Origin of the sequence: Aquimarina macrocephali (genome assembly GCF_051627225.1) — a bacterium.
GTDB lineage: Bacteria > Bacteroidota > Bacteroidia > Flavobacteriales > Flavobacteriaceae > Aquimarina > Aquimarina macrocephali.
This window is the reverse complement of sequence record NZ_CP151795.1, coordinates 1,038,528-1,096,198: the sequence shown is the minus strand read 5'-3', so window position 1 is coordinate 1,096,198 and position 57,671 is coordinate 1,038,528. Positions and strand designations below refer to the sequence as shown.

Genomic DNA, 57,671 nt, shown 5'->3' with positions numbered 1-57,671 from the left:
ACCAACAACCTTGGAAGAGTAAAATTTGAACATCGCTATCGTGTAGAGGAACGTTTTATCAAAAGTGATTTCAAAACACGTTTTAGATATCGTTTGATGCTTTTTTTACCTCTTAATAAACCCAAAATTGAAAAAGGAACATTGTTTGTTGGGGTCTATGATGAAATTTTTATCAATGGCGAAGAAGAGTTTTTTGATAGAAACCGACTCTACGGAGGACTAGGTTACCAATTATCTAAAAATGTTAATCTTCAAACCGGACTTTTATACCAAAGATTAAGAAATACAGGAAAAGCATTTCTTCAATTTGGAGTTGTCTTTAATACAGACTTACGTAAGAAAAAAGTATGATATAAATAATATTTGTTTATTCCCTTTCTATTGAAAAAGCCAGTTATTTCTATAACTGGCTTTTTGTAAATAAAAAGAGAATACTTGTGTCTAAATTATCTATTATCCCTTGTGTATTTTTATATTGGTGTTGTTTTTTATAAAATTCATTATCTGGCAAAATCTTAGATAAACATATCACAATTTGTTTTTTCCTTTAAGCTATAATAGATAGTTTTGCTTAGAATCATTTTTGATAAGAATTATATGGCTTTAAACACACAAAAAATACCTGTAACGATTATTACAGGATTTCTGGGATCTGGTAAAACAACTTTGATACATCAAATTGCTAAAAATGCAAACGGCAGACGATTAGCAATAATCGTTAATGAATTTGGAGAATTAGGAATGGATGGAGAAATTCTAAAAGGTAATGACTGTGGATGTGAAGAAGAAAATATATTAGAATTGAGTAATGGATGTCTTTGTTGTACGGTACAGGAGGAATTTTTACCCACCATGCTTCAATTGATGGAGCGTAAACAAGATATTGATCATATTATTATAGAAACTTCAGGGTTAGCATTGCCTAAACCATTACTAAAAGCTTTTAACTGGCCTGATTTGAAACCACAAATCACTGTAGATGCTGTAATTACTGCTGTTGATTGTGTAGGGCAGGCCACAGGAGAAATATGTGACCGTGATAAAGTACAATCTCAACGATTAGATGATGAAAATCTGGATCACGAATCTTCTATCGAAGAGTTATTCGAAGATCAGCTTTCTTGTGCAGATTTGATTATAATGACCAAATCAGATTTAATCAATACAGAAGAATATAATCAAGTCAGAGATATTATCCAGAATCGTGTTGGTGGCAACATCAAGTTGATTTCTGCAGTAAAAGGTAATATCCCAGCCGATGTATTATTAGGGATTGATGCTAAAGCCGAAGATCATGTAGATGATAAGCATTCTCACCACGAAGAACACCATCACCATCACCATGATGAGCATGGACATCATCATCACGACCATGATCATGATGATTCGATTAATTCTATTGTGATAGAAATTAAGGCACCTCATACTCCAGAAACTCTAATCAAAAATTTAAAGGCATTGGTAGCAGAACACCATATCTACAGGATTAAAGGAATTATCCATGTACCTGGTAAACCAATGCGTATGATTGTTCAGGGAGTTGCGGATCGATTTGAAAACTATTTTGACAGAAAATGGATCGATGGAGAAATCAAGGCTACTCGATTAGTGATTATCGGAGAACTACTCGAAGAGCAAAAGATTCAAGAGATATTAGAAGAAAAATTGATGATAGGAGAAGGAGTATAACTATTCATTTACATGATTTCAGTATTAATTTAAAATTTTAATCCCTTGAAAATATACACACGTAAAGGAGATACAGGTAAGACCGGAGTCTTTGGAGGAAAAAGAGAATTTAAAGATTCAGCACGTATAGAATGTAACGGAGCTTTAGACGAAGCGAATTCTACTATTGGATTACTACGTGCAAAACTAAGTAATGACCATGAGTGGCAGCCAAATCTTCACAAAATCCAAAAAGATCTTATGGATATGATGTCACATCTCGCAAGGCCATCAGATTCTAAAAAAGAAAATCCTAACCCCAGGCCTAAAGACGGGGCGGATTTTTGTGAACAATGGATGGATGAGATGGAAGCCAATATTAGTTCTCCATCTGACTATTTTTTATTACCTGGAGGGAATGAAATTTCAGCGTTATGTCACGTGTGCAGAACGCAAATCAGAAGAGGTGAACGTAGATTAGTTACCTTAATGCACGAAGATCCAGAACCTGTAGAAGAATATGTGGTTGCATATATTAATAGATTATCAGATTTATTCTTCACCATGGCTAGAGCAGAAATGGATAAAGCCGGGGTGGCAGAAGAAAAATGGCAGTTGTTTTTATATAAAAGAAAAAAGAAAAGAATATAACGGTTTTGCATACAATTTATGGAATAGCTTTAGGACCTGGAGATCCAGAGCTTCTTACGCTTAAAGCACTACGAATATTAAAAGAAGTTGATCTTATCTTTTATCCGGGATCTATTACCAAAGATCAAAAAAAGAGCTTTGTGTATCCTATATTGCAATATCACGGATTAGAGCATAAAGAACTGAAAGGATTTTTCCTAAATATGTCATACGACCGCAAAAAGGCTTCAGAAACATATGCAGCAACGGTAAAAGACATTGAAGAAGCCTGTCGTTCTGGAAAAAAAATAGCAATTGTATGCGAAGGTGATATTAGCTTATATGCTTCTTTTTCGTATATATTAGCAGAGCTTCAAGAGTTGCAATTACCAGTATCTTTGGTGCCGGGAATCAATTCTTTTTCGCTGGGCGCATCGCAACACCAAATACCATTAAGTTTACTTAACGATAAAATTGCGATCGTTCCAAGAGCAAAAAATATCGCAGAAATCTCTAAATATTTTTTAGAATTCGATACCGTAATATTAATGAAAATACGCTCTGGATGGAATGATTTTCAGTTAGAATTAGTACAGAAAGATTGGAAATGTTATTATTGTGAACGTTTAGGAACCAATCAAGAATATATAACAACAGATTTAAACACTCTGACCAATAGAGAAATTCCATATTTCTCTTTATTAATTATCAAACAATGATCAAAGTTGTAGGGCTAGGTCCCGGGCATTCAGATTATATCATTCCGATGGCTACACAGGCAATTTCAGAAGCCTCAGTAATCATAGGATATCACTATTATTTTCAATTTATACAACATTTAGTACGCCCTGATACCTTATGTATAGGTAAAGAATTAAGCGAAGAAGAAAAAAGAGCAGAAATTGCAATACAACATGCTTTAGAAGGAGAACATGTTGTTGTTATTGGCTCGGGTGATGCCAGTATATATGCAATGGCATCTATTGTATACCAAAAAGTTGCAGAACAAAAATTAGATATCCCTGTAGAAACGGTACCAGGAATTTCGGCCTTTATTACTGCCGGCAGTAAATTAGGAGCTGTATTAGGACATGATTTTTGTTGTATCTCATTATCTGATTTGATGACTCCATGGACCACAATAGAGAAACGTATCCATGCTGCGGCTATGGGAGATTTTGTAACAGGATTATATAACCCAAAAAGTAAAAAACGGTATTGGCAGCTTCAGGCCTTAAAAAATATCTATTTGCAATACCGCTCTGCAACAACCCCTGTAGCAATATGTAAGCAATTAGGAAGAGTAGAAGAAGAGATAAAAATTACCACTTTAGGAGATTTAAATGTCAATGAAGTCGATATGTTTTGTGTGGTGTTGATAGGAAATAGCCAGACCTTTAGATATAAAGATCATCTCATTACTCCAAGAGGATATTTAAACAGAAAACCAGAGACCGGTGTAGAAATACAACAAGCTAGTTTTAATGAGATATTAAATAATATTCCGCCAAATACATTAGCAAAAGACACGTTATGGGCAGCTATACGATGTATTCACACTTCTGGTGATTTTGAATATATAAATTACCTGAAAACTTCTAAACAGGCAATTGCTACCTGGCATGATTATCTTAAAAATGGAGGAACTATCGTTACCGATGTAACTATGGTGGCTGCAGGAATTACAAAAGCGTATACCGCTAAATATGGCAACCAGGTAATTTGTTTGTTAAACGATAAAGAATCTCTTCAGCTTGCCGAAAAAGAAGGATTAACACGAACACAGGCGGGAATAAAACTTGCTGCAAAAAAATATCCCAATGCACTATTTGTTATCGGAAATGCACCGACGGCATTAATTGAGATTGCAGATCAGATTCAAGCTGGAATATTATCTCCAACAGGAGTTATTGGAGCACCGGTAGGATTTATCAATGTAATTGAATCTAAAGAACGATTAAAGACAATATCCCATATTCCATATGCGTTAATTACCGAAAAACGGGGAGGTAGTAATTTTGCAGCAGCCATAATTAATGCAGCATTTACTCTAGAAGAAGCTAAATTATAAAAACAAATGAAAGAGCATCCGCAACGTATATTTGATGATAAAGAACAAGCATTGCTCGAAGAGATAATGGCGCATCGCAGGGATGTTCGAGGGAATCGATTTTTAAACACTCCTGTATCTCAGGAATCAATTGATAGGATCATAGAAGCTGCATTGGCAGCTCCTTCTGTTGGGTTTTCACAGCCCTGGGAGTTTGTATTAATCCAGGATCAAAAAACGAAGCAAGCTGTAAAAGAAACTTTTTCTGAAGAAACGGCACGTGCTGCACAACAATTTACAGACGAAAAGCAAAAAGAATACATCAAGCTTAAACTAGAAGGGATTTTAGAATCTCCTCTAAATATGGCAGTGTTTTATAAACCTGCAGAAGGCCCTGTTTTAGGACAGACAAGTATGCCTAATATGGGTAAATACAGTGTGGTTTGTGCGATACAAAATATGTGGCTCATGGCACGATCCTTAAATATAGGAATGGGATGGGTGAGTATTTTGGATCCAGAAAAAGTAAAACAAGTACTTGGAGCTCCAGAAAAAAACCAATTGATAGGGTATTTATGCTTTGGATACACCGACATGTTTTATAACCAACCCGAATTAGAATTAAAAAAATGGGATCGTAAAAAACTTCAAAAAGAGGTGGTGATTGAAGAAAAATATAAATAATCGAAGATGTTACTATTCTTCACTTTTAGCAAAATAGATTGCTCTGGTTGAGGTTTGTGATTTTTTTTATACAAAAATTACTGTAACCAAATTGTAAAGTAATAGTATAGTAATGATATTCTATTGTAAAACTTTATTTTTTAAATTTTTTCTCTTTTCTTTTTATCCTTCGTCTATTTTTTCTTCTGATGAATTTAACCCCTAATCCAGTTGCCGAAAAACTAAGTGCTGTACCTCCTGTTAATAAAATAAAAAGAACAATATCCCATAACGGCCTGTTCCATGCCAGAAATGAGAAATCTAAACTATGTAAACCGTGATAAATCCAACGTTGGATTTTGTTTTTTGTATCACATTTATATACCACTCTAGTTGTTTTTGGGTTGATATAATAGGTTACATTTTTAATGGTTTTAATTCTAATTATGGGCAAATCTTTATCATTATGTCGACTATAATAATAATTATCATATTCTTTGAGGAGAATACTTTCTTTCACTCCATTTTCGGAAGAAAAAGAATTTATAACTTTTTGATAGCTATCTATACTTAAAGAAGGGTTAGCACTATATAAACTATATAAAGAACTTGTATTTTGAAAAAAAACTTGGGCGTAAACATTGTTTTGAAAAAAATTAAAACTTATTTCTTTAAATTTCTTTTGTTTTTGCAGATTTAAAAAACCACTCCAACTATCTTCATTATAATAATTTATAGTATGTTTTTGCGCTTGCCATTTTAGAACTTCTTCTTTTTGTAATTGTGTACTGGGAGTCCATTCAAAAGGTGTCATACTCATCCATCCGCTAAAAATCCAGGTACATACAAATACCCCAAAAACCAATCCAAAATAATAATGATAATTGTACCATTTGTTTTTGAATCTTTTAAATTTTGCCTTTGGTTTCTTTTTGTATCTCACCAATCCTGTAATTATACCTGTAATTACCATGATGAACCCTAATGCGGCTAACCATGTTACCAGTTGTCTCCATAATGTATTATGAATTCTAATATCCTTAAAATAAATCCAATGAGGAATAGCACCCAACCACGACCAAAATCTTTCAGAACTGGTATTTATAGCAAGTAGCTCTCCCGTTATTGATGAGATATAAACCAACGTATTGTTTTTATCCTCAAATTCAATTTTGAAAATGGGCATATGTGGTAGATACTTTGTTCTTGGAATCCATTGGTCTAGCTCTGCTAATATTTGGACAGTTGAATTAGCCGCTATTCCTGTGTTTTTTGTTGCAATTTTTAATGCCATCTCTTTTGTTAAGGTCACTTTTTGTCCATTATCTGCATATTTGGAAAAAAAATTCCCCTGACCTGTAATCAAATGAAAAACGGGTCTATTGAGAACATAATTCAGTCTAAGTTGAGATATCTCGCCAATAGTATCATTTTTAAAAACATTTTTAGGGGGTAATACTTCAGTACTTACTGAATTAGAAAGCATTTCTATTCTTTCAGTTTCACTTAGATGTGGAAAACTTTGGTACATCATAACAAAGCCTGATAAAAACCAAATTAAGAATAAGGCACAAAAAAAAGTGCCAAGCCAATGATGTAAAGAAATAATCTTTTTCATCTGTTTTTATAATATTTCAGAGTATCTAATTATAGATTTTATTAAAGTAATGGAAAATGCACCGATAGTTAGATTGCATCGATACATTCTCCTTTTAAATTTGTTTAAAACTTATATGCCAAACTTAATTTATAGTTTCTTCCTTGGCCAGGAAAAAACTGATTTGAATAGATCGCATCGGTAAAATAAAGTGTATCGGCTATATTATTTATGTTTAATCCTATTCTAACTTTTTTTGCTTGATAATAAAGGGATCCATCTATAGTAGTATGCGAAGGTAATGTATATGTATTACTTGAGTTGGTATAGTTTTCACCTACGTAATTTAGTCCTAAACCGATTCCTAAACCGTGTAAATACCCTTTCTGAAATTCATAATTTCCCCAGAAATTAATAGAATTTTTAGGAGCATATGGTAACCTGTTTCCTGCAGGTATAGTTTGTAGCGTTTTATTATAATCTCTAATTTTGGCATCTATAAAAGCATACCCTGCTTTAATATAAAATCCTTCAAAAGGTTTTGATTCAATATCTAATTCTATGCCTTTAGAATCTGCAGAACCTATTTGCTGGTAATCATCGACACTTGTTTTTTCTACGATATTATTTTTTAACATAAAATAAGCCGAAAGTGTAGCAGTAAACAGATCATTTTTTTGAAACTTGATTCCTAATTCATTTTGAAAACCTGTTTCAGGGTCAAATACTTTTCCATTCGGAGTTACTCTTCTTGATGGTTTAAAATAGTTTGAGTATGAAGCAAAAATGCTAATCATATCTTTAACAGGTTGGTAAACAATACCAGCACGATATGAGAATGAAGATGAAGGGATTTTTGTGCGAACTCCAGAAGTAATTAAGGCTCTGTTATTATTAATAATATCTCTATAATAAGTTCCGGTAAATGTATCATAACGTAGTCCTATTAGTGCTTTAAATTTATCAGAAAATTTAATCCAATCTTGCAAATAAAATGCATATACTACCTCCTTTTTTATATCAACTTTATTATCTATTGCCTCAATGTACCCTTGGTTTAAAGTAGGGTTTTGAACAGAAATAGTTGTAAAAGTTCCAGGACCGATTACTTCTCCTCTAAAAGTCTTACGATCTAAAATACTGATAGAATTCCCTAGTAATGTCTTATGTTCTATAGTACTTGTTTTGAATGTGTAGCTTAAATCTAATTGATTTTGCAAAGTTTTAGTTTGATGATTAAAATAAAACGGGAAAGCTCTGGTGATAGAATCTTTAGTTGGATTTAACTCTAGAAATTCTGTAGAAAGATAATCTATATCATCATTTGAATACGATAAGAGATTTGATAACTTTAAATTAGGATTAAAATCATGTGAGTATTTTATTTGATAATCAAGACGCTTGTGTTTTAAATAATCCTGTGGGTCGTTGTATCTGGTCTCTGGATCCATTCCTGAAATAATAGAGCTATCTTCACCTACAGGAATACCCGTATCTGTATCATATACATCTTTATTAGTCTGAAAGTAGAAAGCTAACTTGTCATTTGCCGAAGGGGTATAATCTAACATTAAGGATCCATTATTAGTCGCTATGCCATAATCTCTCCACCCTTGGGTACGTGTCATTCCTATATCTATTCTATAACGTAATTTATCTGAAACTGGACCACTAATACCTCCTTCAATATTATAAGTGTCATAACTACCATAAGTAGCTTTAAAATTAGCTTTTTGGTTATAGGTAGGTTTTTTACGGACTATATTTATAATTCCTCCTAATGCCGAATGACCATATAGAACCCCTGCAGGCCCTTTGAGTACCTCTATTCTCTCTACATTTACCAGATTCGTAGAAGGTGCACTTGTAGATATGTTGTGCCTTTCATCTCTAACACCATCAACTAGCATAACAAAATTATTAAATCCTCTAATTCTAAAAGTTTGGAAACCTCCATACCTATTTATAGGCCTTACACCTGTAACACTTTTAACTGCATCTCCGATATCAAAAACATTACGTTGTTGCATAATTTCACCATTAACACTATTAGTGGTTACAGGGATGTCTATATTTTTGATTCCTAATTTGTTAACATTTAGTATTTCCTTATTGGTTTTATTGTTTCCTCCATTAATAAATACTTCTTCTAATCCAGTAATGTTTTTTTTAAGTGTTACATCCAAAATGAGAGGTTCTCTATCCAAAATAATATTTTTAATAGTTTGTTGATAGCTAATGGCAGAGAACAAAATATTGTAATTTCCTTTTTCTAATGAGATCGAATATTTTCCTTTTTCATCTGTAATTGTTTCGTGATTTGTCTGTTGTATATAAACAGAAACATTAGAAATTCCTTTTTCGGAAATTTGACTTTTTACAGTTCCAGTAATTGTAATGTTTGATTGTGCATAGGTAATGAAACCCCATAACAATAAGACACTGCATAATGCTAATTTTTTCATTTTTTAAATTGAGATTAAGCAGGGAAAAATGCAGAAATAAATAAAAGCTACCTTTTAGGTTAAAGGCAGTTATTATTATTTTCACTCTTTACCCGAGAGTTAATAATTATTTAGATTTTATGGCAGGTCTCCTGACTTAACTCGGTAAATACCTCCTTCCCATAGCCTTTGCTACAGTGGTTTTATGGTACTACTTTTTGTGAATCTTACAGTTGCGGGAACAGTTTTGGATTCTCACCAAATTCCCTTTTAATTTTCACCATAGGTGAAAAACCATTTATCGGGCGCAAATATAGTTTTTTTGCTATTGGATTAAGTTGAAAGGTTATATTTTCATTTAAAATAACTGAATATATTTTGCTTTAACGCTAAACAATTGTAAATGATAGAAAGAATGGAGTTTTAGTGAGAAGTGATAAATATTTTGATTTCTATAAACTTTAACTTTGTAGCTTTGTTGATTCTATGAGAATACATACAATATCAATAGCACTATGATCTTCCATATTATAGGTATCGGAAATAAGACCCCGGATTTCACGACAGAACAACAACAGAACATTCTGGATACTCGTATTTTTAGCGGAGGAAAACGTCATTATGAATTGGTCAAAGACTATCTTCCCAAAAATCATCAATGGATAGCTATTCAATCTCCGATGTCTCAGGTATTCGAGGCATATGAAAAAGCAGCAGTACCGATTATTGTTTTTGCTTCCGGAAATCCACTGTTTTATGGATTTTCGAATACATTAAAAAATAAATATCCAGATGCAGAAATCATAACGATTCCTTATTTTAGTTCGATTCAATTATTGGCTAATGCAATGCATTTGAATAGTAACCGGTTAGAAACCGTAAGTGTGCACGGAAGAAGCTGGAAAGCATTAGATACTATCTTAATCCAACAAAAAGAAAGTATAGGAGTGCTTACAGATACAGAAAAAACTCCAGCTATCATTGCAAAAAGACTTTTGGAGTATGGATATGATAATTATGAAATTATTGTAGGAGAAGACATAGAAGGAGAACAGGAAAAATTTCAGAAATTATCTTTATTGGAAGCTTCAACAATGAAGTTTCACTCACTGAATTGTGTTATCCTAAAAAAAACAGAACATCGCCAAATTGATTTTGGGATAAGCGACACTGATTTTAAAGGCTTACCTGGCAGGCCTAAGATGATTACCAAAATGCCTATTCGATTAATGACCTTGCATTATTTAGATATTCTTAATGTTGATATAGTATGGGATATCGGCTTTTGTACTGGATCTGTTAGTATAGAAGCAAAATTAAAGAACCCAGATATAGCCGTAGTTGCATTCGAAAAAAGACCACAATGTGAAGCAATTATGATAGAAAATCAGAAATGTTTTGGCGTTCCTGGTATTCAGGTAGTAATGGGAGATTTTTTTGAGCAAGATCTTACTCAGTTTGCAAAACCTAAAGCGATTTTTATTGGTGGTCACGGGGGGAGGTTAGAAGAACTTTTTCTAAAGATCGCTCCGGTTTTACAACTTGAAACCTGTATAGTAATCAATGCTGTCAAAGAAAGTTCGGTACAAGCTTTTAAAGCGGGTTGCAATAAAATAGGGTATACTATCGTAGAAGAATCCATACTGTCACTTGATGAATACAATCCAATTACGTTGCTTAAAGCAATAAAATTAAGATCTAAAACCAAATAAGAACCTAATTTTTTATTCAGTATCTGGCTTGCTCGTTTTTAATAAAATTCACGGTTTCCAGTGTGTTCTTCACTTCATATAGTGTATACTTTTGTGTCTAAGTATTAGGAAAAGAACATGATTATGAAAAAAAATAAACTACTTAGTTTGCTGATGATTGGTGCTGCTGTTCTATATTCTTTTAGAAAGGATGGTGATATGTCCAAACTCGACATCAAAAAGATAGAAATAGAAACAGAGGTAGAAGAAACCAACAGTGTTATAAGTACTGTTTCTTCTGAAAAATTATTTACAAATAATCTTATTGTAGAAGTTATAGATACTAAAAACATTTCATCACCGAATGTTGAAATTATTATTGATAAAGCAACAAAAACTAACGATAATAATAGGTGTGTCACTTATGAAAACATTTTATTGAATGAAGGTTATTGCCCAGGATCAGACACAGAAGACTTGATCGAATCACTCCCAAATACCCGCATAACTCCATTTCTCATATTGGATTATCGTTATAGGCTTTAGAATCATTAGCGTCTGTTTACAAGGCTTGTTATATAAGGAGTGTAAACAACAGAAAGTTTATAACAAGCCCTATTACAGATCTTGAAAATAATTCATTTTAAACAAAACCTGTCCCATATATGATCAATTTATGTAGGTTTGTCAAATGAAACGAGCATTAAAAAATTAAACGTGTGAAAATAACTTCACTTGTAACCGGCGGAGCGGGATTCATAGGTTCGCATGTGGTTAATCATTTACTAAAACAAAATCACCAGGTTATCGTTTTAGATGATCTTTCGGGAGGAGATAAGGAAAATATAAACTCAGCAGCACTATTTTATGAAGGTTCGATACTAGACGTTACCTTAATACATACTCTTTTTGATAAGTATAAGTTCACCTATGTCTATCATTTGGCTGCTTATGCAGCTGAAGGATTAAGCCATTTTATTAGAAATTTCAACTATCAGAATAACCTGATCGGTAGTGTTAATTTGATTAACGCATCGGTAGTTCATGAAGTGAAATGTTTTGTTTTCACCTCTTCTATTGCGGTCTATGGGACAAATACATTGCCATTGGTAGAAACACAATTTCCGCAACCGGAAGATCCTTATGGAATAGCAAAGTATGCTGTAGAATTGGACCTGATAAATGCACAGAAGATGTTTGGTATGGATTATATTATTTTCAGACCTCATAATGTATACGGAAGACATCAAAATATAGGAGATAAATATCGTAATGTTGTTGGGATATTTATGAATCAAATTCTTGAAAATAAACCTTTAACCATTTTTGGAGATGGTAAGCAAACAAGAGCTTTTACACATATTGATGATATTGCACCTTATATTGCTAGTTCGGTAACGATACCCGAAGCACATAATACAGTTTTTAATATAGGAAATGATGCAGTATACTCTGTAAAAGAACTGGCAATAGCGGTAAGTAATGCAATGCAATCAGAACTAAATATAGAACAACTGGAAAAACGGGAGGAAGTGACTCACGCCTATGCTAATCATTCAAAATTTGATACTGTTTTTAATCCCAAAAAACATATAGATTTAGAAACCGGGCTTTTAGAAATGGCCAAATGGGTAAAGACTCATGGGGCTCGTTCTAGTAAAGAATTCCAAAACATTGAAATAACAAAAAAGCTGCCGAATTCCTGGAGAAAACCTTTAAGATAATGACAAATCAACCACTAGTTACTATTATAATGGCAGTCAAAGATACGGCTCCCTATTTACGAGATTGCTTAGATTCTATTCTAGCACAAACGTATCAAAACTGGGAACTTATCGCAGTAAATGATCACTCATCAGATGATAGCCCAAAAATTTTGCAGGAGTATGCTGCAAAAGACTCTAGAATTCGATTTTTTAATAGTGATAGACCTAAATTAATCCCAACACTACAAGTAGGATATGCCGAAACCAAAGGAACATTGATCAACAGAATGGATTCTGATGATAAAATGCCAGCGTATAAAATAGAAGTACTTGTAGAAGAATGGAGTAGATATGGAAAAGGAACTGTGATTGCAGGAGGAACTGAGCATTTTGTTGACGAAGGTGTTGTGGGTGATGGGTTTCTTAAATACGAAAAATGGCTTAATGAAGTTGCCAGAACAAGTACTCACTATCAAGAGATTTATAGAGAATGTGTTATCCCGTCTCATTGTTGGTTACTACACAAAGAAGATTTTGATGCTGCAGGTGCTTTTGATCCAATTATATACCCAGAAGATTACGACCTCTGTTTTCGATTCTACAGGTTAGGTTTAACAGTTGTAGGGATTGATAAAATTCTACATCACTGGAGAGATCGATCTGATAGAATCTCACGTACCTGGGAAGAATACAAAGACAATCGATATTTTGACCTTAAGCTACGCTTTTTCTATGAATTAGATAGAGATAGAACACGACCTTTAGTACTATGGGGCGCAGGGAAAAACGGAAAAGATATGGCCAAACTCTTACAATCTTATACTGATGAATTTCATTGGGTATGTGATAATGAGAGAAAAATAGGAAAGGACATCTATGGAGTACGATTAGAGCATTATGACGATATCAAAACAGTCGAGAATGCCCAGGTAATTATTGTGGTAGCATCTCCAACAGGGAAAAAAGAAATAGAAGAATTACTCGTCTTATGGAATAAAAAACCTGTTGTTGATTTTTGGTTTTTTGCATAACAAGTATGTATAATCTTAATAAACATTTTTTAAGACGTTAATAACCTAATATCTTTGTGTCGTAGGAGTAATACCATTTGCACTTTAAATCTACTGGAATAAAATGTTCTTTTTTCATCTCAGTTTCAGAATAAAAATAACCCGTAGCCCTGCTATGCTTGATTTTTATTCTTTACTGAAACAAAAAAACCTTAATTTTCTTTGCCAGTAAATTCAAAATACAAATGATATAATTTAATAGCTTTTTCAAAAAACACATGTCAGAACACACTATAAAAGTTGCAATACTCTGTTTTACAGATCAGGGAGTATCTATTGCTAAAACCTTGCAAAAAGAATTTTATCGCTCTAAGCTGTTTACAACAAGAACTGTAGAAGCTAGTAAAGATATAAAGCAAATCAATTCGGTATTAGAATTGATAGAAGATTCATTTCATAACTATGATGCATGGATTTTTGTCGGAGCATTAGGGATTTGTGTGCGTAGTATCGCTGCACATATTAAAGATAAGACAAGTGATCCCGCTGTGATTAATGTTGATGATCAGGGTAAATTTGTACAAGCTGTACTTAGCGGTCATATTGGTAAAGCCAATACGCTCACAACTCAAATCAGTAGAATCCTTAATGCGCAAGCCGTGTTATCTACATCTAGTGATTTGCAAAACCTATGGGCATTGGATATGTTGGCAGAAACTTATGGATGGAAAATGAAAAGTTCTATTCCTACTAATAAGGTCGTGTCATTGTTTGTGAATAGGAAATCTACAGCATTAGTTCTAAAAGTTAAGAATAAAGGAGTTCAACACCTGGAGAAAACCTGTCCGGATTTTGTGGATATTTATTATGATCAGAAAGATTTTGAACATAGCGACTATGAATTAATACTATATGTGGGTTATGAACTTGTTACTACAGAGATTCCTCTTCTTTCTTTCTACCCTCCTTGTGTGGCATTAGGTAGTGGATGCGCAAAAGGTATAGAGCCTCAACTACTAATGAAAGGATTAGAATCTGCATTAGAAGAACAGCATATCGCGATAGAAAGTATCTACGCTATTGGATCTGCAACTATTAAGAATGAGGAACAAGCATATCTTGATTTTGCAGCGTATTATAATATTCCTTTTATTACCTATACAGGCGAAGAACTCAATACCATTATAGTTGCCAACCCTTCAGAAGTTGTAAAGAAAAAAGTAGGTGTTTATGGCGTTTCTGAAGCAGCTGCGGCATTAATAGCAGGTCAATCAACGTGGCTGGTCGAAAAAACAAAAGCTCTCACGCCGTCTGGTAAGAAATTTACCTATGCATTAAGCTTGTCGGCCAGATATGAGCGTAAAGCAAGTATTGCAATAGTGGGTGCTGGATCGGGAGATCCAGAATTATTGACCTTAAAAGGGCAGTATATTCTAGAAAATGCAGATTGTATTTTATATGCCGGGAGTTTGGTGCCAGAAGCTTTGACACATATGGCAAAAGAAGGCGCATTGGTACGTAATTCTGCATCGATGACCTTAGAAGAGCAAATAATGATTATTGATCAATATTATAAACAAGGGAAATCTGTTGTACGCTTACATTCTGGGGATCCTTCTATATATGGAGCGATACAGGAACAGATGACTATTTTTGATGAAAAAGGATACGATTATTATATCGTTCCGGGAATTTCATCATTTCAGGCGGCAGCTGCATATCTCAAATCAGAATTTACCATTCCCGAAGTAGCACAAACTATTATCCTTACCCGAGGAGAGGGAAATACACCAATGCCAGAGCACGAAAAAATTGCTGATATGGCAAAATTAAGAGCTACTATGTGTATTTTTTTAAGTGTAGGTATAGCTAAAAAAATACAAGCACAGCTTCTGGAACATTATCCAGAAAATACACCATTAGCGATACTATACCGTGTAAGTTGGGAAGATGAAGAAGTATGGACGGGTACCCTTTCTGAACTAACTACTATCATCAAAAAAAATAAGCTAACTCGTACTGTACTTATTGTAGTGGGCGAAGCCGTAGGTGCTCGTAAAAACAGATCGTGGTTATATGATGATAAATGGCATCATATTTTCAGGAAAAAAGAAAAAGAAATTCAATCCTCATGATACTCGTTTTTGGAGGTACCACAGAAGGGAAACAAGTCGCCAGAATATTGGATGAACTAGAATATCCGTATTACTATTCGACCAAAACAAAAGTGGATTATGAAGGAAAAGGAATTCCAATTCATGGAGTGATGACAGGTTCTCTATTAGAAACTTTTTGCAAGAAACACGAGGTTACACATATTGTTAATGCTTCTCACCCTTTTGCGGTACAATTGCATCAAATGATTTCTGATATTTCGATTGCACTACCTTTGATACGTTTTCAAAGAAAATTTTCTCCCAGAATACTAAATCAAAAAGTATTTTATGTAGATAGTTTTGAAGAAGCGATACGTTGTTTTAATAAAAACAACTATAGTTCATTATTGGCACTTTCGGGAGTGCAAACCATTACAAAATTGCGATCTTATTGGGAAGAGCATCTCACCTGGTTTCGTATTTTGGATCGCGATAGCTCTAGGGTGATTGCCGATGAAACTGGGTTTCCAAAAACAAAGTTGTTATTTGGATATCCTCAATCTAAAGCAGCTGAAACGGAGTTATTTACCAAACTATCTCCAGCTGTAATTTTTACTAAAGAAAGTGGGAGTAATGGGAAACTGGAAGAAAAAATAGCTGCGGCCTTAGCAGTAAATATTCCGATAGTTATTCTTAAAAAACCAAAAATTTCTAATCGATATCTTTGCATAAATACAGAAGCAGAGCTCATTAAAATGATTAGTAGATAGAGATTAGTTAAGGGTTTCTTTAATGGCGGTATTTTGCGTGAAGGATAGTAGTGAAAACCCCGAAGTATTGTCTTCCTGAGCTTGTCGAAGGGTAGACGATACGAGGAGTTGTAACGAATAGCCTGACCCAAAGGGGCACGCCATAAGAAAAGACAATGGTATGAAAAGAGAATCGGATCAAACTCGCTTTATGCATTAGAACTTCGTTATGAAGTTTTCAAATGCCATAAATACTGATGTTTTCTTGATTTCAGCATAGCATCGCTATGGTTAAATTAAAAAATAAAGCAAAGCGTCAGTATTTGCAGTAGTTGGAAGATGGAATAGATTTTCTAATGCATAAAGCGGGTTAAACCAACAATCAATAAGTATTGAGCGAATTACAAGACATACCAGATAAACCATTACGAAAAGGGTATACCACAGGAGCCTGCGCCACGGCCTGTGTTAAAGCTGCATTATGGAGTTTAGTGACTCAACAGGAAATTACTGAGACTCAAGTGCAATTACCTATAGGTGAAATCGCTACATTTCGAGTTCAACCCAATAAATTAACACAAAAAGAGGCTACATATTCAACAATAAAAGATGCGGGTGATGATCCTGATGTAACCCATAACGCAGAGATCATGGCTACTGTATCTCTTAATGATACTGGAGATATTCTTTTTGAAAGAGGAAAAGGAGTAGGACTAGTTACCTTGCCGGGATTAGAAATACCTGTTGGAGAACCAGCAATCAATCCAGTTCCCAGAGATATGATGCGTATCGTTTGTAAAAAGATAGTATCAGACCATCATCTCGAGAAACATGGAGTAACCATTACCATATCTGTAAAAAACGGAGAAGAGCTTGCTAAAAAAACATTGAATAGTCGTTTAGGGATATTACATGGAATTTCAATATTAGGAACTACGGGTATTGTTACTCCGTTTTCTGCCGCTTCTTATATTGCTAGCATTCAACAAGGGATTGATGTTGCTGTTGCAAATGGTATGACAGAATTATTAATAAACTCTGGAGCTCGTAGTGAGAAAATGTTGAGGTCTATATTTTCTAATATTTCAGAGGTATCCTGTATACATTATGGAAACTGGATACAGGAAACTTTCGAAAAAATCCATCAATCTCCTCAAATAACCAAGGTATCTATGGGAATTATGTTAGGAAAAGCAGCAAAATTAGCACAAGGCAGAACCAATACACATAGCGGAAAAACAACATGGGATAAGGATTTTATATATCAACTAGCTATATCTGCAGGATATCCAGAAGAAATTGCTAACAAAGTTTTAGCATTAAATATGGCAGGACGTCTTCGGGAAATTTTTACTTTTACAGCCCAGGAAAATTTTTATCAAAAACTAATACAAGAATGCCATTATCATTGTCAGAAAATAGCACCAAATGTAACGATTGCTATGTATTTGATTAATAACGATGGAACTCACATATCATATACTATATGAATATCATGAATCTTGCCCGCCCTCTGATAGCAGGGGTTTTACATTCTTTTGAACCGGATCATATGTCTGCAGTATCGGTACTTGCGGCAGAAAATGCCATTCAGAAAAAGAAAGTGTCTTTTAAGACTGCATTTACAGCATCTCAATGGGCATTAGGACATTCGGTAACTTTGTTGATGTTTGGAGGAATTGCTTTAGCATTTAGAGCAGCCTTACATGCTTTTGTAGAGAGCGTCTCTTTTTGGGCAGAATTTTCTGTTGGTCCAATTATGATTTGGCTAGGTGTAATGGCCATCAAAAGAAATCATAAGATTAATGAGATGATGGCAGATCATAAAAAAATAGAAGCACACGAGCATGTGGCTAATAATCCTATTCATCTACATGGAAAAAGAGGCGAAGAAATTGCTATGAATCCTATTAACAGGTCGTTTTGGATTGGGATGTTACATGGATTGGCAGGTACAGGAGGTGCGCTAACCTCTGCACTAATTATTAGCGCAGATACCATCTCTGATGCCATCCTGATATTGATAATAGAATCTATTGGAATTATATTTTCTATGGCGGTATATAGTTATGTGCTGATCTTTACCATGAGCCGTTTTATTGAACGTAATATGTCGATATTTAAATGGATGAATGGTGTTATTGGTATCATTTCTATACTAGTAGGGTTTATGGTATTACAAAGTGTACTTTTTTGAATAACTTTAAGTATGTTAGTTACTGGCATATATTGCTTATAAACGATTGAAGAGCGTAGATATAATAAAGAATGGCATATAATATTGTACTTGTAGAACCAGAAATTCCCATGAATACGGGTAATATTGGTAGACTTAGTTTAGCATCGGGATCAAATCTACATTTGGTAAAACCATTTGGGTTTGAATTAAGTGATTCGAGATTAAAAAGAGCTGGGTTGGATTATTGGAAACACATTTCGGTACATATGTATGATAGTATAGATGAATTTTATACTGTTAATAAGGATAAGAATATGGTATACCTATCTAGCCATGCAGAAAAAGATTATTGTTCTATACCCTATGAAGATGATCTGTTTTTTGTTTTTGGAAAAGAATCTACAGGTTTACCAAAAACTATTATTGAAAAATATCCAGATCAACTCTATAAAATACCAATATACAGTGATAAGGTAAGGAGTTTAAATTTAGCCAATGCAGTGAGTATTGTAGTCTATGAAGGGATAAGAAATATTAGATAGCCCTAAGTTTTATCTTATAGAGTTAAATTTTCAAGTGATTATCTTAAAATTTTGATGATCATTGTTAAAACCTGATTATGAAAACAAGGGAAAGGCAATAATATAATTACTTTTTCAAAAAGAGAATAAAAAAACATATTCAGAGGGTGTTATTGGGATCATTTGGATAATAATTATAGAATAAGGAGTATTTTTAGTACTTCGAATACTCTAATTAAAAACCAACTAAATGGAAGAACCAAATTTATCAGAAATAAATAAGATATCTAATGGGGATAAAGTCTTTGAGGGAAAGATGTTAAATGTTATCAGAAAAGAATTCCCGATAGAAAAAGAACAATATTTCAGTAGTTTAGAAAATAAAAACCTTGTAAAGGCTGCAGAATATGTGCATAAATTAAAGCATAAGGTCAGTATTTTTGGACTTGAAAAAAGTTATGAAATAGCAACAGATTATGAAAACAATTTGAAAGAAGGAAGTTATGATTTAAAGAAGGATTTTGAAAAAATTCTACAAATGATAACAGAATACATAAGTACACTATAACTCCTTTTTATAATTGATTTTTTTGATTCTACTATTTTACTTAAACTTTGATTTGACTTTAAAATTATAGTAATAAGCAATTTGAGCAAGTTGCCCTACAATCTTCACAGAATCTTTCATAGATAACTTAGAACCATCAGCATGTACCCATCGTTTAAGTGGTTGCTCACATATATAAGAAATGGCTTTTTCTTTTCCATAAAACTTACGCATCTTCATAAAAATTTCTACATCAAATAACCATTTTGTAATGAATTTTTCTCTAAACATTTCATTGACTATTTCTCTATCCATTATTTTGGCACCACATTGTGTATCGTTAAAGGACATACCTAAGATATTTCTGATAATCAAATTAATAGTTTTGCTTATTATTTTTCGTGCAGACTCTTTGGTGATATTTGCTCCCATTCTACTCATTCTTGAGCCACTTACGATTTTAAATTTTGAAGATTCTATAGTTTTAACCAAATCATCAAAATCTTTAAAGTCTGTTGATAAATCAGCATCTAGATATCCTATATAATCTAACTGTGAGTCTTTGGCAAGATGAAGAACTCCTTGTCTTACAGCTTCTCCTTTCCCTCCATTTTTAACACAGTTATATACACTAATGTTATCTTCTCTCCCTTCAGATAGTTTTTTTAAAACTTCTAGAGTATTATCTGTACTTCCATCATTAACAAAACATAAATGATATCCTAAGTTACTGTGTGTGAAATCAGTAAATTCTGTACTCAAAATTCTTGCCTCTTCATTGTAACAAGGGATTACAACTCCAACGCAATGTCTTTGTAACATTTGACCTTTAGAGTTGTTTTCTAGCTTTTTTGTAGGTTTTATACCAAGAATTCTTGCAATACGAGCCGAAATTTCATTAAGCGATAATGGTTTTTTCATATAGTCATCTATCCCCAGATCAAAACCATCTATAATAGTATCTTCATTTGTATTACCTGACATCACCAAAATATTAACATCTGATTTTTTTTCTTGACGAATATTTTTGATTACATCAAGACCAGACATTCCATCCATATTAATATCTACAATAACAATATCTGGTTTAAAACTATCAAAAAGATCTAATCCTAATTGACCATTATCTGCGCATTTGATAATGTACCCTGTATCAGAGAGGTGTTTTTCTAAGGATAATAAAACAAGTTGTTGGTCATCTATTGCTAAAATTCTCTTCATTTAAAGTAGGTTTCACGATATAACAATTCAGTAAATAAAATCGATATATGCATATTCAAAAAAATATAAATAGGGGTAATTAGATAAGAGTAGAAGACTAACTTCTTTAACGAATATAATTTTTATAGGGTTTCTTATTCGTTTGCATTTTGACTAGAAATTGAGCACCCTTCTGTTAAAAAGAAAATCAATAACTATTTTAAAAGTAGGGAATTATTAAGAAACTAAGCTTATAAAGTGTTAATGTTTTATAATGTACTATAGATTTTATAGGATAATTGAGTAAAGATTAAAATTCATTTCTATTGTATTTTTTTATGAACTTAATAGAGGTTATTAAAAGTGATATCACCAAAAATAAAATTAGTAACCAAAAAATATGAGGGTAATAGTAGTTCTAATTATTCTTTGTTTTGTGCATATAGAAAATAGAAGATATAAATAAAAAAGCATACCAATTCTACTTATATAAATCCGTATTTTTACCAATCATACAAAAATACAGATGAAACCAAAATATACCTATCCTTTTACTGCCATCCCCGATCAGGAAGATCTAAAATTATGTTTGTTACTTAATCTGGTAGATTCAAGTATTGGAGGGGTACTGGCAACAGGTGATAAAGGTACTGCCAAAACCACTATGGTAAGGGGGTTGAGTCAATTGATGGGAGAAGATTTTCCATTTGTTAACTTACCTATTGGCGCTACCGAAGACCGAGTATTAGGGAGTATTAATCTAGAAGCATTGATTAACCAGAAAACTACGATTGTAGATAAAGGATTACTAGCGCAGGCACATCGCGGATTTTTGTATATCGATGAGGTAAATCTCCTCAATGATTATCTAATGGATGTATTATTAGACGCTTCGGCAACAGGAGGGTATCACCTGGAACGTGAAGGAATCTCTCAATGGATGGATAGTCGTTTTTGTCTGGTAGGAACAATGAATCCCGAAGAAGGAGCTTTGCGGCCACAGTTATTAGATCGATTTGGATTAAGTGTTACTATCCAGACTCCCAAAGAAATGAAGACACGTACCAAAATTGCAATGCAGCGTCTTAGTTTTGATAGTGATCCAATAGCATTTTATAAACAATTTCAAGAAGAAGAACAGCAGGTTAAACACCAAGTTATTTTGGCCAAAAAGAGACTTAATGATGTAATTATTCCAGAATCAATACAAGAACAGTGTGCTGCATTAACTATTGCCAATCAAGTAGAAGGAATGCGTGCAGACATCTTACTTTTGAAAACGGCTAGAGCCTATGCAGCATTCTATAATGAGGAACAGGTAACTGCAGAAATGGTAGATAGTATAGCACCTTTTGTATTGCAACATCGAGCAAAAGAGTATACACCTCCAACAGATCAGAATAAAGAAAACCCATCTGATACAGAGAACCATACACCCCGGGAAGAAAGTGTACCTCGAAACGGACAAAATAATAACACATTTCAGTTACCAAAAACTGTACAACAAGGATTGAAATTTTCAGTTTCAAAAGCAACTAAAAAACAAGAAATTCTTTTAGATACCCCACAGAAATTATATTCGGTATCACAACCGGCAGAACGACAACAAGAAATATCAGTATTGCAATCTGTAAAACACTATCTGAAGACGGGGAAATTTACAGCAATATATAAACAAGCAACACAGAAAGCCACGGCACGAATTATATTTTTGGTTGATACCAGTGCGTCTATGGCACTAGATCAACAAATGGCATATTTAAAGGGGGTCATAGAGAAAACAATTATGTCATATCCTTTGCAAAAAATCCAGTATGCTATAGTTGGCTTACAGGATACTACAGCTAAAATTATCCAGGAGTTTACGGCTAATACTCAGGAAATTTCAAATATAAATCATCAATTAAAAACAGGAGGAAAGACGAATTTGGGAGCTGCTTTTTTTAAAGTATATGAATTGCTGCGATCTGTAAATACGCAAACAGTACAATTGTTTGTTTTTACAGATGGAAAAATAAATGCGGGAGCAGAAAATCCATTTCAATATGCAATCACCACGTATAAAAAATACCTGGCGAGGATTCAAAAAACTACTGTTATTGATACCGAAACAGGGTTTGTAAGATTAGGTAAGGCCAAGCAGTTAGCACAACAGCTAAAGTTGAATTATACTACAGTCTCTGATTTTTAGTAATTTAAATAATTATGTGTAGAGAAATATACAATTATAAAAAGAAATGTCGCCCCGAGCTTGTCGAAGGACATTCTTACAATAATTTACTTCGACAAGCTCAGCATGACAATGAATCGAAGAAATTACACCAATACAAAATTTATGATCTAACTTCTAACAGCGAAGCGATCTAAAATCTCAATTCTTTCTAAACCATATGTCCAAAGCATTTTTAATAGCTGCTCCGTGGAGTAATTCGGGAAAAACAACACTTACACTAGGGATGTCTCGTTGGTTTAGTAACCAGGGAAATACTGTGCAAACTTTTAAATGCGGACCCGACTATATTGATACGATTCATCACAGTACTGCTGCTCGAAAATCAGCTATAAATTTAGATACCGTGATGATGCCTGAGAAACATGTAAAAACTGTTTTTGAACATTATAGTGCGTCTGTCGATATTAGTATTATAGAAGGAGTGATGGGATTGTTCGATGGTGCAGTAAAGGATCGGGGAAGCTCGGCAGCGATAGCTAAATTATTGGATATTCCGGTAATCCTGGTGGTTAATGCCAGTGCTATGGCATATACGATTGCTCCAATCTTACACGGATTAAAAACTTTTGATCCCAAAGTTAAGATCGCGGGCGTTATTTTTAATTTTATAAAAACAGAATCACATTATGCCTTCCTTAAAGAAGCATGTGATACTGTAGGGATTCCATCTTTAGGATACATTCCACCGAATGAAGAAATTGCAATTCCCTCACGTCATTTGGGATTACATATCGATGGTACTTTTGAAAATGTTATTGAAAAAGCAGCCTCGCATATTGCAAAACATATATCGTTACTAACACTTTTAGAATATGCAAAAATAGTTCCTGAAATAGATCAAGAAGCATCGGATATTATAACTTCAGAAAAAAAATATAAGATAGCTATAGCAAAAGATGAGGCATTTACATTTACTTATCTTCAAAATCTAAAATGGTTAGAAGCTATTGGAGAAATCCTATATTTTAGCCCGATTCATGACCAGAAACTCCCTGAAGCAGATATGATATATCTGGCAGGAGGGTATCCTGAATTATATCTTGAAATGTTATCCGATAATATCGCAATGCGAAATCAGTTAAAAAAAGCTGCAGATCGGGGAGTAAAAATTCTGGCAGAATGTGGTGGGATGATGTATCTGGGGAATACCATTATTGATGAAGAAGGCAAGGAATACGATATGGTAGGAATATTTCCGTTTCGTACTTCTATGCAAAACAAAAAATTATCTTTAGGATATCGAAAAGTAGTGTGTAATGATTTAGAAATTTGGGGACACGAATTTCATTATTCCAAAGTAATGAACGATGATATCATACCCACTGTAGGGCAAGTCTTCTCGGCAAGAGAAAAAGAAGTTTCAACAAAAATATATCAACATCAAAACGTATACGCCAGCTACATTCATTTGTACTGGGCAGCGTTAGAAGAACCTGTAGATTTATGCATCTAATCGCAACCATACCCGGAGGGTGGAACCCCAATGATGATGGTATTTTTTATATCGATCAGCAACCGGGAGATATTGTATTTCTGAGTGCCGGAGATACCGAAATTCATACCTTAAATGAGGCGTATAAGGAACTACACGAAGCCGAAGGAAATAAATTACCTAGTTTGCGAATGACCAATCTGGTATATCTCAAACAAGAATTGACAATAGATACCTATCTCGAAGAAGTATTGAGTAAAGCCAAAGTTATTGTTTGTAGTATGCTAGGAGGAATTAGCTACTATACATATTTGGTAGAGTCCCTGGTGAATTTGCAAGAGCAAACGGGTAATACGATGTTATTTTTACCAGCTCATGAACCGGATTTTGAGCTAATGCAGTTGTCATCTGTCGACATACAAATTGTACATCAGTGTCGACAATATTTACAAGAAGGAGGAAAAGAAAATGCTGTTGCCCTATTTAATTATTTACGAACTCATTTCTTTGATATACAACTTCCGATTGTACCTGCTATAGGTATTGCAGATGTATTTTTGTATACTACAGCGTTAGGAATGACTACTCAAGAGGTTTTAGAAAGTACTATAGATACCTCCAAACCTAATGTGGCATTGTTAGGATATCGCACTCATTTTCTATCTGATAATATGGAGCCGTTACATGTGATGAGTGCAGCACTTCAGGAACGAGGAATAAATGCCTTTGTGGTTTTTGCCAGCAATCTGCGAGATCCTAAATTATTAGATCAGGTACAAGCATTAATGACACATAACGGGAATCGTGATGTGCATACCATTATTAATACTACAGGGTTTACGATCAAACCCATGGATGGTTCAGCGTTTATCTTCGAAAAACTTAAAATTCCCGTTTTGCAAGCCATATTTTCTACTGCTAATAAGCAAGTATGGGAAGAAGGACTCTTTGGGTTACCTCCTACAGATATTGCTATGAATATCGCCTTACCCGAAATTGACGGAAGAATTATTGGTCGTGCAGTTTCGTTTAAAAAAGAAATTAGTAAAGATGCACTTACCGATAGCTCTATTTTAAAATATGAGGCTCATATTCCTGCCTGCGATTTTATGGCAGAATTAGCTCAGCGCTGGGCAGCATTACAGTATAAAAAGAATATAGATAAAAAGGTAGCGGTCATTTTACCAAATTACCCCAATAAGGACAGTCGTCTTGCAAACGGAGTAGGTCTCGATACACCCGAAAGTTGTATTGTTTTATTAAATACGCTTAAAGCGGAAGGGTATAATGTAGGAGAACAATTACCAAAGAGTGGTACAGAGCTAATGCATTGGATTACACAGGTGACCACTAATGATGTTACGACCACAATGACCAGGCCGCATGCATTGACTTTTGATCGAGCAGATTTTGATATATGTTTTTCGGCATTATCTTCAGCATTACAGGATAAAGTAACAGCACAATGGGGGAAACCAGAAGATGATCCGTATTATACCGGTGATGGATTTATAGTATCTGGATTTTTATTGGGAAATATCTTTGTGAGTATTCAACCTTCCAGAGGGTATAATCAGGACCCACAGACAATCTATCATTCTCCTGATCTGCCACCAACCTATCAATATCTTGCCTATTACTTTTGGTTACAACAAAACTATCAGGCAGATGCAGTGATCCATTTAGGAAAACACGGAAACCTGGAGTGGTTACCCGGAAAAAGTGTGTCACTAGATCCCGAAACTTGCTTTCCTGCAGCCGTATTTGGAGCATTACCACATTTTTACCCGTTTATCATTAATGACCCGGGAGAAGGAACACAGGCAAAACGACGCAATCAGGCAGTGATCATAGATCATTTAATTCCGCCGATGACCCGTGCAGAAAGTTACGGTAGTCTAATGAAACTGGAACATCTGGTAGATGAATATTATGAAGCAGCTACCTTAGATCCCAAACGATCACGTGTATTAGAAAAAGAAATAGCTGATCTGGTTACGCAAACCAAATTAAATGTGGATTTGGGAATCGCCTCAGACGATGTAGATGAATTATTAGTCAAATTAGACGGATATTTATGTGAATTAAAAGAAGCACAGATTAGAGATGGGCTCCATATTTTTGGAAAGGCTCCTGTAGATGAACAGCTCATTGATTTGTTAATAGCATTACATCGCGTACCAGGATATCAACAGGAAGGAATCACACAAGCATTGGCCAAAGATTTAGGAATCACCAAAAACATTCTAGAGGTTGCTTATACAGAATCTATGGAGTTGACTATTGAAGGTGTTTTTTGTAAAACGGCAGGGCATGTGACTCAACAATTAGAAAGTATTGCAAAAAGACAATTGATTACGTATTTAGAAAAAGAAATCCTTGCCGAAGAGTATCCTTTCTTGAATCAAATAGTACGACATATAAAATCTACTACTTTAGTTGCGGTAGAACAAACTACAGACGAACTTGAGTATTTATTAGGAGGTCTTAATGGATGCTATGTTCCCTCTGGGCCATCGGGAGCACCAACACGAGGTCGATTGGATTTGTTGCCTACCGGAAGAAATTTTTATTCTGTAGATGTACGTACCATTCCTACCGAAACAGCTTACCGTTTGGGAGAGAAAAGCGCACAGCTCATTATTGATCGATATTTGCAGGAAAATGGTGATTACCCAGAAACCATTGGAGTTTCGGTATGGGGAACCTCTACCATGCGTACAGGGGGCGATGATATTGCACAAGCATTTGTATTAATGGGAGTACGCCCGTTATGGAAAAATGCCAATCGCAGAGTTACTGATTTTGAGGTAATTCCCTTAATAAGATTAGGAAGACCCAGAGTAGATGTTACATTACGGATCTCAGGGTTTTTTAGAGACGCATTTCCAGATGTAATCAATCTGTTTAATGCGGTGGTAACGCGTTTGGCAAATCTGGATGAACCTATAGAAGATAATCCAATCAGAAAACGATTTTTGATAGAACAATCACAATGGCAGGAGCAAGGATTACCACAAGAGGAAGCTTCGCAACGTGCTTTATATCGTGTGTTTGGTTCTAAGCCGGGAGCATACGGAGCAGGACTGCAAGCAGTAATCGATGAGAAGAACTGGCAAACCCAGGAAGATCTTGCCAAAGTATATATCAATTGGAGTGGATATGCCTACGGCAATTCTAAAAAAGGAGTTTCTGCACATGAATCGTTTCAATATCGATTACAAGCGATGCAGATTGTAATGCAAAACCAGGATAACAGGGAGCATGATATTTTGGATAGTGATGATTACTACCAATTTCATGGGGGATTGGCCAATGCCGTAAAAACTGTAAAAGGTAATGAAGCCGAAATCTATTTTGGAGATCATTCCCGACCAGAAACCCCCAAGGTAAAAACACTGAAAGAAGAATTACTAAAAGTATACCGCTCACGGGTAATTAATCCCAAATGGATTGCCGGAGTACAACGGCATGGGTATAAAGGAGCTTTTGAGATGGCTGCCACTTTAGATTATCTGTTTGCCTATGATGCTACGACAAATCTGATTGATGATTTTATGTATGAAGGAATTACAGAAAGCTATTTGTTAACTCCTGAAAACAAAGAATTTATTACCCAAAACAATCCCTGGGCATTAAAAGATATGAGTGAACGCTTGTTGGAAGCTATACAACGAGGGATGTGGGCAAACCCTTCTGATGAGGTTAAAAGACAATTAGAAGAGTTGTATATGGAAGGTGAAGGATTAACAGAGTAAGTATATCTTCTTTTAGGCTAACAGGTTAATGTCGTAGATCGGGCAAAAACCAGTAGATTTGTAAATAAACATACATGGAATATAAAGAACATATATCCTTTATAACATTGTTGTAGGTAATTTGAACCAACCGCCAGAAGTTAAAACCGAATGAATGAAGTTTTAAAAATATTATCCCTAATTATATTGATGAATTTTGGTTGTAACGCGCAAAACAATGAACCATCTGAATTTATTCCAAAAGGATATGTAGAGTTTGACAAATATTTTGGAGACCTTAATAAAGATGGAAAAGATGACTGCGTACTTGTAATTAAGAAAACCGATACAAGTAATGTGGTTATAAATCGTTTTGACAAAACAGTTAACAGAAATAGGCGCGGAATAATTGTGTTATTTAAAAATGCGAATGGTTATCAACTTACCGATAAAAATTACAATTGTTTTTCATCCGAAAATGAAGATGGTGGAGTTTATTTCCCACCTGAATTATGGATTGAAATTAAAAATGAAAAATTGCATGTGCATTATGGACACGGCAGATACGGATATTGGGATTACACCTTCAGATTTCAAAAATCTAATTTTGAATTAATTGGATATGATTCTAGTAGTAATCGTGGTCCAATCACAAATAGAGAAACAAGCATTAACTTCTTGACAAAAAAGAAACTAATTAGAGAAAATACCAATGAGGATGCGGAAAGCGGAGATGAGATATTTAAGGAAACTTGGAGTAATATTGAAATAGAAAATCTAATCAAACTGTCTGAAATAAAAGACTTTGATGAATTAGACATGTATAATTATTGATTAAAAAACTACCTGCAACAATGGCTATAATTAATACGGGTTTTGGTGGTTAAGTCAAAGTTTGGTGTGTTTTTATGAAGTCCGCCAAATCTTTTTGATTTGGTTTTAGAACAAAAAAGATAAAACAAAATAAAAAGTTTTGGCTAAGAGCTTAAACGGAAATTAATTGCCTTTTAATCCCGTACTAATCATAGGTACTGTGTCAAAAAACAAGTTTTTTATTTAAAATATTAGGAAACAAATTGAGCAATCAAATTGTTATCCTGCGCAGCAAGAGTTCTATGCTTTTGCTGCTTTTTATTTTCATATTCTAAATCATAATCTTTTTCGTTTTTCCAAAGGGTGTACATCAGTATCAAAAGTTTTCTCTGAACCGCTATTAAGGCCACTAATGGCTTTGCTTTTTTTGGCTTAAGTCTATTGTAGAATTGCTTTAATGTGGGGTTACAACGCACGCAAGTCATTGATGGCATGTGCAAAACAGCTCTGATGTGACTGTTTCCTCTTTTACTAATCCTTGTTTTGCCTTTAAAATTGCCTGATTCTCGTAGCACTATATCATAACCAGCATAACTAGCTAGTTGTTTTGCATTTGCTATGGAATCAAAACCTAAGGTCTCACCAATAACGGTTGCTGCAGATATAAACGATATACCAGGAATACTAATCATAAAACCAATCTTTCTTTTCAGCTCTTCACTCTTCATTACCAGTTCTTGCATCTCTTCTTCTATCAATTCTATTTGGGTTAGAAGAAGCTTCAATCTGTTCTTATGTCGTTTTAAAGATTTTGAATTATGATAAACACTCGATGCAATAGCTCCTTGACGGTTGGTCTCAACGGTCTTATCCTTAAGTAAAGAACTACGCTCTCTGCTTAATAGCTTTAATGTCTGTAATTCTTTACTCGGTGGATGCCAAAGACGTATTGTCCTTTCTAAGCCTAGCATACTAAGCATTCTACTATCTAGTGCATCTGTCTTTGAACGTTGATCTAAACTCTGTGCATAACGCTTAACCCTACCTGATTGCATGATACAAACATCATAACCTTGGGTATATAAATAATGGGCTATACCCTGATGATAAACCCCTGTAGCTTCCATTACAATCAACATAGTTACATTGGAATCAACAGACTCCTTTAACCATCTCAAAAGCTCCTTATAACCTGAAATAGAATTAGAAACATCTGAATGAAAGGTAAAATCTTTCTTTAAATCCGATGTTAAATAACCTAAGGATAAGGATAATGTCTGTTTTGAAACATCAATTCCTAAACACTGCTTTAGTCTCTTTTCCATAAAACATATAATTTAATAGCTCCTATTCTCTTCTGCATCTTTGCTCGCATTTGATTCGACCTCTATAATATTAGGATCTAGGTACTGTTCAGATTCTAAGAAAATATAATAGAGAAAGGGTTCTATAATGCGATATCACCTTTGATGTATCTTGACGAGAAATCTATAACTCTAATATGTAAGCTTGTTTATTATAACTAAGCTAATCCTTTTAAATTATTAGCTTAGGAAGAGTATTGAACCTATGAAACGATATCTTTTAAAGTATCAAGCCGAGACTCGAAATCACTCTTCCTATATTAACTAATTAACGTATATTCATACATAGAAACAAACATACGAGCCGAGACGTTGTGTTTCACTTAAGAAAAAGAAACAGTTCATGAATTATCAAACTTTTCAGCCTCATCCAGATTTAGAATCGCTAATTAGTTGTTATTGGACTTTGGAAGTTCCTGCAGCAGAGGATACCCAAAGACAACGAATAATTCCTGATGGTACAATCGAAATGGCATTTATACTTGGAGATGATATAAAACGATATACTACCGAAGATAATTTCATTATACAACCTCGTTCAATGGTGCTAGGACAAACCATTGCCCCTTTTTATATAGAGCCAACAGGATATGTTAACACATTTGCAATTCGTTTTTATCCTTATGGTTTTGCCAATTTTGTAACTGTACCAATCAGAACGTTGGCAAACAAGGAAACGCCAATAGAAATGTTATTTGGAGAAAAAACCGCCAAAAAATTAGAACAAGACATAATTCAAGCAACAGATACAAAACAAAGAATAGAGATCATCGAATTTTTTCTTCTAAATAAACTCAGTGAGCAGGTCACAGTCGACAATATTGTTAAAACAACTATAGATACTCTTTTGTCAACAAAGGGGAGTACATCTATACGTGATATTCTTAAAGAAGATGTATCCGAAAGGAGACAACTAGAAAGAATGTTCGTAAAACAAATAGGGATCAGCCCGAAACAGTTAGGTAAAGTAATTCGGTTACAAAGCGCTCTAAAAATGTTGCTTAACGAAGAAGGAGAAAGCCTCACTAATATTGCTTACGAAAGTGAATACTACGACCAGGCGCATTTTATCAAAGATTTTAAGGAGTTTACAGGAATTAGCCCAAAAGAGTTTTTAGGGAATGAAAACATGACGCTTTCTTCTATTTTCTACAAATGAATTAAATCTGTCGCATTTTTACAATTTCGATTCTCATTTACAGTTTAACTTTACCTCTACATTTAATTAGTAAACATGAGAAGAACAATATGTAGTCTTTTTACTGCACTATTAATCTTGGGCTTTACTGCTTGTAATAGCACAGATAAACCCGAATTAGAAAGACAGAAAAATGATTCAACAATAAATCAAAGTGCAAAAGCCATGAAAAGTTATGTTTCAATTTTTGAAATTCCAGCAACAGACATTTTACGAGCAATCGAATTTTATCAGGCAATTTTGGATATTAACATAGAGAAAATGGAAATGCCAGGTATGGAAATGGGCATACTTCCATACGAAGGGCAGATGGTTACTGGTGTTATTATGAAAGGAGAAGGTTTCCAACCTTCGGCAGATGGTGTGACTATATACCTAAATGGTGGAGATAACCTTCAGGTAATTCTTGATAAAGTCGAGAAAAATAGCGGTAAAATCATTGTTCCCAAAACACCTCATGCCGATGAAAGCGGATATTTCGCAATGTTTCTTGATTCTGAAGGAAATAAAATGGGGTTACATTCCCCAAACTAATTAAACCCGGATTATGCATTAGAAAATCTATTACGCCTTGTAACTACTTCAAAATATACCGTTGCACTACATTTTTCAGTTTAACCGTAGCGATGCTATGCTAAAACTAAAAAAAATGCCATATTTCATAGTACTTTCAAGTCTCATAACGAAGTTTTAATGCATAATCGGGTTGAAGAAAAAAGCGAACGCAAAACAAGATATAAAAGCAAAAGCGGTTCGAGTACAAACTCGAACTGCTTTTTGTGTTTAAATAGGTATATTGCTATTTAAAAGCAAGTGCTTTTAGACAAAACAGTTACTAATAATAGTAAACAAAAATATCAAACTGAATATGCAAATAACATTAGAATATTGGAATACTTTAGCTAACCAAACTATTCTGATAAGCTCTTTATTGAGTGGTTTTTCTATTACCGTAGTTGCTAATCTATTAGTTTCTGACAAGAAAGATAAACTAACTAATAAAATTTTAAAGTCTGCAACGTTATCTGCTGGTTGTTTTCTCGTCACTGTATTTGCAATGATACAAATCTCAATGATGACTACACCAGGAGGATATTTAAAGGATGTGGTGACAAAAGACTTTTTAATTCCTAGAATAATTGGATTACTGACTTTTATGATTGGACTCTTTTCTCTAACGGTTATGATTTCATTATCGGGATGGACAAAATCAAAAAAAATCGGAATATTTACAACTGCTGTTGGAATATTAACATTGCTACTAATTTTTACAACAATGACAAGAATAAGTTTTTAATCAAGGGTAATGCACTAAACAAAATTATAAACACAAAATATGAGCAGCACAAAACATCATGATGAGCGTATTGCGAAAATGACATTTGCTTGGGTGTATCCACATTATCTTGCCTAAATCGACTTATCTTGTTGAACTGTAACGTTTTGATGTAATTGTACTCTTATATTTAACCAGTTAAATATAAACGTCATGCAAGCATCAATCAAAAAAAACAAATCGTCATTTTATTCAAACCTCCTTTTTTTACTATTTCTGTTTTTCTTCTCTAGTACTATTTTTGCACAGAAAGAACAGCTTTGGTTTGGAACCTACACAGATGAGAACGGAAAAGTGCATCAAGGTAGGTATAACATAATCAAGGACGGTAGGGCTTTAACTAGCATCATTCTCGCTCCGTATGGAAAACCTCCAATGGAATTCACAGTTATCAAAAACGATACAGTTCAAAGATTCGTAGAGATTTCTTGGCCCAATAAGCCTAAACGAATAGCAACTCTTATTCAATATACAGATGGTTATTATGCGGGAAATTTTGAAGACGGAACAAAAATACTCCCTATGGTCATTAAAGAATTTAACTTTCAAGATGCACAATTACAAGGGAACTGGTTTAAGCCTAGTGAAATTGAAGTGAAAATTATAGAAAACACGATTAAACTACTTGGGTCTACAGAAGGTTGGAATAAAAACGATACTAGAGTATGTGAATCTAATAACACCTATAGCTTATTCTGTGCACTCTATGAATCATCTATTATTATTGATGGAGAATATCGTCATTTAAGGCCTGCGGTAAAATTTGTTAGGGATGCTATACAAGAAAAATATCCTAAAAAATATGACCATGTTCTAGTGGATTTTAATAATGCAGCAGAAATATCTCTAAAGGAATTACATGAAATTTTAAAATTAGCGAAAGAAAATCTGATTAAAGCTATAAAATAACTATTGTATAGATGTCATAGTAGTAGCATGATTAATCGAAGGTTCTCGTATATTTGTTGTAGTGTTAGATTTTAGAAAGAAAAAGATATAAAATCAATACAGAGTCGTTGATAGCTTGGTAACATTTTGCGCTACTACGTCACAAACTGCCGTTGGCAAACATTTCATAAATCACACCATGCTAGAAATCAGACCTCTTAATAATTTATCAGTTTATTTGGACCGCCTTATAAAAGGCCGTTTATGGCTTAAGGTAATTATTGGTTTGATTTTAGGTGCTGGGGTTGGCATCGTAATCAACCCGTCTACTGGGTTTGTTCCAGAGAATTTTAGCTTATTATTAGCCAATTGGCTCGACTTACCAGGTCAAATATTTATGAGGTTAGTTCAAATGATTATGATCCCCCTAATATTTGCTTCTATTATTTCGGGAATTGTAGGGAACACATCTGAGAATCTTAAAGCCTTTGGGATAAAGCTGTTATTGTATTTTGTTTTCACTACAGTCATCGCTATCACTATTGGCTTGATCGTCACATTCATCATGAAACCCGGCCAATATGTTTTCAAGCTGGGGGGATTTCCAAACAGCGGAGAAAAACTAATTGAAGCCAATGAACAGACGAACCTGATCGAAAACATTCCAGATACTATTTCTAAGCTCATCCCAAATAATCCACTGGAGTCTATCTTAATGGGAGAAATGCTTGGAGTAGTAATATTTACCATAATAATTGGTGTTGCGATTACCCAGCTCAATCATGACACAGCAAGGCCTATCATTCGTTTTGTCGAAGCGATTCAGAAGATTTGCATGATTGTAATTTCATGGGCGATGATGCTTGTGCCATATGCTGTATTTGGTTTAATAGCAGCCTTGTTATCTAAAATTGGCATTGAAATATTTCTTGGTTTAGGTTACTATATGATAGTCGTTATTCTGGGCTTGATCCTCTTAATGATATTCTATTTAATAATGGTATTCGCTTTCACACGTAAGAATCCTTTGAAATTTTTAAACTTGATCCGTGAACCTCAGCTATTAGCATTTTCTACCGCTAGTTCTGCAGCTGTTATGCCGGTATCTATGAAAACAGCAGATGAAAAATTAGGGGTATCCTCTAATATTAGTGACTTTGTTATTCCTGTTGGGGCAACGATAAATATGGATGGTACTGCTCTATTTCAATGTGTAACCACTTTATTTATGGCACAAGCTTATGGCATTGAGCTGTCGGTGATAAACTTAATATTAATAACCACTACAGTTGTAGCCGCGTCCATCGGAACGCCTGCTATTCCAGGAGGAGGTGTTATCATTCTTGCATCTGTGCTACAGAGCGCAGGAATTCCAATAGATGGACTAATTATTATTATTGGTATAGATAGAATTTTAGGAATGTTTAGAACAGCAGTTAATGTGACTGGAGACCTAACTGCAAGCGTAATTTTCAATAAGTTTTATGGCTCGGATAAAAATATAAAACATTTGCCAACAAAAAATAGATACCACTAAAACAAGTGACTGTTAAAACTGTTGTGTTTCATTAGAAAAACTAACATATGAATAAATTATTTTTTGGATTTTTTCTTTTCTACATAATTATTAGTTGCAAAAGTGAAACAGCAAAATTAATTGATATTGATGGAAATCGATATTCAATAATGAAGTATGGGGAAACTTTTTGGATGACTGAAAATCTCAAAGTTAGACGAGATATAAATGAAAACAATATAGAATATTTTTTCCCTGATGGAGATTCAACTAATGTTCAATTGTATGGGTTGTTATATGATTTCGAAACTGCTTGTAAGGTATGCCCTCAAGGTTGGAGACTACCAAACAACAAGGATTGGGAAAAACTATTTAATTTTTCAAAAGATAATGTAGCGGGCAATTATAAAGATAAACAGTTTTGGAAAGGAGAAATAAATTCAAACAGTAGTAGATTTTCTATAAGACCTTCCGGAATAGGAAATAATGAGGAACATCCAAATAATTTTAATGAAAACACATTATTTTGGTCAAATTCTAAAGAAGATAAACATTTTATTTGGACATATATTTTAGAAAAAGGTAAAGATAAAATCAGAAAGGCATCACAACATCCAACTTATGCTTTTTCAATAAGATGTATTAAATAAATTGAGGAACAAAACATAAGGCTGTTTAAAACTGATTATTATTAGTACAATCTTACTTAGGAAAATCCACGAGGGTTTTCTATTCAGTTTGTAATTGCTAAATTAAGTACCTAAAACATTTGTTCCTACTTTTAAGTTCAAACTCTTTTTTACTGCATAGTTTCTATATGTTAGGCAGTAAAAAGAATCAATCCACCATAAATGGTGTTGTCCTTTTTTTGAAAAAAAACACAAAAAATGCAATAGATTAAAAAAGTATCGTCTTTCTAATTGAAGACCCTTCATAAAAGGTTTTAATGAATTTGGAATCAGAAAACAGTAAAAAGCTTACCGATTTTTTTGGAAGAGAATATGAATCTCTCAAGAGGTATGTGAAAACCAAAATAAGTGACACAGCCAATCGGGATGCTGAAGATATCATCCAGGATGTTGCTTTAAAATTATTTTCGGGAGCAGATCGATATGCTCCAATAAATAATGTAGCTGGTTTCGTTTACAGATCGATAAAAAATAAAATTATTGATGTGATGCGAACCACAAAAAAGACAAATTCGATTGACATTGATAAAGATTTATTAGAATTAGCTGAGGTATTGCACCAATCAACCGACAATTACACTTCGGATCAAATGATAGTAGTGTTAAAAAAGTGCATAGAACAGCTAAAACCAGCCTACAAAGATATTATCATAGCTGTAGATTTTGAAGGGTATTCATATAGAGAAATTTCGACTAAAACAGGAATTTCTATAGGAACACTAATGTCTAGAAGGCATAGAGCAATAGGAATATTATATAAAAAAATAGAAGTAGAGATTAATAAAAATAAAAATATATCATGACAAATTTTTTCACTCATAAATTCAGAAAAAAGTCACCAATAGAGATTGTAGGAATAATCATTTTTGGTGCAATTGCAATAACAGGATTAGCCATTTTATTCGGCTTCGTCATTATGTGGTTATGGAATTGGCTTATGCCCGAGATTTTTGGACTGACTACTCTTACCTATTGGCAGGCTGTCGGAGTATTTATATTACTAAAAATATTTCTTGGAGGTTGTGGTAGTGGTAGTAGTAAAAAATCATCAAAAGATTCAAATGACGCTTGTAAAAAAGATTCGAAAACTGATTTTTCAAAATGGAAATACTATGATAAGTTTTGGAAAGAAGAAGGTGATGAATATTACAAACAATATATCGAACGACAATCAAATCAAGTGGAAGAGGACACTTCGAAACCAGAATCAGAATAACACTAAATTTCAATATGGAATTACTAATATTTCGAACAGATATTAAATCAAAGAAAAAAGTTAAATCATTAAAACCAGTGCTTAACAATCATTCAGATATTATTAAATGGTCAATTGATCTCGAAGATATAGACAATGTACTTAGAATTGAGGCTACAACTAATTTATCAGAAGTGGATGTTATTGATCTGGTACAAGTACAAGGTTTTTTTATCAAAACATTATCGGATTAAAACTACCAGTATAAAAGCCAGTTGTAAACAATTCAGGAAATAGATTTTATAAAACGTAAGTTGGATGTAAGAAAACTAGATCAGTTCGAATGTTTTATTGCATCCAACTTACGTTTAAAAAGTGAAATAATGATACTTATGGTTTTATCTCTAACTTATACCCTATACCATGAATGTTTATTAGTTTAATTGCCTCGTCGTCTTTTAACTTTTTACGCAGTTTAGAAATATATGTGTCCAGACTTCTCCCTACGATTACGCCATTGTCTTCCCATACTTTTTTAATCAATTCATCTCGCTTAACAATTTGATTAGGATGTGCTACAAAAATCTCTAGCAGTTCACATTCTTTTTTTGAAAGACTAACTTCAACAGTTTGTTTAATCAATTTATGTTGCTCAGGATAAAACTGAAAGCTACCTATGGATATATAGCTTGCGTCATTTTTATTGTTAACATGAAGTTTCTTTCTTCTATATAAAACCAACAAAAGAAGTATAAACACAATAAAAAGTAACCCATAGATTAACGTCTGTTTACTGAAGTCACTGGACTGGGGGTAGGTAAATCGTACTTCGATAGTATAACAACCTTTTGGTAAAAACCTTCCGCCACAAGGAATAATATCTCTAGCAATATCATCCCTTATTAGGAAGCTATATGGAACTTCTTTATCAAAACATTGCAATACTTCAACACGATATTGCTCTGGCAATCCAGCTTTTTGAAAACTTTTTTTTATAATAGAAACCAAATCACTGGGATCAAATGAAAGTGAATTTTCAAAAGAAAGTTGATACTTTGATTTTTCTAATGCCATTATAGGTAAAACCAAAGAAGTACTATCTTGATTGGTTAACAATAATTGATTTCCAACATCGCGTAATGCAATTTTCACTAGTTCTGAAAACTCATCTGTTTGCTCTTTTATGTTAGAGAACCCCATAATGAGAAAAATAATCCCCAATAAAATTCCTAATACATATATCTTTTTGTTCTCCATACATTACAAATAACATACAATCTTATGAGATTTTACAGTAGTTGACACTTCTTTGACACTTTTTTGACACTTTTAATCGTAGTTCGATTTAGCTTTACTAAAAATAAAAATAATATAAGAAAAATCATAGGTATGCATATCCTTATCATCATCATAAAGAACAAATTAAAATAATCAAAAAATGAACAAATTTATAATTGTATTTATAGTACTATTAAGTGCAGGTTGTACTAAAAACAATCAGGAAGGAAATATAGAGAAAGAGACTTTCCAAATTGATCCGCTCAAAACAGCAACTGTTAGCAAAATGGATGATCCTTATTCGTTAGCGTTAAAAATCGATACCATAGATAAGGATGAGTACAGCCTCATTGTTTCGATTGATCTATATGATAAGTCCTTTTTTGTATCTCCGCATTCCAACGGTAATTTTATGGGTCGTTTCGCTCTTTCATTAAGTGAAACTAAGAATCTTGCTATGAAAGACTCTATTGTAGAATTCCCAAAGGCGTTAGAAAGTTATGATCCTTTTAGTGACAGGCAGGTAAACTTTGTAAAACGGAACACCACCTACACCCAGAAACTCACCGTTGGCTCGCAAAAAGATTTTGAAGTAAGTGGTTGGATCAAATTTGTCATTGAACCACGCTGTACCATGGAAAAAGTAAAATTCGTTATTTCACAACGTTCAGGAGTTTTATCTGTGAAAGAACTAGATAGATCAGCTTACTTTGGGATTTTTTCGGATATGGTATGCGATGTATATGGCCCAAACAAGAAAAAGTAAAACTTGATGAGAATGTGTAAAAACCTATTATAATTCTGAAAATAGATATAAAGGAATGTTGTACTAAGTTATTAGAGTTAAAAATTTCTTGAAATTAAAGATGAAATCATATTATCTTTCTCTAATTTTTAATAATACCTAGTAACTTAGACCAAAATCTATAATAAAAATGTCTAATGTATTAGTCGTGATTTTAGGAATTGGATCTATTCAAAGTATTTTATTTGCGATACTCATTGTATTGAAAAAGAAAAGAAAATCATCTGATCTAATTTTATTGACTTGGTTTTTAGTGTTTTCTATCCATTTATTATTAGGGATAGGTAAAAGCTCATACCTAACCGGTATAACCGGGATATTAATAGCAACAATTAGCTTTTTGCACGGTCCCTTTTTTCTGTTTTATACCAAATCCTTATTTAATCAATATATTACTAAAGCCAATCTTTTACATTTTTTGCCATTTGTAATTTTTACCTTTTTCAGTTTTTTTATTAGGCAGGAATCAGAATTATTATGGGAAATAATAATTCTAATTGCAAAATTGATTTCTCTAACTTTTTATCCATTGTACATACTATATTCCTATTATAAAACAGATAAGTTTTTTAAAACCCATAAAGCTGATAGTAGTATGCTTGAGCTCTCCTGGGTTAGAATTATTGCAATTTTATTCCTTATAAGCATAGGAATTAGTCTTATAAGATTAGCAATAGAACTTTTGGTGGGAGTAGCGTATTTTGAAGTTTGGGATGTTTTACGGTATGTTATTCTCGTAACTGTGATCGGGTTTTATGGGTTGAAATATGGAATGGTATACCGCCCTGAAGTACCTTTTGATGCTAGAACTGATAAAAAGAAATATAAACATAGTCCGCTTAAAAACGATGAGATAATTATGTTTATAGATTCTATTAATCGTTTTTTCGAGGAAAATAAAGCATATTTACATCCCGATTTTTCATTAGCTGTTTTGTCAGAATCTGTAAATATTCCTAAGCATCATCTTTCTGAAATCATAAATTCTGAAATGAATACTACTTTTTATGATTTAGTCAATACCAAAAGAGTAGCGTATGCTATAGACAGAATAAAAGAGGGGGATGAATTAAATTTAACTTTAGAAGGTATAGGCTATGAGTGCGGGTTTAACTCTAAATCGGCTTTCTTTCATCATTTTAAAAAACATACAGGAAAAACTCCAGGACAATTCAAAAAAGAAATAAGTACTGATTAATTAAGAAGTTCTGCTATTCTCTTACTTGCCCCCATATTTGTATTCTAACATAAGATGAATTACATGGATAAAAGAGATTTTATTAAAACTTTGGGGATCGCTTCAACCATTACTTTTTTAAACCCAATAGCTGCTTCGGGATTTAAAATGTTTGGTGATATCAATAAAAAAGTACTTATCCTTGGAGGTAGAGGATTTTTGGGCCCTACTATTGTCGAAACATTCTTGGCATCAGGCTATGAAGTAACATTATTAAACAGAGGAAAAACCAATCCCGAACTTTTTAAATATTTACCCGTTATCATTTGTGACCGGGAAAAAGAAAATAAGGAAGGACTTAAAAATATTGATAAAAAACATAAAGAAACCTATTGGGATGTTGTTGTAGATACGTGGCAAAAGTCTCCAAAAGCTGTTTCAGATTTCCTTGAAGAGTTTAAAGGGCAATTTGGCCATTATCACTACATATCTACTATATCTGTTTATGACAAATGGGACAAAAAGTTTATTGAAGAATCAGAACCCTTAAACCCTCTGCCAAAATTCCCAAAAACAATAGGCGAAGATTTTAGATATGCCATAAGAAAAACATTCGCTGAAGAAGCCATTAGAGAACGGATGGATAATTTTACGATATATAGATCTCATGGGATGAAAAGTTTTAGAGTTACTCGCCCAGGTGATCCAAATGCAGAGCCTTTCTGGCCGATTAGATTTTATAGAGGAGGAGAAATACTATTGCCAAATGTTCGTAATCATCACATGCAGGTTACAGATGTAAAAAGTTTGGCAAACTTTATCGTTCATTGTTCAGAATCAAAGATATATGGTGCATTCAATGTCGCTTCTAATCCAACTCCTTTTAAAGATTATGTATCCAGTCTCATTCATGCTACAGATATGCCTAAAAAATTGCATTGGATTGATGGGGATTTTCTTATAAAAAATGGGATTCTTCCTTATAAAATAATGCCTTTATGGAGGTCAAGACCTGTAGGGGCGTATTATTTTAATGTTCAGAAAGCAATCAATGCAGGGTTAGTAAATCGTCCTATGGTTGAAATGATATCTGATCAATTAGAAGGATACAAAAGCAGATACCCAAAAAATGATATAGCATTTGGAGAAATGATTCAAGGAAAACAAATAAAATACTATAGCGCTAGAAAAGAAAAGGGAATCATAAAAAACTGGTTGTCTAGAACAAAATAAACCTTCTGAAAGCATAGATAAAAACAACGAGTGAATACACTTATAACACCCTCTTGTCAAGAAGGGGGTGCCCCATATCGATATGGGGTCAAACCCAGCCAAAGGTAGTTCGAAGTATTACATTAATTCTTCGAGCTGATCCTTTAATTCTTCGAAGTGATAGATTAACGCTTTGAAGCCGTATAATAAGGAGTAAAAGTGGTCATTTAAAGGTTTTTTGCGATGTTTTTAGAGGTAACGACCCCAAAAAAGGTAGTTCGAACTACCTTTTTAATCCTTCTAACTACTTTGGGAGCCCTTCGAAGTAACTTGTGAGCTGTTTAGAAGTAGCACTTCGACAGCTCGAGCTAGTATTTTGATCCAATCAATCACCTTGTTTATCATAGGGAGCACCTTGATAAGGTATAGACAAGACCTATGCAAGGCCTTAGTAGATAAAAACTGCAACATTATTTTGTTTTTAATAGTCTTAATTAAAAAACCTGTACTGTTAAAAATAAGTAATGAAACTTCTTGTAGATTTTGTTTTAGTTGGAGGTGTTATTGTTATAGCAATACTGTTATTGCTATTGATAAAGTCAAAGAAGAAACAATTGTCGCAAAAAATACTAATTGTATTTTTTGCCTTTCTGGTATGTGTTATCCTATGTTTTTATGCTTTGCTACATGATATTCTTTGGTTGTTTCGAATCTGTTTTATTCCCAATGATGTGACTGTTTTGGTGGTAGGCCCATTATTACTTTTGTATATAAAATCGTTATTCTTAAAAGAAGAAAGTCTGATAAAGAATTCGCTTCCACATTTTATTCCGGCGGTATTATATACTGTCTTTATTGCAGTTCCAACATTGTTATACGGGATGTTTAGTATAGATGGATTGTCATATATACTATCAGATTTTATATATTTTTTTATAAGAATTGGAGATTTATATTTGATATTATACCTTATTATTTCACTGCGATTATTATCAAAGTATAGGAGATTGATAAAATCTAACTATTCAAACTTAACTCGATATGATTTTAATTGGATAAGGATTATGCTACAGGGGGCACTGTGTATTATTAGTATTGATGTAATACTCAAAATTTATGAATCATTTTATGGTGATTTTGATTGGAATGTGGATTTTGTTTCTGTAATAACAATGGTTGTTCTAATTTCATTTTTGGGATATTATGGGGTGAATCAATCTAAGGTGTTATTGCCAGATTATATATTAGAAGAAAATCAATTCACTACCAATAAGTCAAAAAATACTTTACCGAGTTTTAAGAAAGAAGAATTTGAAATATTAAAAAGCAAATTAGAATTCGTTTTAGTAACAAATCGTCCCTATTTGGATGAAGATTTAACTTTAGGGAAATTAGCGAATCAAATTTCTACGACAGATAAAAAACTCTCTATGTTGTTAAATCAATACATGAATACTACTTTCTATGATTTAATTAATACGTATCGAATTAACGTAGTAAAAGAAAAAATACAGTCAGATTTGTATGACAATTATAGTCTATTTGGGATTGCATGTGAGTGTGGTTTTAAGTCAAGAACTAGTTTTAATAGGATTTTTAAAAAAGAAACAGGACTCTCTCCTTCGGTTTATAAAAAGCAATTTTTATAAGATTAGTGTCTTTTTTTTGAAAAAGAGCACCACTGCATCTATCGGTCAATCAAAGCGCTTATAAATTCATTGATTTGTTATTGAATTTATAAACTTATAATACAATGAAAAAAATCATATTCACTTTGGGCTTTTGTGCGTTTACTCTATTTGCGAAATCTCAAAATGCTAGTGTAGAGCAATCAACATTTGGAATACAAACCGGATTTGCAGGATTCTGGATATACAATGAGTTAAAACTATCAAATCAAATAGCACTGAGAAGTGAGTTAGGTTTTGATGCCCGAAATGGGAAGAGTGATTTTTATCCAGACACAGGTTTTTTATTAACTACTGTAGTTACTCTAGAACCTCGCTGGTATTATAATTTAGCTAAACGCGAAAGTAAATCAAAACGCATAGATGGGAATAGCGGTAATTTCTTTTCTTTAAAAACTAGTTTGCATCATTCTGATCTGCTAATTGTTTTGGATAATGATGAAGATACCAAAATAGTAACCGATCTATCTATAATTCCAACCTGGGGAATTAGAAGAAATATAGGAAAGCATTTTAATTATGAAGCTGGAGTTGGAGTCGGGTACATTCATTATTTTTCTAAAAATGCCGGATTCTCAAAAGATAAAGGCGAGACCGCTATAAATTTACACTTGCGTATTGGTTATCGATTTTAATAGATAATAGCATAACAAAAATAGCCGTTTTTAAGTATTGCTAAACTGCTATTTTACTTAGGTGAGTTTGATATAATAACTATTGATTTTAACAAATAGTAATTGAATCCAGATATTATATCAAACTCACGTTTTTGGTAGTATTAATTACTTTCTATTAACTGTTCTTTTAATACGGTAAATAATAGTTCCTGTTGTTTTCTGTCTCCTCCATTTTCCTTCACAAAATTTATATAGGCAATGGTAGCTCTTTTTAGTTCTGTTTTAATTTCATTTATGTTTAAATCGTCATTACCAGACAAGTGTAAAAGGTAGTAAACGACTCTTTTAAGTGTGTTTTCAGCCTCTTCATACTGTTTCAATTCTTTATAGGTATTAGCAATGTTATTACAAGAAATGATATATATCTGTATAAATGGAATATTATCCCGAATACAATCTGACTGATTTATATTTAATATTTCAGCTCTGTATAGAGCGTTTTTATATCCTAATAATGCTTCGTCGAGTTTACCTTTATTAAACAGAATGTTAGAAGTTGTTATTTTGGCTTTCCAATAATTTTCAATTTGATTAGTGCATAATTCGCTCATCTTATTTTAGATTTTGATTAGCAAAACTCCAGTTTACAATCTCCCAAAAACTCTCTACAAATTTTGGGCGTGCATTACGATAATCTATATAATATGCATGTTCCCAGACATCAAGTGTTAGGATAGGAGTTTTATTTTCAATTATAGGTGTTTGAGCATCTTTCAAGGATAGAATTTCTAATTTTCCTTCCTGGTTTTGTACAAGCCAGGTCCAGCCTGCACCAAATAATTTAATGGCACTGGTAGAAAATTGTTCTTTAAATTTTTCGAATGTTTCAAAATCTCTTTCGATAAGTTTTTTGATCTCCCCGTGTGGTTTTTTCCCTTCATCTGGAGATAAACAATGCCAGAAGAAGCTATGATTCCAGTGTTGTGCAGCGTTATTGAAAAGCAGAGTATCATTATGTTGAAACCCGTATTGGATTATTTCTTGTACCGTGACATCTACTAATGGAGTATCTTTTATCAATGTATTTAAATTGTTTACATATGCTGCATGATGTTTTCCATAATGGTAATCAAAAGTTTCTTCTGTAATTATGGGTTCAAGTGATTTTTTATCATACGGTAGGTCTGGTAATTGTTGTGTGATCTTCATGGTTTAATTTTTGTATTTGTATCTTTTTGTTTTTAAAACCTTTATTGCTTTGGTTATTTCTGTGATTTTTGATAATTCTGAAATTCCTTTTCTAATATCTTTCTGCAGAAGATTTTGATTCATGACTTCACGGTTTAACTGCCGTTTCTTCATTTCTAATAGTTCAATAACGTAGTCCATGTGTAAATATATAATTTATTAGTTATATAAAACTAAAAAAGTTAGCCTTAACTAACAAGTTATATTTTACAAATATTTTTATAATATGCATAGCATTATAATTACATATAATGATAGATGTAGAAGGGAAGAATATTTTTATTTAGAGTGGTGATAATTAGTCTCTAATGAGATAGTAGCGCTTTAAGAAGAGACAAAAGCGAATGGAGTCATCTCAAAACAATACCAGAGTACGTAGGATGGCTTAGTAAAAGCGAATTAATATTATTCTGTAAGGCTTGTATTGTACGTATGCTAAGTTTGGAGTGTTATTTTCAATAGAATTTATAGGAATGGATTTCAAAGATCTAGATTCCCAATACTTTCTTGATTTTGCTACCTAATGAGTTTTTTACTTCACCTGGTTTCTCATCTTCTTCAAAAAGGATACCTTTTACGTTGAGGTGGTGCCCTACTTGTTCTTTACCATAATCTTGCTCAAATCCTACTACTTGCTTTCTATATTTACAAAGTTGGCAGTTCATATGAGCAGTACCGCTTTTGGCTTCTTCTAAGCGTTCGTCAAATGCTTTCATTAATAATTCATCGGTACCAAAAGGATCTGTATAGATATATTCTAGGGTAGAAGATGTATTCATATCGGTGACATGACCATAAATACGTTCTAGTAATACTCCTGTAAAAAAGAAAAAAGGAATAACGATAGTTCGTTTAAATCCTAATTTTTCAATCATTTGTAACGATTCATCAACTTTGGGATAGGCTGTTCCGCTGTATGCAGTGGTAGCAAATCCGAATCCCATTCCTTCCCAGAGCATACTGGTTAGCTTACATACATCACTATTGGCATCGGGGTCAGTTGTCCCTCTACCCACAACCACCAGGCAGGTTTCTTTTCGATCTAGTTTAGATAAGGTAGCCTCTGTCTCTTCGATTCGCTTTACTGCAAGATCCAGCAAAAAGGAATTGACACCGATATGCTTTCCCATGGCAATAGTTAGATCCTTATGATAACTTTGAATGGTGTTCAATTCATAAGGGATATCATTTTTTGCATGAGACCCGGCAAATAAAATAACCGGGAGTGCATATATTTTTCGGATTCCATTAAGGTACATGCGCTCTACAGCAGCTTCGTAAGTGGGATGATTAAACTCTAAAAACCCATAATCTACTTCATAGTCACTCTCATAACGTTCTTTTAGGATACTTACTAGCCGTTTAAAAGAAGTAATAGCAGCTTCTCTACGGCTTCCATGTCCACAAAGTAATATTCCTTCTTTCATTGTCTTTATTTATAAATTGAATTGTCGATTATAGTTAAAAATGGATTCCAGTCTGTAGAGGAATACCAAGCATTAATTTACCGAATTGGATTAGCTCCAATAAGTAACACCACAGGCATTTGCAATGTACTGTTTTTGATCTGTTCTTGTATACTACCTAGCGTACCTGTTATAATTTGCTGATTGGACCTCGATACATTAGAAGCTGCATTAACGGGGATAGTATCATCCTCGCAGACCTCTAAAAGCTTAGGAATAATTCTATGCAAACTTTTAAGCCCCATATATATTGAGATGGTATTTCCAGCTTTGAGCATATGCGCAATCCCGGTGAGTTGCTCAAAAGAATAATCAGCTGTATGTGCCGTGCATATCAGCATGGCATTGGATTTATTTCTTTCGGTAATTGGAATATTAAAAATATTTGCGGCTGCCAGTGCTGCAGAAATACCCGGAATCACCTCAAAAGGAACATTTTTTTCTGTTAGATATCGTGCTTCCTCAGCTGCTCTTCCGTAGACATAAGGATCACCAGATTTAAGACGAACTACTTTTTTACCTTTCTGATAATGAGTATAGAGTAATTCATTGATTTTTTGTTGCCGTTCTATTTGATCAGAAGTATCTCCAAATTTGCGTCCCACATATACTTTTTCTCCAATAGTATTGATCGCTAAAATAGTATCTGAAACGAGGTTATCATGAAGAATCACATCTGCTTCTTTGATAAGGCGAGATGCTTTTACAGTTAATAATTCTGGATCTCCCGGACCAGCACCTACTATGGCTACAACATTCATTTTTAAACGTTTAAATTTTTAGCTATTATTTAATAATGCTTGTTTTATATTAATTTTAAAGGATCAGGATGGATATAAGAATAGCCTAAAAGTGTTTTACTTTTGGCATTAGAGATAATCTTATATGCTTGCTTTTCTTGTTTGATAAAAGTAGGAGGGGTAAGCCCTATTTTTTGTGCAGCAAGTGTATAGTATTCTTTTCGTATCGGATGCTGATCTGCGCAACCATTTATAATTTCTCCCCAAGCCTCTTTTTCGATAACCGCATTAATTAACCCAATACAATCTTCTCTATGGATTACATTAATAGGAACATCTCCATTTTGCACTTCTTTTTTATTAGCAAGAAATCGGCCTGGTAATCGATCATCACCAATAAGACCAGATAGCCGGATAATGGTTACTCTATTTTCAAATTGTTTTTGCAATAGTCGCTCTACAGCGGCAACTGCTTTTCCTGATTCTTTTTCTGGTGCAATATTCAATGTTTCAGTTACCTCTCCATTAGTATTTTGATATACCGAAGTAGAGCTGATAAAGATTATTTTTTGAGTTTCAGAAATAAAGGGAAGTATACTTTTTATTTGGTCTTGGTATATTTCTATAATATTAGAGATTCGTTTAGGAGGGAAATTGATAATGACAATTTCGCTTCCTGATAGAAAATCTATATATTCTTTTTCTGAAGATTTTCCAAGTGTAAAAAGGTGAGGTATAATACCTTCTGCTTTTAGCTTCTCGATTTTACTTTCTGTAGTGGTAGACCCTTTTACCGTATCTCCGTTGGCAATTCGATCTATTGCCAATGGTAATCCTAACCATCCGCAACCTAATATACTTATATGTTTAGACTTCTTCACTGATTCTAATATGGTTTGGTGACATCCCTAGGTAAATAGTAAGAATATGCTCCCAGGTCACTGTATCCTCTTCTTTTATCCAAAATGTTACCAGGTGTTTTCCTTTTTTATTTTTCAAGCGTATTGCCTTGGTAAAGATAGTAGATTTTTTAAGCCAGATCACCTCTGCAACACTTACTTTACGATCGGCTATCTCATCAGAAATATCTTTTGGGATTCCGGCAATAGTTAATTGTAACTGAAGCTCTTCTCCGGTAACTTTGACTTCATAATCATCGGTGTAATCTACCAGGTGAGGCGATTTTATTTCAATTGCAGCTGTGTCGTATTGTTGCACAGCAATAGATTTAGGTTCTTGAAATAAGTACTTAAATAATGGATAAAGGTGTTGATCAGAAGCAAAAGATCGGGCTACTAAGGCTTCTCCTAATGCTGTGTCTGTTTTATCTTTAAAAGTAACAGGAGCAATGGTTTTTTCATTCTCGGTTAATAAGACCGACCATCCTTCTTTATATAATAAGTATTCTTCTACAGGTTGATCTTCTTCTAAGTGAGATTTCAGAATTGAAACAGCTTTATCAGGAGTCAGGTTTTTATACCAAAAATTACCAGGTTGTACGATCCAGGTTGGTGCATCTTCACATCGACCATTACATTTTGTTTTAATAGTATGAGTAGCATCCCAAAGCCCTTTGTTACGAAGATATGCTCTGGCTTCACGTATAGCGATTTCACCTTTTGCTTTTTTGCAAGACCCTCCATCACAAAACTGAAAGGTGGTGTTTACTTTACTTAAATTTTTCCCCATAATTAAAAGAAATTAAAAACAGGAAAGGAAGTCAAAAACAAGAATGCTTTATGTACATTCATAAAGCTATTCAAGACCAACCCTTTACCCGAGAGTTAATATTACATTTTGATTTATGGCAGGTCTCCTGACTTTACACAATTATAATCACCTTCCCATAGTTATAACTACAGTGGTATATGGATTATAATTTTATATATGTATTACAGTTGCGGGAACAGTTTTGGATTTTCACCAAATTCCCTTTTCATCTTTTGTTTCCAAAAGAACCGTAAATCAGCAGCGAAGATACTTTTTTTGTTTAAGAACTCGTTTAAACTTTTTCAATTAGCTAAAAAATTGCTCTTTTGCATCTGTTTTTTGCCTTTTCTTCCTTCCATAGCTCTGCTATGCAACTCAAAAAAGCCTTCTTTCAAATACAAAATTGCTAATTTTCACTTTAATTTATAAAGTCCAAACGAGTTCTAAATAAATGATTGGATAAAATCCACACGTTTTGTTAAAGTTGTTTTTGGGATTACCTCTATTTTAAAGTTAAAGCTTTGATAGACTTGTACAAGACATTGATGAATATGTAATGCTTCCTGATAAGATTGAGGGCGTTGGGGATCGTTGATATAGATTTCTTCCCAGGGAGACATTAAAAATATGGTAGATGTATAATGTGTTTTGAATGGGAAGCCCAATAAATATTCTGGAATAGGATGAGATTTGGCTTTTAAATAGGCTATAATATCAGGCAATCCTCGATCTACAAATGTATTTTTTTCAACAGGAATCTGTAGCTCTCTAATCGTTTCTTGATAGACTAAATTTGCAAAGAAAGGAAGATCTCCCCATGGAGTTTTATTACTTTTTATCTGTTGTTGTTCAAGTATTATTTTTCTCGAAATTTCAGAAAAGCACTGATATCCATTAGCTTGTAAAGCCTGGATTAAACTTGTTTTTCCGGTTCCCGGTGCTCCGGTAATGATATATCTTTTGGCCATTATAAAAAATAGTAAACCATACAAATTAAAAGGACAAATGTAAAGGTTACTTTTTGATTGATCCTTGCTACCGTTTTTATTTCCTGATCTTTCAGGATTCGATCATTCGTTCCTATAAAAGGTTTTTCAACTAGTTTTCCGTGATAATAATTAGGTCCGCCAAATTTACAATCCAGAATTGCGGCCAGGGCAGCTTCGGGATATCCGGCATTAGGACTGGAATGTTGTTTACCATATTTTGCTACAAAAGGGATTTTATGAAGCTTACCAGTTACCAGTAACATTAGAAATGCCGTAATTCTAGCCGGGATATAGTTAGCTACATCGTCTAGTTTTGCAGCAAATTTTCCAAAATTTATATACCTCTCATTTTTATAACCAATCATAGAATCAAGAGTATTAATCATTTTATATCCCATAGCACCGGCCACCCCAAATAATGCATAGTAGAAAAGAGGAGCAATAACTCCATCACTAAGATTCTCTGATAATGTTTCGAATACTGCTGATTTTATTTGTTGTGGATTTAATTGATCTGTTTCTCTACCCACAATCCATGACAGTCGTTTTCTACCTTGTTCTATTCCCTTTTGTAAGGCCGTAAAAACAGCTTTGCCTTCATCTATTAAACTTTTATTTGCTAAGGCGTAGAACACGAATATAGAGGTAAATGTATAATAGGCAATTGTATATGAGGAAATGAGTTTTTGAGTATAATAAAAGAATGCAATTGTACCTATGAGTAACCCAATAGTGAGTGCCATTCCCTTTATAAAAGCAAAAGGATTTGTGTTTAGTTTTTTTTCACCAAAAGCAATACTATTCCCGAATAATCGTATGGGATGAGGAAGCCACCTGGGATCTCCTACTATCAAATCGAGAATATATCCAATCACTAAGGGGATGACTACTGTTGTGTACTCCATTGCTGTAAAGCGTGAATTAATAATTCATTTTTCTCGGGGTTCTGACTGGCAACACGAATGTAATGACCGTCCAAACCTCTGAAATTCGATGCATCTCTGATCAATAATTGATGGGTATGTGCTAAATAATCTTTGAGAAGAGGAGCACTTGGTGTTTCTAGTTTTACTATAAAATAATTAGTATTTGATGGGGTAACAGTAAATCCATCTAATCTATCAATTTGTTGTTGTAACTGAATGCTATACCCTAGAAGAGTTGCCATGTCCGGGTATAAGACCTTATAGTTTTTAAATATATATTTTCCTGCTTCGATTGCCATGGTATTAACACTCCAGGGTATTTTAGAATGCTGTAGTTTTTCTCCTATTGCCGTACTACACAATATGTATCCTAACCTCAATCCTGGTATCGAAAATAATTTAGTTAATGATTTTACAATAATGAGATTGGTACACTTCTCGAGAAGCTCGACACAAGATTTGATCTTATGAGTAAACTCAATATAGGCTTCATCGACAACAAATGTTGTATCAGGAAAATCGGTTACTAATTTCTCTATTTCTAAAACCGTATTTCTAAAACCATCAGGATTGTTAGGGTTACAGAGAAATACGAGATCTTCCTGAAAAGAAGTGCTCATTACCTTAGAACGATCAAAGTGCTTGATTTTTATATTACTCCTTAAACAAGCATCTTCATACTCAGAAAATGTAGGAATGCCTATGGCTGCTGTTTTACCAGAAAAAAGAGGGGTTATATTATAAAAAGCTTCTGTAGCTCCGTTAGTTATTACTATTTGTGATGAATTTAATCCATGATGATTTGCTACTTGTTGTGTTAACACATCTGCACTAGGAGTTGGGTAATTAGCAATAAGAGGTAGCTGCTCTCTAAGATATGAAAGTAACTGCTCTGAAGTCCCTTCATGCCAAATATTAGAACTAAAATTTGCTTTAAATGGTATTGCGTAGCGATAGCCGTCATCACCGTGTCCGTATATCATAATATGGTATGCATTTCAGAAATAATAGAATCTATATCAATGCTTTTTTCTAATAAAGCAGCTAACTTATCATAATTCTCTTCTTTATAGGCTTTATAATCAAAAGATGTTTTTGTATTGGTAAAATTTTGCAACAAATCTTCAATTACGGTAGAGTGATCCAAAATTCCATGAATATAGGTTCCCCAACAATTCTTCTGGATATATCCTTCTGGTTGACCATCGATATAATTTAAGGGTTGATGATTTTCAACCGTAGTTTCTCCCATATGGATTTCATACCCCGAAATGGTTTCTGGATATTCCTTAAAAGTAAAGCTGCATTGCGTAGTAGTCTTCTCTGAAGTTAACTGCGTGGTTATTGGTAAAATACCTAAACCGGGAAGCATTTTAATATCGCTTTCGACTCCCAGAGGATCTTCAACCACTTTTCCCAGCATCTGATATCCACCACAAATACCAATAATGGTTTTTTGCGATTTATGAGCGTCTAATATCACTTTAGCAATGCCTTTTTCTCTAAGAAATATAAGATCCTGAATAGTGTTTTTACTACCGGGAAGTATAATAATATCAGCTTCAGATATGCTTTTGGGATCATTAGAATAAAAGAGATGTGTTCTAGAATCCTTTTCTAATACATTAAAATCGGTATAGTTAGAAATGTATGGTAATAGGACCACTACGATATTCACTAGCCCATTCACTATGGTTTTCTCTTTTTTCTGTAATGCTACAGAGTCTTCTTCTTCAATATAGATGTCACTGGCATAGGGTACAACTCCTAAAACAGGAATTCCGGTTAGTTTTTCCAATATCTTTTTTCCATCTTCAAATAAAGAAATATCTCCTCTAAATTTGTTGATAATAACTCCTTTAACCAGTTTCTTTTCCCAAGGCTCGAGGAGTGCTATTGAACCATATACACTTGCAAAAACTCCGCCTTTATCAATATCGGCAATAAGGTATACATCTGCGTTGGCTGCTTGTGCCATACGCATGTTTACAATATCCCGATGTTTTAGATTAAGTTCGCTAATGCTTCCTGCTCCCTCTAAAACAATAGGATTATATTTTTCCTGAAGTCGAAGAAACGCGGTTTTGGCTTCTTCAAAAAGTTGTTGTTTATTATTTCCTAAGAAATACTCTTTAATAGTTTGATCACCAATAGGTTTACCGTGCAAAACGATTTGAGACTTATTTGCTCCAGAAGGTTTTAATAAGATGGGGTTCATATCTGTAGCACAATCAATTTTGCATGCTTCGGCCTGTACAGCTTGCGCTCTCCCTATTTCTAACCCATCTGGAGTTACAAAACTATTAAGTGACATGTTTTGCGCCTTAAATGGAGCGGGAGCATATCCTTTTTGTTTCAGGAGTCTACAAATACCGGTAACAAGAATGCTCTTCCCAACATCTGATCCTGTTCCTACAAACATAATAGGCCGTAATTTTGTCATTCTTATTTGTGAAATGAATTGGTTTCAAAATTAACTAAATTATTATATTATCGAATACACCAATGTAAGATTTTAGCAATGTTTTTGGCATCATCAACTCCTCTGTGATGAGTTCCTTCCAGAGGGATTTCTAAAATTCCTAATGCACCTTTCATCCCAACCTTTCTTCTTAATCCTTTGGTCTCAGAAAAAAGTTTTTTCACATTAATATGATTTTGTGATAAAGGGTACTCCATCCCTCTGTTGGCACATTGCTTCTTCATCATATTTAGATCATACTGCCCGTAACTTGCCCAGGTGTATTCATGACCATTGTATTGAGTTTTTAGCATTTTGCAGGCAGCTTCAAAAGAAATTCCTTCTTTGTCCAATAGCTCTTGAGTAATTGTAGTGAGTTCTGTGCAAAAAGGACTTACTTCTGATTGTTCGGGTTTAATTAGTATTCCTTTATTTTTAGAAATGCTTCCCGTTTGAGTATCCAAAAGGCAGATTCCTATTTCTATGATTTCATTGACCTGACTTGCAGGAATAGCTCCATTCCAGCAGGTAGCTTCTAGGTCTATGATTATAATTGTATTTGTTGTTTTCATTTTTTTCATTTTTAATTTGCCATTCCAGCGAAGGCTGGAATGACAAATTTTATGATTTCTTCTTTGACTTTTTAGAAGAAGACTTATCCTTAGATTTTTTCTTCTTTGGCATTTTATTTTTAATTCGTTCTTCCTCTTCTTTTATGTCATTGATGAAATGATTATTGTAGGCATTCTCTTTTGCCAACTTCAGACATTTTAATGCTTTTTTATAGTCCTTTTTTTGCTCAAAAAGGATCCCTTTTCTTAGATGTAGCATTGCTTTATCTGTTCCTTTTACGGTAAGAGCAAAGTCGATTAGTTTTTCGACTTCTTCATAATCTTCATTCCAAAGTAATACATTGATATACTTAGGATATACATCCAATGCATACATGTCCTCTGCTAAAGCCTGCTGATAATACTCTTTTGCAACCTCATAATTCTTCAAATTTTCTGCATATATCTGACCCAAAAGACTTAATGCAATTGGATTTTTTTCATCATAAGACAATGCATAGTTCAAAGACTCTACGGCTTCCTCTAAGTTATAAGGATAGGCGTCTAATGCCTGAAATAAATATTTGTCTAGTAAATCACTCATTTTCTAATTCTTTAATTGATTTCGTTTGTTTTTAAAGGTTTTTGTCTCTCTTTTCTTTTTGAAATCAGTTCCTTTAAATACTCTAATCGGATTACCACGTTGAACATTCAGGTGATTTTCCCATTCGTCTGATATCGATTTTTTTAATTGTTCTAATTGCACTTCAACTACTTTGGTTTTTAATCGTTCGACAGCAATTTTTCTATTTTGATGTTGTGAACGACTATCCATTACCACTACACTTATACCTGTAAGCTTGTGTGTTGCTCTAACTGCAGAATTTACCTTATTCACATTCTGACCTCCCGGCCCCGAACTTCGCATGGTTTGAAATGCAATATCTTTTTCTGCTATTTTTTCTATCGGCTTAAGATCTAATTCGTAGATACCTACAAACCAATTTTTTCGTTTATGATATTTGCGAAAAGTTGAGGTGCCTATCCATTGTGCAGTACCCAACCACGAGCTTACCAAAGAGTTTACTTCATTGCCTTGCAGCTTTATTGTTGCAGATTGCAATGTGCCATTTTCTATACCTTTTACTCTCTGTATGATACTATAGGTTATTCCTGTATGTCGTATGTCATCCAAAAAATACTTAAGCACCTGGGCTACGACCCAGCAACATTCTGCCGGGCCTCTTCCTGCTGTTATTTGTATAATCTTTTGATTCATTTTTTTACTTTTTATCATTTGTCCATTCGAACAATTTTTGGCGTAAATGTTCCAAGAATTTCTACGAGTTCTTGTTGATTGGCCATTACTTTTTCAATGTTTTTGTATGCCATTGGTGCCTCATCAATTCCTCCTCCTATAAGAGTTACATCATGTGCTTTTAACTGCTTTTTGATTTCACTTTTTGTAAATTTCTCTTTACATTTTCTTCGAGAGTGCAAGCGACCAGCACCATGTGATGCAGATTGTAAACTTGCTTCGTTTCCTAATCCTCTTACGATGTATCCTGGGGCTGTCATAGATCCAGGAATGATTCCCAATTCACCTTTGGCGGCCGGTGTAGCTCCTTTTCTATGCACAATGCACTCCTCTCCATTTACTTCTTGTTTCCAGGCAAAATTATGATGATTCTCTATTTTTGTGACTGGTTTTGATCCTAATAACTTTCCTATTCTGGCATGAATATCATCGTGACAAGCTTGTGCATAATCACCAGCAAGATTCATAGCCAACCAATATTCCTGGCCATCGTGAGTGTTTAAATCTAACCAGGCCAATTGTTGTACATGCTTTGGCAACGGACATTGTTTAGTAGCTAAATAAGTATAGTGTTTGGCTATATTAGCCCCTAACCCTCTTGAACCGCTATGCGATAACACTCCTAAATATTCGCCAGTCTTCAACCCCCATTCATTCGATGTATCCGTAATAGTTACTACTCCAAATTCTACAAAGTGATTACCACCACCCGAAGTCCCTAACTGCTTATACGCTTTGTCTTTCAATCTTTTGACTAACGGAATGGTTTTAAATTCATCTCGTTCGAAGATATCATGGTCATGCTTTATCTTATGAGTTTCATACATTCCGAACTTGGTATGTTCAGAAAGTATATTCTCAAGCTGATGCTTTTTTCCTTTGAGGTAAGAAATAGCTATAGGATAGATCGTTAAACACATTCTACATCCAATATCTACTCCGACTCCATAAGGAATCACAGCATTCTTTGTTGCCAATACTCCTCCGATAGGAAGACCATATCCAGTATGTGCATCGGGCATTAAAGCTCCTGCAACTGCAACCGGTAATTTTAAGGCATCAAACAATTGATATTTTGTTTGTTCATCAATTTCGTTTTCACCATAAATCTGAAAAGGAGATCGAGTTGTTTTCAATGCATGCTTTTTGACCTCTACTGGTTTCAATAAACTCTCTGCTATCTTTCCCCAGATACCATCACCATGGTATGCTTCTGGATTAAGCAATACTTTTTTGGCTTCAATTAATATGTGTTCTTTTTTTACTCTCTTCTGATATCGATTAATCTGACCTAAAGTCACATTAATACTATTATTCTTTGGAAAGCCTAATTTAATTAGGTCTTTTCCGCTTAGTTTCTTTCCCATTAGTATAGGTTTTGATATTTGTCAATAATGAGTGATGCAATAAATTTTCATTACTGACATAAACTTGATAAAATGTTTCGAGAGATTTTATTGAGATTTCGACCACACTTTGACAAAGCCTGTCCTGAGTTTACCAAAGGGCTCAGTGTGACAATTGAGTCTGACTAAAAGGAAAAATAAAAAATCCGAAACTTTAAGGCTTCGGACTTCTTCTTATATATAATGGAAATTATTTACTAGTGAAGTCCCGAAGCATACTCATAAAAGAATCTGATTCTTTTGGAGTGTTGCAATATATGTTTGTAAAAATCATATTACTTCGGTTATTAAAGATTAACTATTATGGTTTTGCAATTTATGAACTGCGGTGCAAATATGTAATCTATTTTTAAATTATGCAACTAAAATATGAATTTTAATTATTTGATAAACAGTTAGTTATGTTATTTTTAGGCATGGGAATCCCTGTCCGTTTTTTAACGGATATTAGCCTGTTTGGTAACCAATTGCTGTTCTGATGTTTATCTTTCAAATACCATTTTATTTGATAGAAATAGGTATGCAAAAAAGATGATAAAACATAAGCGTCCAATATATTGGACGCTTATGTTTTTTATATCTTATGTATAGTTTACTACCTATATTCTTGATTTAAAAACGGCTTTACAGCGTCCTTTTTATATGTAAAAAATAATAACATAGGCTTAAAACTTGTTTTTTGGTTCAAAATTATGACGCAAATATGAGGTTATTTTTTAATCCTTCAAAGGATTTATTAGAATTCATAGCTCTAATAGACTTTATCCGCTATAAGAAACTCTTCATCTTTTTTGATCCCAAATTCTATTCTCGATACACTTCTTCCCATGGTCGAAGCACTCGAATTGACAAATTTGGAATTCAAAAATATCAAAATACACAACAGGTTAAAATGGTAATACTTTATTTATTGCACATGAGTGAATA

55 protein-coding genes and 2 riboswitches (2 of these 57 cut by a window edge) are annotated in these 57,671 nt (G+C 33.7%); of the genes, 34 read left to right on the top strand and 21 right to left on the bottom strand.

Annotation, left to right across the window (positions count from 1 at the left end):
* From AAFU52_RS04885 to bluB, 6 genes are all read left to right on the top strand, one after another.
* On the top strand, window positions 1-351 hold the 3' portion of the coding sequence (locus AAFU52_RS04885) for a DUF2490 domain-containing protein (RefSeq protein ID WP_438425728.1). 336 nt of this gene lie to the left of the window's left edge; only the last 351 of its 687 coding nucleotides appear in the window; its start codon lies off the left edge, out of view; its stop codon occupies window positions 349-351.
* Window positions 352-567: 216 nt separating this feature from the next.
* The gene (cobW, locus tag AAFU52_RS04880; protein ID WP_438425727.1) at window positions 568-1,689 is read left to right on the top strand and encodes a cobalamin biosynthesis protein CobW; all 1,122 of its coding nucleotides are present in this window, start codon (window positions 568-570) and stop codon (window positions 1,687-1,689) included.
* A gap of 45 nt (window positions 1,690-1,734) precedes the next feature.
* Entirely contained in the window at window positions 1,735-2,319 is a 585-nt protein-coding gene (locus AAFU52_RS04875; protein ID WP_438425726.1) for a cob(I)yrinic acid a,c-diamide adenosyltransferase, read from the top strand.
* A gap of 5 nt (window positions 2,320-2,324) precedes the next feature.
* Entirely contained in the window at window positions 2,325-3,017 is a 693-nt protein-coding gene (gene cobI, locus AAFU52_RS04870; RefSeq protein ID WP_024771471.1) for a precorrin-2 C(20)-methyltransferase, read from the top strand.
* Window positions 3,014-4,369: a precorrin-3B C(17)-methyltransferase gene (gene cobJ, locus AAFU52_RS04865; RefSeq protein WP_438425725.1), complete on the top strand. Its 1,356-nt coding sequence runs from the start codon at window positions 3,014-3,016 to the stop codon at window positions 4,367-4,369. The genes cobI and cobJ overlap by 4 nt, the downstream gene beginning before the upstream one ends.
* A gap of 6 nt (window positions 4,370-4,375) precedes the next feature.
* On the top strand, window positions 4,376-5,032 hold the full coding sequence (bluB, locus tag AAFU52_RS04860; RefSeq protein WP_024771469.1) for a 5,6-dimethylbenzimidazole synthase: 657 nt from the start codon (window positions 4,376-4,378) through the stop codon (window positions 5,030-5,032).
* A 133-nt stretch (window positions 5,033-5,165) separates the two neighbouring features.
* Here the strand turns inward: bluB and AAFU52_RS04855 are convergent, their stop codons facing one another.
* The gene (locus AAFU52_RS04855) at window positions 5,166-6,629 is read right to left on the bottom strand and encodes a PepSY domain-containing protein (protein ID WP_438425724.1); all 1,464 of its coding nucleotides are present in this window, start codon (window positions 6,627-6,629) and stop codon (window positions 5,166-5,168) included.
* Between the two features lie 104 nt (window positions 6,630-6,733).
* Complete coding sequence (locus AAFU52_RS04850; protein ID WP_438425723.1) at window positions 6,734-9,073, bottom strand: TonB-dependent siderophore receptor; 2,340 nt, start codon at window positions 9,071-9,073, stop codon at window positions 6,734-6,736.
* Between the two features lie 104 nt (window positions 9,074-9,177).
* A riboswitch (cobalamin riboswitch) is annotated at window positions 9,178-9,366 on the bottom strand.
* Between the two features lie 201 nt (window positions 9,367-9,567).
* Between AAFU52_RS04850 and cbiE the strand changes: the two genes are divergently transcribed.
* The 10 genes from cbiE to AAFU52_RS04800 all read left to right on the top strand — a co-directional run bounded on the left by cbiE (window position 9,568) and on the right by AAFU52_RS04800 (window position 19,572).
* On the top strand, window positions 9,568-10,764 hold the full coding sequence (gene cbiE, locus AAFU52_RS04845) for a precorrin-6y C5,15-methyltransferase (decarboxylating) subunit CbiE (RefSeq protein ID WP_438425722.1): 1,197 nt from the start codon (window positions 9,568-9,570) through the stop codon (window positions 10,762-10,764).
* Between the two features lie 123 nt (window positions 10,765-10,887).
* Window positions 10,888-11,289: a hypothetical protein gene (locus AAFU52_RS04840; RefSeq protein ID WP_438425721.1), complete on the top strand. Its 402-nt coding sequence runs from the start codon at window positions 10,888-10,890 to the stop codon at window positions 11,287-11,289.
* A 173-nt stretch (window positions 11,290-11,462) separates the two neighbouring features.
* On the top strand, window positions 11,463-12,467 hold the full coding sequence (locus tag AAFU52_RS04835) for an NAD-dependent epimerase/dehydratase family protein (RefSeq protein ID WP_024771464.1): 1,005 nt from the start codon (window positions 11,463-11,465) through the stop codon (window positions 12,465-12,467).
* Entirely contained in the window at window positions 12,467-13,480 is a 1,014-nt protein-coding gene (locus tag AAFU52_RS04830) for a glycosyltransferase family 2 protein (protein WP_024771463.1), read from the top strand. The genes AAFU52_RS04835 and AAFU52_RS04830 overlap by 1 nt, the downstream gene beginning before the upstream one ends.
* Window positions 13,481-13,737: 257 nt before the next feature.
* Window positions 13,738-15,594, top strand: coding sequence for a precorrin-4 C(11)-methyltransferase (gene cobM, locus AAFU52_RS04825; RefSeq protein ID WP_438425720.1), 1,857 nt, complete (start codon window positions 13,738-13,740; stop codon window positions 15,592-15,594).
* Complete coding sequence (locus AAFU52_RS04820) at window positions 15,591-16,325, top strand: precorrin-6A/cobalt-precorrin-6A reductase (protein ID WP_438425719.1); 735 nt, start codon at window positions 15,591-15,593, stop codon at window positions 16,323-16,325. The genes cobM and AAFU52_RS04820 overlap by 4 nt, the downstream gene beginning before the upstream one ends.
* Before the next feature lie 371 nt (window positions 16,326-16,696).
* The gene (locus tag AAFU52_RS04815; protein ID WP_438425718.1) at window positions 16,697-17,794 is read left to right on the top strand and encodes a cobalt-precorrin-5B (C(1))-methyltransferase; all 1,098 of its coding nucleotides are present in this window, start codon (window positions 16,697-16,699) and stop codon (window positions 17,792-17,794) included.
* Window positions 17,791-18,501 (top strand): hypothetical protein, encoded by a 711-nt coding sequence (locus AAFU52_RS04810; RefSeq protein ID WP_438425717.1) that lies wholly within the window; start codon window positions 17,791-17,793, stop codon window positions 18,499-18,501. The genes AAFU52_RS04815 and AAFU52_RS04810 overlap by 4 nt, the downstream gene beginning before the upstream one ends.
* Before the next feature lie 71 nt (window positions 18,502-18,572).
* Complete coding sequence (locus tag AAFU52_RS04805; RefSeq protein WP_438425716.1) at window positions 18,573-19,025, top strand: tRNA (cytidine(34)-2'-O)-methyltransferase; 453 nt, start codon at window positions 18,573-18,575, stop codon at window positions 19,023-19,025.
* 229 nt (window positions 19,026-19,254) lie between these two features.
* Window positions 19,255-19,572: an Hpt domain-containing protein gene (locus tag AAFU52_RS04800; protein ID WP_024771457.1), complete on the top strand. Its 318-nt coding sequence runs from the start codon at window positions 19,255-19,257 to the stop codon at window positions 19,570-19,572.
* A 36-nt stretch (window positions 19,573-19,608) separates the two neighbouring features.
* Here the strand turns inward: AAFU52_RS04800 and AAFU52_RS04795 are convergent, their stop codons facing one another.
* The gene (locus tag AAFU52_RS04795; RefSeq protein WP_438425715.1) at window positions 19,609-20,772 is read right to left on the bottom strand and encodes a response regulator; all 1,164 of its coding nucleotides are present in this window, start codon (window positions 20,770-20,772) and stop codon (window positions 19,609-19,611) included.
* Window positions 20,773-21,277: 505 nt separating this feature from the next.
* Between AAFU52_RS04795 and AAFU52_RS04790 the strand changes: the two genes are divergently transcribed.
* From AAFU52_RS04790 to AAFU52_RS04775, 4 genes are all read left to right on the top strand, one after another.
* Complete coding sequence (locus AAFU52_RS04790; RefSeq protein WP_438425714.1) at window positions 21,278-22,942, top strand: VWA domain-containing protein; 1,665 nt, start codon at window positions 21,278-21,280, stop codon at window positions 22,940-22,942.
* A 199-nt stretch (window positions 22,943-23,141) separates the two neighbouring features.
* Window positions 23,142-24,437, top strand: a complete 1,296-nt coding sequence (locus AAFU52_RS04785) for a cobyrinate a,c-diamide synthase (RefSeq protein ID WP_438425713.1) — start codon at window positions 23,142-23,144, stop codon at window positions 24,435-24,437.
* Window positions 24,428-28,174: a cobaltochelatase subunit CobN gene (gene cobN, locus AAFU52_RS04780; protein WP_438425712.1), complete on the top strand. Its 3,747-nt coding sequence runs from the start codon at window positions 24,428-24,430 to the stop codon at window positions 28,172-28,174. Before AAFU52_RS04785 ends, cobN begins: the two co-directional genes overlap by 10 nt.
* Before the next feature lie 150 nt (window positions 28,175-28,324).
* A complete protein-coding gene (locus tag AAFU52_RS04775) occupies window positions 28,325-28,987 on the top strand; it encodes a hypothetical protein (RefSeq protein ID WP_024771452.1) in 663 nt (220 codons plus the stop codon).
* A 230-nt stretch (window positions 28,988-29,217) separates the two neighbouring features.
* On the opposite strand, the gene AAFU52_RS04770 is transcribed toward AAFU52_RS04775, so the two are convergent.
* Complete coding sequence (locus AAFU52_RS04770) at window positions 29,218-30,291, bottom strand: IS110 family transposase (protein WP_438423984.1); 1,074 nt, start codon at window positions 30,289-30,291, stop codon at window positions 29,218-29,220.
* 382 nt (window positions 30,292-30,673) lie between these two features.
* On the opposite strand from AAFU52_RS04770, the gene AAFU52_RS04765 reads away from it, so the two are divergent.
* The 9 genes from AAFU52_RS04765 (at window position 30,674) to AAFU52_RS04725 (ending at window position 37,406) form a co-directional block, all read left to right on the top strand.
* Window positions 30,674-31,489: an AraC family transcriptional regulator gene (locus tag AAFU52_RS04765; RefSeq protein WP_438425711.1), complete on the top strand. Its 816-nt coding sequence runs from the start codon at window positions 30,674-30,676 to the stop codon at window positions 31,487-31,489.
* A 75-nt stretch (window positions 31,490-31,564) separates the two neighbouring features.
* Entirely contained in the window at window positions 31,565-32,062 is a 498-nt protein-coding gene (locus tag AAFU52_RS04760; RefSeq protein ID WP_024771450.1) for a VOC family protein, read from the top strand.
* Window positions 32,063-32,396: 334 nt separating this feature from the next.
* The gene (locus AAFU52_RS04755; RefSeq protein WP_024771449.1) at window positions 32,397-32,825 is read left to right on the top strand and encodes a hypothetical protein; all 429 of its coding nucleotides are present in this window, start codon (window positions 32,397-32,399) and stop codon (window positions 32,823-32,825) included.
* Window positions 32,826-33,017: 192 nt separating this feature from the next.
* Window positions 33,018-33,773, top strand: coding sequence for a hypothetical protein (locus AAFU52_RS04750; protein WP_024771448.1), 756 nt, complete (start codon window positions 33,018-33,020; stop codon window positions 33,771-33,773).
* Window positions 33,774-33,951: 178 nt separating this feature from the next.
* Window positions 33,952-35,289 carry a dicarboxylate/amino acid:cation symporter gene (locus tag AAFU52_RS04745; RefSeq protein ID WP_024771447.1) on the top strand — a complete coding sequence of 446 codons (1,338 nt, stop codon included), beginning with the start codon at window positions 33,952-33,954 and terminating at the stop codon, window positions 35,287-35,289.
* 47 nt (window positions 35,290-35,336) lie between these two features.
* On the top strand, window positions 35,337-35,918 hold the full coding sequence (locus AAFU52_RS04740; RefSeq protein ID WP_438425710.1) for a fibrobacter succinogenes major paralogous domain-containing protein: 582 nt from the start codon (window positions 35,337-35,339) through the stop codon (window positions 35,916-35,918).
* Window positions 35,919-36,214: 296 nt separating this feature from the next.
* The gene (locus tag AAFU52_RS04735) at window positions 36,215-36,760 is read left to right on the top strand and encodes an RNA polymerase sigma factor (RefSeq protein ID WP_438425709.1); all 546 of its coding nucleotides are present in this window, start codon (window positions 36,215-36,217) and stop codon (window positions 36,758-36,760) included.
* Window positions 36,757-37,173 (top strand): hypothetical protein, encoded by a 417-nt coding sequence (locus AAFU52_RS04730; protein ID WP_438425708.1) that lies wholly within the window; start codon window positions 36,757-36,759, stop codon window positions 37,171-37,173. Before AAFU52_RS04735 ends, AAFU52_RS04730 begins: the two co-directional genes overlap by 4 nt.
* A 14-nt stretch (window positions 37,174-37,187) precedes the next feature.
* Complete coding sequence (locus AAFU52_RS04725; RefSeq protein WP_438425707.1) at window positions 37,188-37,406, top strand: hypothetical protein; 219 nt, start codon at window positions 37,188-37,190, stop codon at window positions 37,404-37,406.
* A gap of 136 nt (window positions 37,407-37,542) precedes the next feature.
* Here the strand turns inward: AAFU52_RS04725 and AAFU52_RS04720 are convergent, their stop codons facing one another.
* Window positions 37,543-38,409, bottom strand: a complete 867-nt coding sequence (locus AAFU52_RS04720) for a winged helix-turn-helix domain-containing protein (RefSeq protein WP_438425706.1) — start codon at window positions 38,407-38,409, stop codon at window positions 37,543-37,545.
* A gap of 181 nt (window positions 38,410-38,590) precedes the next feature.
* Here AAFU52_RS04720 and AAFU52_RS04715 point away from each other — a divergent pair, with 181 nt between their 5' ends.
* The 5 genes from AAFU52_RS04715 to AAFU52_RS04695 all read left to right on the top strand — a co-directional run bounded on the left by AAFU52_RS04715 (window position 38,591) and on the right by AAFU52_RS04695 (window position 43,947).
* On the top strand, window positions 38,591-39,196 hold the full coding sequence (locus tag AAFU52_RS04715) for a hypothetical protein (RefSeq protein ID WP_438425705.1): 606 nt from the start codon (window positions 38,591-38,593) through the stop codon (window positions 39,194-39,196).
* A 169-nt stretch (window positions 39,197-39,365) separates the two neighbouring features.
* A complete protein-coding gene (locus tag AAFU52_RS04710; protein WP_438425704.1) occupies window positions 39,366-40,433 on the top strand; it encodes a helix-turn-helix domain-containing protein in 1,068 nt (355 codons plus the stop codon).
* A 63-nt stretch (window positions 40,434-40,496) separates the two neighbouring features.
* Entirely contained in the window at window positions 40,497-41,645 is a 1,149-nt protein-coding gene (locus AAFU52_RS04705) for an NAD-dependent epimerase/dehydratase family protein (protein WP_438425703.1), read from the top strand.
* A gap of 503 nt (window positions 41,646-42,148) precedes the next feature.
* On the top strand, window positions 42,149-43,273 hold the full coding sequence (locus AAFU52_RS04700) for a helix-turn-helix domain-containing protein (protein ID WP_438425702.1): 1,125 nt from the start codon (window positions 42,149-42,151) through the stop codon (window positions 43,271-43,273).
* Window positions 43,274-43,377: 104 nt separating this feature from the next.
* Window positions 43,378-43,947, top strand: coding sequence for a hypothetical protein (locus AAFU52_RS04695; RefSeq protein WP_438425701.1), 570 nt, complete (start codon window positions 43,378-43,380; stop codon window positions 43,945-43,947).
* A 143-nt stretch (window positions 43,948-44,090) separates the two neighbouring features.
* Here AAFU52_RS04695 and AAFU52_RS04690 read toward each other — a convergent pair whose 3' ends face one another.
* The 16 genes from AAFU52_RS04690 to AAFU52_RS04615 all read right to left on the bottom strand — a co-directional run.
* A complete protein-coding gene (locus AAFU52_RS04690; protein WP_438425700.1) occupies window positions 44,091-44,540 on the bottom strand; it encodes a tetratricopeptide repeat protein in 450 nt (149 codons plus the stop codon).
* A 1-nt stretch (window position 44,541) separates the two neighbouring features.
* A complete protein-coding gene (locus tag AAFU52_RS04685; RefSeq protein ID WP_438425699.1) occupies window positions 44,542-45,138 on the bottom strand; it encodes a superoxide dismutase in 597 nt (198 codons plus the stop codon).
* 3 nt (window positions 45,139-45,141) lie between these two features.
* Window positions 45,142-45,318 (bottom strand): hypothetical protein, encoded by a 177-nt coding sequence (locus AAFU52_RS04680; RefSeq protein ID WP_438425698.1) that lies wholly within the window; start codon window positions 45,316-45,318, stop codon window positions 45,142-45,144.
* Between the two features lie 347 nt (window positions 45,319-45,665).
* A complete protein-coding gene (locus tag AAFU52_RS04675) occupies window positions 45,666-46,604 on the bottom strand; it encodes a sirohydrochlorin chelatase (protein WP_438425697.1) in 939 nt (312 codons plus the stop codon).
* A gap of 77 nt (window positions 46,605-46,681) precedes the next feature.
* Window positions 46,682-47,404: a uroporphyrinogen-III C-methyltransferase gene (gene cobA, locus AAFU52_RS04670; protein WP_438425696.1), complete on the bottom strand. Its 723-nt coding sequence runs from the start codon at window positions 47,402-47,404 to the stop codon at window positions 46,682-46,684.
* A 44-nt stretch (window positions 47,405-47,448) separates the two neighbouring features.
* Entirely contained in the window at window positions 47,449-48,264 is an 816-nt protein-coding gene (locus AAFU52_RS04665; protein ID WP_438425695.1) for an SDR family oxidoreductase, read from the bottom strand.
* A complete protein-coding gene (locus tag AAFU52_RS04660) occupies window positions 48,251-49,072 on the bottom strand; it encodes a (2Fe-2S) ferredoxin domain-containing protein (RefSeq protein ID WP_438425694.1) in 822 nt (273 codons plus the stop codon). Before AAFU52_RS04660 ends, AAFU52_RS04665 begins: the two co-directional genes overlap by 14 nt.
* Before the next feature lie 100 nt (window positions 49,073-49,172).
* A riboswitch (cobalamin riboswitch) is annotated at window positions 49,173-49,361 on the bottom strand.
* A 175-nt stretch (window positions 49,362-49,536) separates the two neighbouring features.
* Window positions 49,537-50,061 carry an AAA family ATPase gene (locus AAFU52_RS04655; RefSeq protein ID WP_438425693.1) on the bottom strand — a complete coding sequence of 175 codons (525 nt, stop codon included), beginning with the start codon at window positions 50,059-50,061 and terminating at the stop codon, window positions 49,537-49,539.
* Window positions 50,061-50,987, bottom strand: a complete 927-nt coding sequence (cbiB, locus tag AAFU52_RS04650) for an adenosylcobinamide-phosphate synthase CbiB (protein ID WP_438425692.1) — start codon at window positions 50,985-50,987, stop codon at window positions 50,061-50,063. Before cbiB ends, AAFU52_RS04655 begins: the two co-directional genes overlap by 1 nt.
* On the bottom strand, window positions 50,969-51,991 hold the full coding sequence (locus AAFU52_RS04645; RefSeq protein WP_438425691.1) for a pyridoxal phosphate-dependent aminotransferase: 1,023 nt from the start codon (window positions 51,989-51,991) through the stop codon (window positions 50,969-50,971). Before AAFU52_RS04645 ends, cbiB begins: the two co-directional genes overlap by 19 nt.
* Complete coding sequence (locus tag AAFU52_RS04640) at window positions 51,988-53,451, bottom strand: cobyric acid synthase (RefSeq protein ID WP_438425690.1); 1,464 nt, start codon at window positions 53,449-53,451, stop codon at window positions 51,988-51,990. The genes AAFU52_RS04645 and AAFU52_RS04640 overlap by 4 nt, the downstream gene beginning before the upstream one ends.
* Before the next feature lie 47 nt (window positions 53,452-53,498).
* Window positions 53,499-54,041, bottom strand: a complete 543-nt coding sequence (locus tag AAFU52_RS04635) for a 3'-5' exonuclease (protein WP_024771426.1) — start codon at window positions 54,039-54,041, stop codon at window positions 53,499-53,501.
* Window positions 54,042-54,090: 49 nt separating this feature from the next.
* Window positions 54,091-54,624 carry a hypothetical protein gene (locus AAFU52_RS04630; protein WP_438425689.1) on the bottom strand — a complete coding sequence of 178 codons (534 nt, stop codon included), beginning with the start codon at window positions 54,622-54,624 and terminating at the stop codon, window positions 54,091-54,093.
* A 3-nt stretch (window positions 54,625-54,627) separates the two neighbouring features.
* On the bottom strand, window positions 54,628-55,299 hold the full coding sequence (gene prfH, locus AAFU52_RS04625; RefSeq protein WP_438425688.1) for a peptide chain release factor H: 672 nt from the start codon (window positions 55,297-55,299) through the stop codon (window positions 54,628-54,630).
* Window positions 55,300-55,313: 14 nt separating this feature from the next.
* On the bottom strand, window positions 55,314-56,705 hold the full coding sequence (locus AAFU52_RS04620) for an RtcB family protein (RefSeq protein ID WP_438425687.1): 1,392 nt from the start codon (window positions 56,703-56,705) through the stop codon (window positions 55,314-55,316).
* A gap of 946 nt (window positions 56,706-57,651) precedes the next feature.
* Window positions 57,652-57,671, bottom strand: the final stretch of a protein-coding gene (locus AAFU52_RS04615; protein ID WP_438425686.1) for a nuclear transport factor 2 family protein. Its footprint extends 349 nt past the window's final position; the window shows 20 of its 369 coding nt (coding positions 350-369); its start codon lies beyond the right edge, outside the window — the gene reads right to left on this strand; its stop codon occupies window positions 57,652-57,654.

Coding starts and splice junctions, on each gene's coding strand:
- cobJ (WP_438425725.1), top strand. CDS start 3,014: ATGATCAAAGTTGTAGGGCTAGGTCCCGGGCATTCAGATTATATCATT.
- bluB (WP_024771469.1), top strand. CDS start 4,376: ATGAAAGAGCATCCGCAACGTATATTTGATGATAAAGAACAAGCATTG.
- AAFU52_RS04855 (WP_438425724.1), bottom strand. CDS start 6,629: ATGAAAAAGATTATTTCTTTACATCATTGGCTTGGCACTTTTTTTTGT.
- AAFU52_RS04850 (WP_438425723.1), bottom strand. CDS start 9,073: ATGAAAAAATTAGCATTATGCAGTGTCTTATTGTTATGGGGTTTCATT.
- cbiE (WP_438425722.1), top strand. CDS start 9,568: ATGATCTTCCATATTATAGGTATCGGAAATAAGACCCCGGATTTCACG.
- AAFU52_RS04840 (WP_438425721.1), top strand. CDS start 10,888: ATGAAAAAAAATAAACTACTTAGTTTGCTGATGATTGGTGCTGCTGTT.
- AAFU52_RS04830 (WP_024771463.1), top strand. CDS start 12,467: ATGACAAATCAACCACTAGTTACTATTATAATGGCAGTCAAAGATACG.
- cobM (WP_438425720.1), top strand. CDS start 13,738: ATGTCAGAACACACTATAAAAGTTGCAATACTCTGTTTTACAGATCAG.
- AAFU52_RS04820 (WP_438425719.1), top strand. CDS start 15,591: ATGATACTCGTTTTTGGAGGTACCACAGAAGGGAAACAAGTCGCCAGA.
- AAFU52_RS04810 (WP_438425717.1), top strand. CDS start 17,791: ATGAATATCATGAATCTTGCCCGCCCTCTGATAGCAGGGGTTTTACAT.
- AAFU52_RS04805 (WP_438425716.1), top strand. CDS start 18,573: ATGGCATATAATATTGTACTTGTAGAACCAGAAATTCCCATGAATACG.
- AAFU52_RS04800 (WP_024771457.1), top strand. CDS start 19,255: ATGGAAGAACCAAATTTATCAGAAATAAATAAGATATCTAATGGGGAT.
- AAFU52_RS04795 (WP_438425715.1), bottom strand. CDS start 20,772: ATGAAGAGAATTTTAGCAATAGATGACCAACAACTTGTTTTATTATCC.
- AAFU52_RS04790 (WP_438425714.1), top strand. CDS start 21,278: ATGAAACCAAAATATACCTATCCTTTTACTGCCATCCCCGATCAGGAA.
- AAFU52_RS04785 (WP_438425713.1), top strand. CDS start 23,142: ATGTCCAAAGCATTTTTAATAGCTGCTCCGTGGAGTAATTCGGGAAAA.
- cobN (WP_438425712.1), top strand. CDS start 24,428: ATGCATCTAATCGCAACCATACCCGGAGGGTGGAACCCCAATGATGAT.
- AAFU52_RS04775 (WP_024771452.1), top strand. CDS start 28,325: ATGAATGAAGTTTTAAAAATATTATCCCTAATTATATTGATGAATTTT.
- AAFU52_RS04770 (WP_438423984.1), bottom strand. CDS start 30,291: ATGGAAAAGAGACTAAAGCAGTGTTTAGGAATTGATGTTTCAAAACAG.
- AAFU52_RS04765 (WP_438425711.1), top strand. CDS start 30,674: ATGAATTATCAAACTTTTCAGCCTCATCCAGATTTAGAATCGCTAATT.
- AAFU52_RS04760 (WP_024771450.1), top strand. CDS start 31,565: ATGAGAAGAACAATATGTAGTCTTTTTACTGCACTATTAATCTTGGGC.
- AAFU52_RS04755 (WP_024771449.1), top strand. CDS start 32,397: ATGCAAATAACATTAGAATATTGGAATACTTTAGCTAACCAAACTATT.
- AAFU52_RS04750 (WP_024771448.1), top strand. CDS start 33,018: ATGCAAGCATCAATCAAAAAAAACAAATCGTCATTTTATTCAAACCTC.
- AAFU52_RS04745 (WP_024771447.1), top strand. CDS start 33,952: ATGCTAGAAATCAGACCTCTTAATAATTTATCAGTTTATTTGGACCGC.
- AAFU52_RS04740 (WP_438425710.1), top strand. CDS start 35,337: ATGAATAAATTATTTTTTGGATTTTTTCTTTTCTACATAATTATTAGT.
- AAFU52_RS04735 (WP_438425709.1), top strand. CDS start 36,215: ATGAATTTGGAATCAGAAAACAGTAAAAAGCTTACCGATTTTTTTGGA.
- AAFU52_RS04730 (WP_438425708.1), top strand. CDS start 36,757: ATGACAAATTTTTTCACTCATAAATTCAGAAAAAAGTCACCAATAGAG.
- AAFU52_RS04725 (WP_438425707.1), top strand. CDS start 37,188: ATGGAATTACTAATATTTCGAACAGATATTAAATCAAAGAAAAAAGTT.
- AAFU52_RS04720 (WP_438425706.1), bottom strand. CDS start 38,409: ATGGAGAACAAAAAGATATATGTATTAGGAATTTTATTGGGGATTATT.
- AAFU52_RS04715 (WP_438425705.1), top strand. CDS start 38,591: ATGAACAAATTTATAATTGTATTTATAGTACTATTAAGTGCAGGTTGT.
- AAFU52_RS04710 (WP_438425704.1), top strand. CDS start 39,366: ATGTCTAATGTATTAGTCGTGATTTTAGGAATTGGATCTATTCAAAGT.
- AAFU52_RS04705 (WP_438425703.1), top strand. CDS start 40,497: ATGGATAAAAGAGATTTTATTAAAACTTTGGGGATCGCTTCAACCATT.
- AAFU52_RS04700 (WP_438425702.1), top strand. CDS start 42,149: ATGAAACTTCTTGTAGATTTTGTTTTAGTTGGAGGTGTTATTGTTATA.
- AAFU52_RS04695 (WP_438425701.1), top strand. CDS start 43,378: ATGAAAAAAATCATATTCACTTTGGGCTTTTGTGCGTTTACTCTATTT.
- AAFU52_RS04690 (WP_438425700.1), bottom strand. CDS start 44,540: ATGAGCGAATTATGCACTAATCAAATTGAAAATTATTGGAAAGCCAAA.
- AAFU52_RS04685 (WP_438425699.1), bottom strand. CDS start 45,138: ATGAAGATCACACAACAATTACCAGACCTACCGTATGATAAAAAATCA.
- AAFU52_RS04680 (WP_438425698.1), bottom strand. CDS start 45,318: ATGGACTACGTTATTGAACTATTAGAAATGAAGAAACGGCAGTTAAAC.
- AAFU52_RS04675 (WP_438425697.1), bottom strand. CDS start 46,604: ATGAAAGAAGGAATATTACTTTGTGGACATGGAAGCCGTAGAGAAGCT.
- cobA (WP_438425696.1), bottom strand. CDS start 47,404: ATGAATGTTGTAGCCATAGTAGGTGCTGGTCCGGGAGATCCAGAATTA.
- AAFU52_RS04660 (WP_438425694.1), bottom strand. CDS start 49,072: ATGGGGAAAAATTTAAGTAAAGTAAACACCACCTTTCAGTTTTGTGAT.
- AAFU52_RS04655 (WP_438425693.1), bottom strand. CDS start 50,061: ATGGCCAAAAGATATATCATTACCGGAGCACCGGGAACCGGAAAAACA.
- cbiB (WP_438425692.1), bottom strand. CDS start 50,987: ATGGAGTACACAACAGTAGTCATCCCCTTAGTGATTGGATATATTCTC.
- AAFU52_RS04645 (WP_438425691.1), bottom strand. CDS start 51,991: ATGATATACGGACACGGTGATGACGGCTATCGCTACGCAATACCATTT.
- AAFU52_RS04640 (WP_438425690.1), bottom strand. CDS start 53,451: ATGACAAAATTACGGCCTATTATGTTTGTAGGAACAGGATCAGATGTT.
- AAFU52_RS04635 (WP_024771426.1), bottom strand. CDS start 54,041: ATGAAAACAACAAATACAATTATAATCATAGACCTAGAAGCTACCTGC.
- AAFU52_RS04630 (WP_438425689.1), bottom strand. CDS start 54,624: ATGAGTGATTTACTAGACAAATATTTATTTCAGGCATTAGACGCCTAT.
- prfH (WP_438425688.1), bottom strand. CDS start 55,299: ATGAATCAAAAGATTATACAAATAACAGCAGGAAGAGGCCCGGCAGAA.
- AAFU52_RS04620 (WP_438425687.1), bottom strand. CDS start 56,705: ATGGGAAAGAAACTAAGCGGAAAAGACCTAATTAAATTAGGCTTTCCA.